Genomic DNA, 57,497 nt, shown 5'->3' on the forward strand with positions numbered 1-57,497 from the left:
ACCCGTTCGCCGCTCGAGTACCCCCGAAAGGGCCTTTCCGCTCGACTTGCATGTGTTAAGCACGCCGCCAGCGTTCGTCCTGAGCCAGGATCAAACTCTCCAACAAAAACTTGGAAAACTGTCCCGGCAACAAACAAATGTTGCCAAAGGAATCCAAGCCGGAACAAACCGGCCAGGGTATAAAACAATTGGCACTGGCTTTACAAGCACCCTGTTGAGTTCTCAAAGAACAACCACACCCGAAGCAAAACCGCCCTCGGGGCACTCGTTTAACTTTACTCTCGCTTTACCGCTTCGTCAAATCCGGTAAATCTCCCGGAAATGCGCAGCCAAAAAGCTCGAGTCCCCGCGAAACAACGCCGCGAACCATACATGATGATCCGCCGAACGATTTCGTGGGGGTTGCCCCAGAACGGCCGGCCCGGCGGCCCGAAAGCCTCCGCGTCGCTCGCCCGTCTCCCTGGCGGCTCGTAAACAGTACAGTGGCCCGCACCCGGCTGCCAAATCGGCCCGCTGCGAGCCGGGTCACAGCGGGCCGAATGCGGAACGACCTTGAGAAAGCCCAGGTCAGGCCGAGTATTCGACGCCGGCGAAGGACTTCTTGCCGCGGCGCAGCACGAGGAATCGGCCGTGCAGCAGAGCGGACGCCGGCGGCACCGCCTCCCCGTCGGTGATGCGCTCGTTGTTCAGGTACGCGCCGCCCTCGGCGATCGTCCGCCGGGCCTCGTTGGCACTCGCCACGAGACCGGTCTCCTTGAGCAGCGTCGCCACGGACGGGAGCTCACCTCGTACGGGCAAGAGACCTGTCTCACCCAACGCGGAGCGCAACGTGGCCGCGGAGAGTGAGTCCAGCGAACCTCGTCCGAAAAGAGCCTGGCTCGCCGTGACCGCCTGGGCGGACTCCTCGGCGCCGTGCACCAGCGTCGTGATCTCCTCGGCCAGCGCGCGCTGCGCCAACCGGGCCTGTGGGCGGTCGGCCGTCGCCTTTTCCAGCTCCTCGAGCTCCTCGCGGGTCTTGAAGCTGAAGTAGCGGAGGTACTGGTTGACGTCGCGGTCGTCCGCGTTGATCCAGAACTGGTAGAACGCGTACGGGGAGGTCATGGCGGGGTCGAGCCAGACCGCGCCGCCCTCGCTCTTGCCGAATTTCGTGCCGTCGGCCTTGAGCACGAGCGGAGTGGTGAACGCGTGCACCGGCCCGGCGCCGCGACGGCGCACGAAGTCGACGCCGGCCGTGATGTTCCCCCACTGGTCGGAGCCGCCGTACTGCAGCTCGCAGCCGTGCCGCACGTGCAGCTGGTAGAAGTCGTTCGCCTGCAGCAGCTGGTAGCTGAACTCGGTGAAGCTGATGCCGGTCTCGAGGCGGTTGCGCACCACGTCGCGGGCCAGCATCTTGTTGACCGGGAAGTGCTTGCCGACGTCCCGCAGGAACTCGATCACCGAGGTCGGGCCGGTCCAGTCGAGGTTGTTGACCAGCTCGGCGCCGTTCGCGCCCTCGTAGGTGACGAACGGGGCCAGCTGCTCGCGGATGCGCGCGACCCAGCCGGCGATCACCTCCGGCGGGTTCAACGAGCGCTCGCTGGACTCGCGCGGGTCGCCGATCTGGCCGGTGGCGCCGCCGACGAGCAACAGCGGCTTGTGCCCGCCCTGCTGGAGCCGGCGGGCGGTCATCACCTGCATGAGGTGGCCGACGTGCAGGGAGGCGGCGGTGGGGTCGAAGCCCACATAGAAGGTGATGCCCGGCCCGTCCAGCCGCTGCCGCAGCTCCTCAAGATGAGTCGAGTCCTGGATCAGCCCACGCCACTGCAGGTCGTCTACGAGAGTCACACCGGCGATTCTCCCGCACCCGCCGGTGCGCATCACACCGGGTTTAGCCATGCTGTACGGATGAGTCGCCTGGGTAGCGCCACCGCGCCGATCGACATCTCGAAGAAGAAGGCCGAGGCCCGCCTCGACGAGGCGCAGAAGCGCCTGCTCCGGCTGCGCCTCATTCTCGGCGGCCAGATCGGCGAGAAGCGCATCGGGCCGCCGCTCACCTGTGTCTTCGAGGGCTGGGACGCGTCCGGCAAGGGCGGGGCGATCAAGCGCCTGGTCGCGCCGATCGACCCCCGGCACGTGCGGGTCTCGCAGTTCGCGGCGCCCACGTACGACGAGAAGCGGCACCACTTCCTGTGGCGCTTCTGGCCGAAGCTGCCGGGCTGGGGCGGCATGTCGGTGTTCGACCGCTCCTGGTACGGCCGGGTGCTGGTCGAGCGGGTCGAGGGCTTCGCGACCGAGGAGCAGTGGAAGCGGGCGTACAACGAGATCGTCGAGTTCGAACGGACCCTGGTCGCCGAGGGCATGATCATGGTCAAGTTCTGGATGCACGTCTCCCCGGAGGAGCAGCTGCGCCGCTTCGAGGACCGCGCGCAGGACCCGCTGCGTACCTGGAAGCTCACCGACGAGGACTGGCGCAACCGGGAGAAGCGCCCGCTGTACGAGGCCGCGGTCGAGGAGATGCTGGAGCGCTGCGACCCGACCTGGGCGCGCTGGCGGGTGATCCCGGGCGACGACAAGCACTACGCGCGGTTGGCGGTGGTCGAGGCGGTGTGCGACGCGATCGAGGAGGAGCTGACCAAGCGCGGGCACCAGATCTAACCGGCCTGCTCCCCCGCCGATACCGTTCCTTCCCCTCGCGGAGATCACCGTTGGCAGGGTGACCGCCCTGATCCGCCGCGACCCCCTTCGCTCGCTGCGCCTGCTGTTCCTGGTGTCCATGCTGTGCGTGAGCGCGCTCGCGCTCGTGCAGGCCGCCACGTCCCACGCGGGCTGGGACGTGATGGTGGTCGTCGTCGGCGTGCTGGCCGCGCTCCTGCTGCTGCGGGCCGACGAGTTCGTCCGCGGGCGGCTCGTCCCGTTCCCGGTCGACCTGCTGGAGCTGATCGCGGTCGGCGCGATGCTGGTCAAGCTCGGGCAGAGCGACCCGGTGCTCGGCCCGGTCTACTTCCTGCTGCTGTTCCGGGCCGCGACCGGCAGCCTGCGCCGGCTGATCCCGATGATCGCCGGGTACATCGTGGTGTGCCTGGCCGGCTCGCTGATCGCCGGCATTCCGCTGGTCATCGGCGTCTTCTTCGGCATGCCTCTGGTGTCGCTGGTCGTCTACGGCATGCGGACGTTGCTGCTGCGCCTTCGCGAGGAGCAGCGCCGGCACACGCAGATGATCGACGACGTGCTGACCCGGCTGCCGTTCCCGGTGCTGGCGGCCGACGCGTCCGGCGGCGTGGTGCTCGCGAACCCGGCCGCGTCGGCGTTGACCGGCCCCCTCGACGAGCTGCGCGCGACCCGGGCCGACGGCACCCCCGTGGACCTGCCGAGGCTGGCGGCCGGGGAGTCCGGCCTGGAGCTGCGGCTCGTTCGGGGCGACGGCAAGGTGGCGCAGGTCGTCGCCGAGACCGTGCCGGCCGCGCACGGGACGATCGTGGCGCTGCTCGACGTGACCGCGCAGCGCGGCTACGAGGAGAAGCTCGAGCACGCGGCGTTCCACGACCCACTGACCGGGCTGCCCAACCGGGCGCTGCTGTGGCGGCGGTTCGCGGTGGCGGCGGACGGGCCGTACGCGGTGCTGCTCGTGGACCTGGACGGATTCAAGGCCATCAACGACACGTACGGGCACCTGGCCGGCGACGACCTGCTGTGCCGGATCGCCGAGCGGCTGCGGCACGTGTGCGGCGCGGACGCCACGGTCGCGCGGCTCGGTGGCGACGAGTTCGCGGCCCTGCTGCCGGCGTCCGGCCGGGAGCGGGCGGAGGCGGTGGCCGCCGCCGTCCATCAGGCCCTGGCCTGGGAGATTCCGCTGGCCACCGGGCCCGTGCGGGTCGGCGCCAGCGTCGGGTTCGCTCTCGGCGGGCCGGGCCTCTCTCCCGACGACGTGCTGGCCGAGGCGGACGCCGCGATGTATCTCCAGAAGCACGCCCGCCTGTCGGGCCGTTAGGCCCGGGGCGACCCACCGGGACAGCCCGGCGGCGGACGACGGCCCGGATTGGGACGGCCCGGAAAGCGCCAGGCAAGGACCGTCTTTTCTGCGGTTGGGGCGTGGTGAGCCTCGTACGATATCGGGATTAAAGCTTGCGGCCGACGGCGCCGAAGAGGGACGCCTCGAGGGGCGAAGCGTGTTCCTCGGCCTCGGGGTCGGGGCGCCATTCGCCGATCGCGACCGCGCCGGGGGAAACCATTTCGAGGCCGGTGAAGAATTCTGCGAACTCGGCTCGGGTGCGGGGGTGGACGTCGGAGCGGCCGGTTCGCAGGGACTCGTCCCAATTGGCCTTGAGCTCGGGCGTGAGGAAATCGGTGGTCGCGCACGACATCACGAGATGGCTGCCGGAGGGAAGCGCCTCGAGCAGCGTTTGCACGATGGAAACCGCTTCCTCCTGGGCGGGCAGGAAATGGACGACCGCGACCAGGATCAGGCCGACCGGTTTCGAGAAGTCGAGAATTTCCGCCTCGGCCAGGATTTTCGCCGGGTTGCGGAGGTCTTCCTCGAGGTAGCGGGTCTCGCCGTCGGGGGTGCTGGTCAGAAGCGCCCGCGCGTGCGCCATCACCATCGGGTCGTTGTCGACGTAGACGATGCGGGCGGTGGGGGCCACCCGCTGGGCCACCTCATGGGTGTTGTCGGCCGTCGGCAGGCCGGTGCCGATGTCGAGGAACTGGCGGATTCCGGCCTCGCCGGCCACGTAGCGCACGGCCCGCTGGAGGAAGGCGCGATTGGCCCGGGCGGCGATGCGGGCCGCGGGGTACGACTTCGCGAGCAGGTCCCCGGACTCCCGGTCGGCCGCGAAGTTGTCCTTGCCGCCGAGCCAGTAGTTGTAGCGCCGGGCGGGGTGGGCCACGCCGGTGTCGAACCTGTCGCTCATGGCCGCCGATTCTAGGGGAGACGCGGCCCTTGAGGATCATGACGTTTTTGGCATTCACGAAGAGCGATCAAGCGCCTACTCTGTGTCCCACTGGGAATCTCGCACAGGAATTCTCAAAAGGAGCGCGCATGTCGGACTCCGGGTCGACCGTTCCCCGCCGCCAGGTGGGCCGGCTCATGCGGCAGCTCCGCGAGCAGGCCGGCATCACGCTGATGGCCGCGGCCGAGGAGCTCGAGTTCTCCCGCGCCCGGATGTACCGGATCGAGAACGGCGAGGTCCCGGTGCGCAAGCACGACGTGATCGCCATGTGCGGCGTCTACCGGGCCACGCCGCAGATGACCGAGGTGCTGATCGGGCTCGCGCAGGCGTCGAAGGCGAGGGGGTGGTGGCACGCCTACGGCGACGTCGTCCCGGGCTGGTTCGAGCTGTACGTCGGGATGGAGCAGGCCGCCAGCCGGTTGCGCTCGTTCTCGCCCAGCGTGATTCCGGGCCTGCTGCAGAGCCGCGAGTACGCCGACTGGGTCTTCCGCGCCTGGACCGGGAACGACGAGGCGGCCGTGCGCAACGCGGTGGCCGTACGGATGGAACGTCAGTCCCTTCTGACCCGGCCGTCGGCGCCGATGCTCGACGTGATGGTCGACGAGGGTGTGCTCCGCCGCTCCATCCCCGACCGGCTCGGTATGCGCAAACAACTCGCCCATCTGGTCAATGTTTCGACCCGTCCGAACGTCTGCGTCCGGGTGATCCCGTTCTCGGCCGGCCCGCACCGCGCCGCGAGTTCCGGACAATTCACCATCCTCGATTTCCCAGCGGTCGGCGCCGCGTCGCCCGAACCGACAACCATCTACTGCGAGAACCTCACCGGAGCGCTCTACCTCGATAAACTCGCGGAGGTGGAGACGTACGAATCGATCTGGATCGAACTCGAAGCGACCGCCCTCGGCCAGAGCGAGTCGGACGATCTCATTCACGCGATCATCAAGGAGAGCGATGAGTGACCTGTCCGGTGCCGTCTGGCACAAGAGCACCCGCAGCGGCGGCAACGGCGGCGACTGCGTCGAGGTCGCCGTGAACCTTCCGGAGGTCGTGGCCGTACGAGATACCAAGGACCGCGACGGCGGCGCGCTGACCTTCAGCCACGTCGAATGGCAGGCCTTTCTCGACGGCGTGCGCGACGGAGAGTTCGACCGTCTTCATTAGAAGTCCGTGATCGTTGTCTTAAGGGCTCTTTAGCTCGCGGGCACGGCATCGAAGGTGCACCCATAGTGAACGGGCGCTGTCCCCTGCCCGCTACCGAAGGTGCCCCCGTGTCGCTGCCCACCGCCGCCCGTCTCCGTTACACGCTGGTGGCCGGGGCGACCGCCGTGGTGATCGGCACCGGATTCACGGTCATCGGCCTGAGCCGGCACGCGGAGGCGGAACCGACTCCGGCGGCGGCGGTCGCCTCGGAGCTGCCGTCGGAGGAAGCCACCACGCCCTCCCCGTCGATCACGGAAGCGCCCACCCCCAGCGCCACTCCCACCCCCAAGAAGACGACAACCTCTCCCAAGCCTCGCAAGACGACGACCGCTCCGAAGAAGACGAAGACGACCGCCCCCGTCCCCTCGACCGGCGACAACGTGCTGGACGCGGTCCTCCAGCACATCAACGCCGCCCGCGCCGACGAGGGCCTGGCCGCGCTGACCCTGGACACAAAGCTCTCGAAGGCCTCCGCCCTGCACACCCAGCTGATGATCAACGGCTGCGGGTTGGAGCACGAGTGCCCCGGCGAGAAGGGTCTCGGCGACCGCTTCAGCGCTCAGGGCGTCAACTGGAGCTCGGCGGGCGAGAACATCGGCTTCGGCTCGAGCGGTTCCAGCGAGGCGGCAATCATCAGAGCCGCCAATGGTCTGACCGACAGCATGCTCGCCGAGAAGCCCCCGAACGACGGCCACCGCAAGAACCTGCTGAACACCGGCTTCAAGCGCATCGGCCTGAGCATCGTCCGCGATTCCAAGGGCATCACGTGGATGACCCAGGACTTCGTCAATTAGGCCTGCCCTAGAGTGCTGCGGTGGCCAAGATTCTGAGTTCCCTCTTCGGCAAGTTGAGACGCCCCGCCCCGGCGCGCCCTCGCCCTCCTCAGCATTTGCCCAGGCCCCGCAGCGGCCGCCACCTCGAGTACGCCCCCAACCTCGACGGCGACGCCGACCCCGGCGAGATCGTCTGGACCTGGGTTCCCTACGAGGACGACCCCAGCCAGGGCAAGGACCGTCCCGTTCTGGTGGTCGGCCGCCACGGCGCCGACGTCTACGGCCTCATGCTCTCCAGCAAGAGCGAGCGCGACGGGCAGCGCAACTGGTTGGCCCTGGGCCCCGGACCGTGGGATCGCGACGGCCGCCCGAGCTGGATCCGTCTCGACCGGGTGCTCGACATCGACGGCCACGGCATCCGGCGCGAGGGCGCGATCCTCGACCGCCCGCGGTTCGACGAGGTCGCCGCCAAGCTGCGCCGGGACTACGGCTGGGAATGATCGGCCGGATAGTTTTGTGCCATGAGTGACGGCGTCATGGTGGGCTTCGGCGGCAAGCAGGCGTGGCTGGCGGTGGCCGGGGACGACCCGGTCGCGGTGATCGAGGCGCTCGGTCTGCGCGATCTCGGGCCGGTGCCGTGGCGGGAGGGCATCGACCTGGCGCACCTGACCGACGACCGGGTGGCGGTGACCCCGCCGCTGCCCGGCGCGCGCGACATCGGGTGGATCCTGGCGACCGGGCGCCGGTTCCTGGCCACGGGCGTCGATGTCGTCGAGCTCTCCGCGACGCTCGGCACCGAGGTGCAGTTCTTCGCGACGCACCGGGTGACCGAGCTGCACCGCTGGCAGCGCGCCGTGAAGGGCGAGCCGGTCCGCACGTTCGGCTACGTCGGGCAGAGCGGCGAGGTGACCTCCTGGCACGGCGAGCCCGGCCCGGCCGAGCGGGAGATCGGGCTGCCCGCCGAGCTCGACGAGGACGCCACCGTTCTGGTGGGTGAAAAGGACGTGCTCAGGGTCGCCGATGCCTGGAGCATTGACCCGACGACGTTGACCGGGCGGCCGGCGCCCGGTCCATTGCGGCTCGGCGCGACCGACTGAAAGAGGCCAACCGATGCGCAAGTACGTGATCATGGGCGTCCAGGGCAGCGGCAAGGGCACCCAGAGCGAGCTGCTCTGCGACGACCTCGACCTGGTCCACATCGCCGTGGGCGACATCTTCCGCTGGCACGTGCAGAGCCACACCAAACTGGGCGCCCAGGTCCGCCGCATCATGAACGCCGGCGACCTGGTCGGTGACGACATGGTGGAGAAGGTGGTCCGCGAGCGGCTCGACCAGCACGACTGGAACTTCGGCTTCGTGATCGACGGCTTTCCCCGCAACGGCCGGCAGGCCGAGTTCTTCATGGAGAGCTACGACATCGACGGCGTCATCCATCTGGAGCTTCCCGAGGACGAGGTGCGCCGGCGGGTGCTCAGCCGCCGCCTCTGCCCCAACTGCGGCATGGACTACAACCTGATCGCCGACCGTCCCGAGGTCGAGGGCCGCTGCGACATCTGCGGCCACGAGCTGATCACCCGCGCCGATGACACCCCCGAGGCCCTCGATGCCCGGCTGCGCGACTACAACGAGAAGACCCGGCCGGTCCTGGAGCTCTTCCGCCGCAAGGAGTTCGTGCACGACATCGACGCCCGCCCACCGGCCGACGAGGTCCAGGCGAAGATCCGTGCCGCGCTCAACCTCCCGCCCTACCAGCCCAAGCGGGACTGAGCCGCTCCGGCGCCGCGTTCGTGAGGCTGCGCCGCACCCGCGGGGCCGGGCCCGGCCGCCCCGGCGACAGGTGGTAGCGGGCCAGCCGGTACCGCACCTGGCGCGCGGTGGTGCCGGTGAGCTCCGCGATCTGCGCCACCGAGAACCCCTCCCGGACGTACCAGTCGCGCAGCAGGTGCTCCGGCAGCGGATCGTCCGGCGACCCGACCACGAAGTAGCTGCGGCTGGGCCGCAGCACCGACGCGGTGACCAGGCGCTCCCGGATGGCGTCCGGCGGCAGGCCGAGCTCGGTGGCCAGCCGGGCCGCGACCATCCCCGCCCGCCACAGGGCGACCAGCTGCCGCTGCTCGACCAGGGGCCCCGGCGCCGTGATGCCGTACCGCCGGAGCCAGGAGTAGCCGGCCGCCCGGCTGAGCCCGAGCAGCGGTCCCACCTTTGCCGGCGGCACTGCCTCGTCGAGGACCCACCGCTGCAGAAGATCAGGATCGGGTCGCATCAAGCACCCCCTTATGGGGAAAAATCGTCCCATGCTGGATGTTTGCCCGATAATGATTGTCGCGAAACAAGCTCTTCCGGGTGTGTGCTTGGCTGGACGCCGTGAACCCGGACTACCCCTGGCTGCACCTGCCCGCGACGGCCGTCGACGAGGCCGCCCGTGAGCTGCTCGGATGGCATCTCACCGCCAACGGCGTGACCGTGCGCCTGACCGAGGTCGAGGCCTACAGCGGCCTCGGTGAGGACCCCGCCAGCCACGCCCATCGCGGCCCGACCGCCCGCAACGAGGTCATGTTCGGCCCGGCCGGACGCCTGTACGTCTACCAGATCTACGGCATGCACTTCTGCGCGAACGTGGTCTGCGGCGAGCCCGGGCGCGCCGCCGCGGTCCTGCTGCGGGCCGGGGAGGTCGTCGCCGGCCTCGAGACGGCGCGGCAGCGACGGCCGGCCGCCCGCAAGGACAGCGGCCTGGCCGCCGGTCCGGCCAAGCTGATGCAGGTCCTGGCCCTGAACCGCGCGGCCAACGACACCTCGGTGATCGACGGCACCGGCCCCGCCACACTGACCCCCGGTTCGTCGCCGGCCGGCTCGATCGCGGCCGGTCCGCGGGTGGGCGTCACCTCGGCCCTCGACGTCCCGTGGCGCTTCTGGATCGCCGGCGACCCCACTGTGAGCACGTACCGCCGGCACACGCCACGCGTCCGGGCCTGATCACCGGCACCGTTTGGCTGCGCTCTCCGGCGGTATCCGAATAGCGTCCACAACCGTGATCCCGCATCGTTGGCTGGTCGTCTGCAGCGCCTTGTCCTCGGCCGGCATGGTCTGGTCCGCGGTGCTCATCGGCGGCCTGCTGGCGGGCGTACGGCTGCTGCCGTCACCGGTGGCGGTGGGCGTGGCCGCCGTGCTTGCCGTGCCCGCCGTGACAGCCGGAATCATCGGCAACCGCTGGTACTACCGCACGACCCGGCCGCGTACCCGCTGGAGCCTCACCTCGTGGGTACCGCCGCACGTCCCGCACTGGGCGTCGATGCTGGCCGGCGTCATCTTCTTCGCCTTCTGGCTGGCGGTCGTGGTGGCCTTCGCCGGCCTGGACGGCAACGCCGAGATGCGCGACGGCCAGTACGTCCTGTCCGACAACGGCCGCGTCACGGTCATCACCCAGGCCGACTACGAGCGCCAACTTGACCACGAACAGCAGATCTCGCTCGGCGTGCTGGGCGCCCTGGCCATCGGCGGCACCTTCATGACCGGCGCGGTGCTGACCCACCACGCCGCGCCGGAGCCCACCCACACTCAGTCCGCCGGAATGCCTCTGGCCTGACGTTCGCCGGCGGCCGGGCCGTCCAGCAGGGTGCGGATCGATTCGAGGCGGCGAGCCACCTCGGGCCGCTCGGCACGCAGCCGCGTGAGGTCGGTCCGCAGGTCGAGCAGTTGCGACCACAGCAGGCCGCGGCCCGCTTCGAGCAGTTCCAGCGAGCGGTCTCTGGCCCCGGTCGCCAGCGCGATCGCGGCGGCGTCCGGCGGAATCGCCGCCCAGCCCGCCAGCACGAGCTCCCGGCTGTCGCGGCCGATGCCACGCCAGACGGCCAGCGGTAGCAGATCGACCGCCGCGGCGTACCCGGCGAGCGCGCCATGCAGGTCGCCGGCGCGAGCCGTGCTCTCGCCCCAGTCGCGCGCGGCGTGGATGCGCACCCCGGCCGGCGCCGCGGCCGAGGCCGCCGCCTCCCGCCACGCGGCGACGGCCTCCGCCAGGTCCATCGGATCACCGGTCTCCCGGTGCCGCAGTTCCAACCTCCGCCCGAGATTGACCCGGTACGACGCGGCGGACGGATCCCGCACGTCGGTGGCGTCGATCGCGGCGCGGGTCAGTTCCACGGCCTCGTCCAGGTCGCCCGGCCGGCGGTCTCGCTCGAACCGTTCGCGCAGGCCGTTTCCGAGGTTCGACATCATCCCGGCGCGCCGGGTGTGGTCGGCCGGAAGGGCGGCCAGCGCCTCCCGCCAACCGGCGACGGCGGCGTCCAGATCCCGCCGGTCGCCGTGCCGCAGGTACCGGTCGAGGCGGCTGAGAGACAGGTTGGAGATCCGGCCCGGCCGGTCCGGGTCGTCCGGGAGTGTCGCCTCGATCGCCTGACGGCCGATGTCGACGGCCTCCTCCAGATCGGACGGCCGGCCGGTCCGGCCCGCCAGCTCCCGGAGGGCGAAGCCGAGGTTGGACAGGTACAGCCCGCGACTTGGCTGATCCGGCGCGGCGACTGTGATGGTCGCCCGCATCACGTCGATCGCCTGGAGCAGGTCGGCCACCTCGTCGGTGACCGAGAACCGGGTCCACAGGCCCAGACCGAGATTCGCCAGGCGGGCGGTTCGCTGCGAGTGCCCCTCCGGGGTGCCGTCGACGGCCGCCCGGCCCAGCGTGACCGCCTCGTCGACGTCCTCGCCGCGGCCGAACCGCTCGAACCGGGTCTGGAGGCCGAGCGCCAGATTCGCCTGGTAGAGCGCCCGGTCGTCGGGTCGGGGCGCGGCGGCCACCGCCTCCCGCCACCGCGTGATGGCCTCGTCGACGTCCTCGCCCCGGCCGAACCGCTCGAACCGGCCGAGCAGGGCGAGGGCGAGATTCGACCGCTGCTGGGGGCCCGCCGCATACCCGGGTTCCGTCGCGCGGACGGCCTCGAGGCACGTCGCCACCGCCTCGGCCAGGGTCGCCTCGTCGCCCGTGCGCTCGTAGGCTGTCAGCAGCGCCATGCCGAGTGCCGATCGGCGTTCCCGCCACGCCGAGTCGGCCGGGCCGGTGGCCGCGCAGACCTCCCGCCCGATGTCGATGGCCTCGGTCAACGCATTCGGCGTCCCGAACCGTTCGAACAGCAGGAACAGGATGGCGCTGAGGTTGCTCAGGCCGGCCCGGTGCAGGCTGTCGTCCGTCGTGGCGGCGGCGACGGCGGTCCGGCCGGTCGTCTCCGCTTCTGCGAGCGCTTCGGTGTCGCCGCCGTGCTCGTACGAGGTCCGCAGCGCGGTGCTGAGGTTCAGCCAGTACAGCGCGGGGTCGCCGGTGTCGGCCGCCCGGTGCAGGCCGATCGCCTCGGCCAGGTCGGCCGGGTCGAGGAAATGCTGGAACCGGTGGCGCAGGGCCATGGCCAGCAACGACCGGCGCCCGGCGGCGCGGGGATCCGACGGTTCGGTGGCGGCGATCGCGCGCCGGCCCGCGTCGACCGCGGCGTCCAGGTCGGAACGCTCGCCGGTGTGCCGGAACCGCAGCGTGAGCCCGCTGCCGAGGTTCGAGAGGACGCCGGATCGCCGTCGGTCGTCCGTGCTCAGTGACGCGAGGGCGCTCTCCCACAGGGCGATCGCCTCGGCCAGGTCGGCCGGGTCACCGGCCTCGGCGAACCGGTCACGGAGGGCGAGGCCGAGGTTGGACTGACGCCCCACACGGTTCGGGTCGTCGTCAGGCGTCAGGTCCAGCGCCTTGCGAGCCGCCGCGACGGCCTCGGTGAGGTCGTGTGGGTTTCCCTCGCGCCGGAAGCGGTCGCGCAGGGCGATCGAAAGGTTGGTGAGGTCCGCGGCCTTCATGGCGAGAGCGTGGTCACGGCCCCGTGTGCGCGAACGGGGTCCACATGCTCGGCCACTCTCGGCGTCTGGCGCGCAGCTTGCGTACGGCGTGGTGCAGCGCCTCGGCCGCGTCGTCGGCGTGCAGCACCCCGTCGCGGGTGATGGCCTGGTAGACCTCGCGGGCAACCTCGGCGGCCTGCTTGTCGTGGACCGACCACAGGGTGGCGATGACGTGCCGGTAGCCGGTGTAGTGCAGGGCGGCCGCGAGGGTGATCGCCTCGTCGGGGAGGTCGGTCCCGCCGACCGCCGTCTTGCAGCCGGACAAGTACGCGAAGTCGCCGTGGTACTGCTGCGCGCTGAGGTCGGTGACGGTCAGCACGCCGTCCGCCACGAGGACTCCGCCGTGCGAGGGATCGTCCAGGTTCTGCTCGGCGTGGGAGGCGAAATGCACCCAGCCGTGGGTGAGCAGTCCGGCCAGGACGGTTTCGCGCTTGGCCTGCTTTCCGATCAGCGGGGTGCAGCGGTCGCCGAAGAGCCCGGTGACGAGCTTCTCCTCGGTCAGCACGCTGGGCAGCGTCGCCTGGCCCGGTGTCTCCGGAACGCCGACGAAGAGCATCCGGTCCGAGCCGGCCGGACGTGATCCGGTGGCGGCACGGGCCTCGACCAGCGCGCGGAGCGTCGGCGTGTAGGACGAGATCACCCGGTCGAGCACCGCCTCCCCTGGCGTCCGATGGTCGCCGGCGGCGTGGATCGGCAGCAGCGTCAGTGCGCCGGTCGGGCACCACCAGACCCGGGGCCAGGCGTCGCCGGCCGGCGTCGCGGTGTAGCCGAGACGGTCGAGGATCCTGGCCGCGAACGCGTCCCACATCCACCGCAGGCAGCGCTCGAGCGCACCCTCGACGGCATCGGAGTCGACGCCGCGCTCCGTCTCGTCCTGCCGCGCCTCGACCGCGTCCAGATAGGCCCGGGTCTGGGCGGCCACGTCGTTCTGGTCGAGGTCGGGCAGCTCGACGACCTGCACGCCGGAGCTGGTCACGACGAGGGCGTCGCATCGCCATTGGCTGACGTTGAGGATCACCACCGGGCCGCCGGTCGCGGCCGGCAACAGCGACGACAGCCGCGGCGGGCGGAGAAAGTCCTCGAATCCCGGCAGGTCGCGCACCTGGGCGACGAGTTCATCCCACTCCCGGGCGAGCGCCATCCGGCTGTCGACGTCCTGGGCTACCCGGTCCGGCATCATCGCCCCATCAAAGCGGAGACGGCCACCGGCAGACACCGCCCAAAAAACTGAACCCGTCCGGCTAGGTCGCGGGCATCCTGCGGTAACGGGAGGCGACGATGAGCGCGATCGGCCAGTTCTACTCGCTGCTCGGCACGGTCCGGGTGGCGCGGTTCCGGCTGCTTCACCACCGGCCGAGCCTCGACCGGGCGATCGGCCACCTCGAGCGTTCCGCCGCCGGCCTGCCGGTCGGCCATCCGGATCGGCCGCTGAATCTGGCGACGCTCAGCAACTGCCTGCTTTGGCGGTACGAGCTCACGTCCGACCCGGCGGATCTCGACGGCGCGGTCGACCGGTTGCGGGAGGCCGTCGCCGCGCCCGGACTTCCCCCACGGGAGCGGGCCGCCCACCATGGTGATCTCGCGGCGGTGCTGCGGGCCCGCTTCGTTCTGTACGGCGAGCGGCCCGATCTTGACGAGGCGATCGCGGCGGCCACGGACGCGGTCGAGCACGCCGACGACCCGGCCTCGGCGATCACCAACCGGGCCCTCGCGCGGCTGGCCCGTTACGAGCTCACCGCCGGCCTGGACGACCTGCTCGGCGCCCTGCACGATGCCCGGACACCGGTGCGCGGCCCGATCGCGGCCGCGCTGCATCGCGGTATGCGGCTGGGCGTGCTCGTCGACGCCCTCGGCTCCCGCTATCAGTACACCGACGACCCCGAGGACCTGGACGCGGCGATCTCCGCGGGCCGGGAGGCGCTGGCGACGCTGTCCCGAGTGGATCCGAACCGCGCGGCCTACGCCACCGAGCTCAGTCTCGTGCTGCGGCTGAGCGACGATCCCGCCCGGCACACCGAGGCGGTCGAGGCGGCCGAGGAGGCGCTGCGGGACAGCCCGCCCGAGCACGTGGACCGCGCGTACCGGCAGAGCACGCTGTCGATGGCCCTCCTGGCCCGGCATCTGTCCACCGGCGACCGGGACGATCTGCGGCGCGCGCGGGAGATGGCGGGCGAGGCGCTCGCGGCGGGCACCGAGCTGAACCGCCCGATGCTGCTGCAGAGGGCCGGGCTGATGGCCGCCCGCTGGTTCGACGTCACCGCCGACCCCGCGGCGCCGGCGGAGGGCGAGCGGGCGATCCGCGCGGCGCTCGCGGCCACCCCCGCCCACCACCCGATGCGGGAGGCGCTGGCCGTCCAGCTGGCCGACCTGCTCATGCGCAATCCGACCGCGACAACGCGCCCGGCGGCGAATGCGAGCCCGGCCGACGAAGCCCGGCCCGACGACGGCGCGCGCCAGGCCGAGGCCCGAGAGATCCTGCTGGCCGCGGTCCGCCGCCCCGGCCCCGCATTGTCGATGCACAGCGCCCTGCGCGCCGCCCGCCGCCTGAGCGAACTCTGCGCGGAGACCGGCGACGCCGAGAACGCCCTTCTCGGCTACCGCCACGCGATCGAGCTCCTGCCCACCGCCGCCTGGCCGGGCCTGCGCCGAGCGGTCCGCGAGTCCCGCTTGGCCGAGGCACCGCGGGCCACCGACGCGGTGGCCCTGGCCCTCAACGCCGGCCACCCCGAGGAAGCGGTCGAACTGCTCGAGGCCGGCCGCTCGGTCCTCTGGTCCCAGCAGCTCGATCTGCGCACCGACCTGACCCGCCTGCGCGCCGCCGCGCCCGACGTGGAGGGACGGATGAACGCGATCCGCGGCTGGTTCGAGCGTCCGAGCGTCGCCGGACGTGAGGCTACGTCCGGCTCCCCGTCGTCTCCGGCCCGGCGAGGCGCTGGGCGAACCACACCGGAATCACCGACAGCACGATGAGGATCGCCGCCACCACGTTGACCACCGGCGCCTGGTTGGGCCGGAAGAGGTTGTTGAAGATCCAGATCGGCAGGGTCGTGATGCCGGGCCCGGCGGTGAACGTCGTGACGATGATCTCGTCGAAGGAGAGCGCGAAGGCCAGCAGTCCACCGGCCAGCAGCGCCGACCGGATCAGCGGGAACGTCACGTACCGGAAGGTCTGCCCGGGCGACGCCCCCAGATCGGCCGACGCGTCCTCGAGACTGGTGCCGGTCCGCCGCAGGCGGGCCAGGACGTTGTTGTAGACCACCACCACGCAGAACGTCGCGTGGCCGACGATCACCGAGAACAGGCCCTTGCCGAGGCCCAGCGGCTCGATCACCGAACGCCAGGCCGAGTCCAGCGCGATGCCGGTGACGATGCCCGGCAGGGCGATCGGCAGGATGATCAGCAGGGAGAGCGTGTCGCGCCCGAAGAACTTGAAGCGCTGCACGGCGAAGGACACCATCGTGCCGAGGATCAGGGCGATGGCGGTCGCGCCCAGCCCCGCCTTGATCGACGTCCACAGGGCGTCCCGGGCCCCGGAGTTGTTCCAGGCCGCCGACCACCACCGGGTGGTGAAGTCGTGCGGCGGCCAGGCGAACGTGCGGTCCCCGTTGAACGAGTTGACCAGCACCAGCAGCAGCGGCACGTAGATGAAGACCAGGCCCAGGAACATGAAGGCGCGCAGGCCCCAGCGGGCCCAGGGCGACAGCGTCACAGCTCCTCCAGCGCACCCGAGCGGCGGACGGCGATCAGGTAGACGACCATGATGGCGACCGGGACGGTGGCCAGCGCGGCCGCGAACGGCAGGTTGTTGGCGGCGCCGATGTTCGCGTAGACGACGTTGCCGATCAGCTGGGTCTTGCCGCCGACGATCTGGACCGTGATGAAGTCGCCCAGCGACAGCGAGAACGTGAAGATCGACCCGGCGAAGATCGACGGCACCAGGATCGGCAGAACAATGGCCCGGAACGTACGCCCGGCGCGGGCGCCCAGGTCGGCCGACGCCTCCAGCATCGAGTCGGGCAGGCGCTCCAGCCCGGCGTAGATCGGCAGGATCATGTACGGCAGCCACAGGTACGACAGCACCAGGATCACGGCGAACAGCCCGTAGCCCGGCCCGTTCCCCGGCCCGCCCAGCAGCCAGTCGACCGGGCCTCCGTTGGCCAGGAGCACCCGCCAGGCGTACGCCTTGACCAGGTAACTCGCCCACAAGGGCGTGAGAATCGCGATGACCAGCCAATGCCGATATTTCGGCGAGGCGACCTTGGCCATGAAGAACGCCATCGGCACCGCCAGCACCACGCAGATGGCGGTCACCGCGGCCGCCACCCCGACGCTGCGCAGCGCGACGTTCCGGTAGACCTGCTCGGTGAACAGCGTGCGGAAGTTCTCGACGGTGAACACCTTGACGAGGTCGCCGGTGAAGGTGTTGACCGACCAGAACGCCGAGATCAGCAGGACGGCCAGCGCGCCGAGGTAGGCGACGACGAGCCACAGCACCGGGGCCGAGAGCAAGCCCGCGAGGCGCAGCTTGGGGTGGCGGTGGAGGAAGGAGGCGGCCTGGCGGCCGCCCCCCTTCGTGGTTACGGTCAAAGCCCTTAGCCCTTGATCGTCGTCCAGGCCTGGGTCCAGGCCGAGTAGTCCTTGCAGGTCACGTCCTTGCGTCCGTCGAGGCACTGCGCGATCGGCGTGGTCCAGTACCAGACGTTGGAGAAGTACGCCTCGTCGTCGGCGTGGAACGTCTTGCAGAAGTTCTTGTCGGAGGTCTGCTCGCAGGCCAGCTTGTTGGACGGCGCCTCACCGAACCACTCCGCGACGGCGGCGTTCGCCTTCGGCGAGATGATGTGGTTCATCCACAGGTACCCGCAGTTCGGGTGCTTGGCCTTCGACGAGATCATCCAGGTGTCCGACCAGCCGGTCGCGCCCTCGCTGGGCAGGATCGCCTCGACCGGCGCCTTGTCGGCCTGGGCCAGGTTGGTGATGATCTGCCAGGTGGTGCCGAGCACGGAGTTGCCGGCCTTGAACGCCTGCACCTCCTTGGTGTAGTCCGACCAGTACTCGCCGATCATCTTGTTCTGCTCGGTCAGCAGGTCGGTGGCCGCCTTGAACTGGGTGTCGTCGAGCGCGTACGGGTTCTTGATGCCCAGCTCCGGCTTGGTCTTCATGAGGTAGAGCGCCGCGTCGGCAATGTAGATCGGCGAGTCGTACGCGGTGATCTTGCCCTTGTACGGCGAGCTGGGATCGAAGACCGCGCCCCACGAGGTCGGCGCGGGCTTGACCACGTCGGTGCGGTACATCAGCAGGTTGGCGCCGCGGCCGTGCGGGATGCCGTAGGCCACGCCGTCGACCGAGTTCCACTGCTTGTTCTTGAGGCCGTCGAAGACGTCCTTGTAGTTCGGCACGAGGTCGGTGTTGACCGGCGCCACGTCCCCGCCGTAGATCAGGCGCAGCGACGCGTCGCCCGAGGCCGAGACCACGTCGTACTCGCCGGTCTTCATCAGCGTGACCATCTCGTCCGAGGTGGCCGCGACCTTGTTGTTGACCTTGCAGCCGGTCTCCTTCTCGAAATCGGACACCCAGTCGACGCTCTTGTCGGTGGAGCCGTCCTCGACGTACCCGGCCCAGGAGATGATGTTGACCTCGCCCTCGCCGCTGCCGAGCGACGCCAGCTTGTCGATCTTCGGGACGGAGATGCCGCCCGGGCCGCTGCCGGTGCTGCCGCCGCTGTCACCGCCACCGCAGCCGGCGAGCACGAGAATGCCCGCCGCCAGCGCCGCTGTAAGGACTCTTCCGCTATAGCGCATCTGCGTTCTCCTTTGAACTGGGGATCTCGATGACGTGCTCTTCCAGCCAGGTCAAATGGACCGGTTTCCCCCGCAGTTCGGCCAGCGCCGCGGTCCCGGTGCGCTGGTTCTGCTCGACGACCGTCAGGCGGGCGCCCGCGTCGAGGTCGACGACGTAGCGCGTGACCGGTCCGGCGTAGATCACTTCGGCGACCGTGCCCGGAATGCCCGCCTCGGCAAACGAGATCTTCTCGGGGCGTACGGAAAATGTCCCCTTTTTTCCGAGGAGCGCTTCCGCCACCGAGCCGATCAAAAGATTGGATGTCCCGACAAATCCGGCAACGAACGATGTCGCCGGCTGCTCATACACCGCCTCGGGCGTGCCCACCTGCGCGATCCGCCCGGCGTCGAAGACCGCCACCCGGTCGCTCATGGTCAGGGCCTCGTCCTGATCATGGGTCACGAAGACGAACGTGATGCCGACGTCCCGCTGGATCTGCTTGAGCTCCACCTGCATCTGCTCGCGCAGCTTGAGGTCGAGCGCACCGAGCGGCTCATCCAGCAGCAGCACCTTGGGCCGGTTCACCAGGGCGCGCGCGAGAGCCACGCGTTGCCGCTGCCCGCCGGACATCTCGCTCGGCTTACGAGATTCAAAACCTTCCAGCCGTACGGAGGAAAGCGCGCTCCGGGCACGTTCGCGCCGTTCCCGCCGCGGCACCCGGCGCACTTTGAGGCCGTATTCGACGTTCTCGACGACCGACATGTGCGGGAACAGCGCGTAGTCCTGGAAGACCGTGTTCACGTCGCGCTCGAACGGCGCGAGCCTCGTGACGTCGCGCCCGGACAGCTCGACCGTGCCGCCGGTGGGCAGCTCGAAGCCGGCGATCATCCGCAGCACCGTGGTCTTGCCGGAGCCGGACGGGCCGAGCATCGAGAAGAACTCGCCGTCCGCGATCTCCAGGTCGATCCCGGCGACCGCCTCGACGGCCCCGAACGACTTACGCAGTTCCGTCAGCTTGATTGCCGGCGTGCTCATCAGGCGCTCACCGTCACGAATCGGAGTTCGGTCATCTCGTTCACCGCGTACGCGGGTCCTTCCCTGGTGTTGCCCGCGTCCCGCAGCCCGCCGTACGGCTGCTGGTCGGCGCGGAACGTCGGCACCTGGTTGATCAGCACGCCGCCGAACGCGAGCTCGCGCGCGGCCCGCAGCGCGGCGCCGATGTCGGCGGTGAAGATCCCGGCCTGCAGTCCGAAGTCGCTGTCGTTGGCGAGCGCGATCGCCTCGTCCAGATCGGCGTACGGCGTCACGGTGATCACCGGCCCGAACACCTCCTGGCGGTAGACGTCGAGGTGGCGGGGTGGATCGGCGACGACGGCCGGGGTCAGCAGCGTCCCCCGGCGCACTCCACCGGTGACGTCGGCGCCCGCGGCTCGGGCGGCGGCCAGCCAGCTCTCGACGCGCTCGGCCGCCGCGCCGGAGATGAGCGGCCCGACCTCGGTGCCCTCGGCCAGCGGGTCCCCGACGACCAGGGTCGCGACCGCCGCCCGCAGACCGTCCAGCAACTTCTCGTAGATTTCGTGACTCACCAGGACGCGCTGGGTCGAGATGCAGCTCTGACCCGAGTAGGAGAAGCCACCGAGCCGCACGGCGGAGATCACCCGGTCCAGGTCGGCATCCGGCTCGACGATCACCGGCGCGTTGGAGCCGAGCTCGAGCAGCACCCGCTTGCGCGGCGCCGTGTCCTGGATGCGGCGGCCGACCGCGACGCTGCCGGTGAAGGTGACCAGCGCCGGGCCGGGGTGGGCGACCAGCGGCATGCCGGCGTCCGCGCCGGTGCCGGTCACCACCGAGATCCAGTCGGCCGGCAGCCCCGCCTCGACGAGCAGGTCGACCAGGCGCATCGCCGACACCGGGGTCAGCTCGGCCGGCTTGAGCACGACCGGGCAGCCGGCCGCGATCGCCGGCCCGAGCTTGTGCGCGACCAGATTGAGCGGGAAGTTGAACGGGCTGATCGCGGCGACCACGCCGATCGGGTGCCGCAGCGCGAACCCGAGCCGGCCCGCGCCGCTCGCCGAGGCGTCCATCGGGATCACCTCGCCGCCGAGCTTGCGCGCCTCGACCGCCGAGAAGCGCAGCGTGTCGACGCAGCGCGCGGCCTCCCCGCGCGCGTCCCGGATCGGCTTGCCGGCCTCCCGGGCGATCGTCACCGCGAACTCCTCGGTGCGCTCGGCCAGCAGTTCGGCCGCCCGCTCGAGGACCTCGGCCCGCCGGTGCTGCGGGAAGTCCCCGCGTTCCAGCGCCGCCGCGGCGGCCGCCACCGCCTCGGCGACGTGGTCGGCGCCCAGGGCCGGTACGCGCGCCACGGGCGCCCCGTCATAGGGGCTGAGCACCTCGATCCACTCGTCGGCGCTCACCGCCCGCCCACCTATCCGGGCCGGTATCTGCATCACGGAGACCTCCCGGGTGGGCGCAGCGTGTTGCAGGACACCGTAGGGGCACTGGCCGATGGACGTAAATGGATGCCCGTACAGTTCTTACGCGCGTGAGTTGTGCAGCCGTACAGTCCGCGCGTGACCCTGCGCCTCTCCGACGTGCTCGCCGACCCCGATCTGAGCCTCCGGCTGGCCGACGGCGACCCCGCGTCGCTCAATCAGCCGGTGCGCTGGTGCGCCGTCACCGAGCTGGCCGACCCGCGCCCGTTCCTCTCCGGCGGCGAGCTGATCCTCACCACCGGGCTGAGCCAGCTCGACGAGGCGCAGCAGCGGCAGTTCGTGGCCCGGGTCGCCGCCGGGCGCGCCGTCGGGCTCGGTTTCGGCATCGGCCTCACCCACGACCGCATCCCGGCCGCCACGCTGGCCGAGGCCCGCGAGCGGCGGCTGCCGGTGCTGGAGATCCCGTACGCGACGCCGTTCATCGCGGTCGACCGGTTCGTCGCCGACCGGGTACTCGAGGAACAGTACGGCCGCTTCGCCGACCTGCTCGACGAGCACGACACCCTGGCCCGGGCGTTGCTGTCGGGCCGCGGCCTGGGCGCGCTGATCGGGTCGCTGCACCAGATCCTGGGCGCGCCGGCCATGGTCGTCGACGTGTACGGCCGGGTGCTGGCGACCGCCCCGGCCAGCGCGGCCTGGCCCGTCGAACAGATCCTGTACGCGGCCCGGGCCGGCGTCCCGGGCGACTCGCCCATGGCGGTTCCGGTGAGTGTGGAAGACAGCGTCATCGCGTACCTCTGCTGCCGCAGGCCCCGGCGCTCGGCGGATGTGATGCCCTATGCCGTGAGTCTCGTGGGTCTGGAACTTGCCCGCCGTCAGGCGGAGCTCGCCGGCAAGCGACGGCTGGCCGGGCAGGTGCTGGAGGACCTTGTCCGCGGGACGATCGGCGGCGCCGAGGCCGAGCGGCGGCTCTCCCCGTTCGGGATCCGCGCCGACGACGAGCACGCGCTGATCGTCGCGTCGGCCGAGAACGACCTGCGCAAACGCCTGGTCGCGAGCCCGCCGATGTCCGGCGCGACCACCGCCGTGCTGGAGGACTGCCTGATCGCCGTCCTCGAGCCCGGCCAGTCCACCCGCGAGGCCGCCCTGCTGCTGCAGGACTACCTCAGCCGGCACGGCTCGGACGTGCGCGTCGGCATCGGCGGCTGGTATTCGGGCATGACCGGCCTGCGGTGGAGCTACTACGAGGCGCACGAGGCGATGAACCGCGGCTCCGGCATCAACGAGCGCGAGCAGATGAGCCTCTCCGGCCTGCTCGTGGCCAGCGAGGACGTGCCGCTGCGCGACCTGGCCCAGGAGGTGCTGCGCCCGCTGCGCGACTTCGACGCCGCCCACGCCGGCTCGCTGGTCGCCACGTTGCGCGCCTACCTCGACGCGGACGGCTCGGTGGCCGCGGTCGCGACCCGCCTGATCGTGCACCGCAACACCGTGCGGTACCGCCTCGAACAGATCGAGCGGCTGACCGGCCGGTCGCTGGCCCGCACGGCCGACCGGGTGCAGCTCTGGCTCGCCCTGGCCGCCTCAGACCTTCTGCGGTAGCCGCACGGTGACGGTCGTCCCGGTCGACTCGTGCGAGGTCAGGGCGATGGTGCCGCGGTGCAGCTCGACCACCACCCGGCACAGCGCGAGGCCGAGACCCGACCCGGGGATGCCGGTGTGCCGGGCGTTGACCCCGCGGTAAAGGCGGCGGAACAGTTTCGTCTGCTCGACCGCCGGGATGCCGGCCCCGCAGTCGGTGACGGCGAAGACCGCCGTCTCGGCGTTCTCGGCCAGCGAGACGGTCACCACCGCGTCCGGCGGGCTGAACTTGATGGCGTTGCCGATCAGCGCGTCCGCCACCTGCCGCAGCCGGGCGTGGTCGCCCGGCACGGTGATCTGATCCAGCCTGCTCGCCGTCACGGTGACGCCCCGCGCCGTGGCGGCCTCCTTGACGGAGTCGCCGACCAGCGCGGTCAGATCGACCGCCTCGCAGGCCAGCGGGATGTGCCCGGATTCGAGCGAGGCCAGGTCGAGCAGTTTGTCCACCAGGATCCGCAACCGGTCGCTGTTGCGGTGCACCACCTCGAACAGGTCGCGCACCTCGCCGAACGGGGTGTCGTCCGGGGTCTCGGCGATCAGGTCGATGTACGAGCCGATCGAGGTGAGCGGGGTGCGCAGCTCGTGGCCCGCGAGGGACATGTACTCGTCGGTCGCGGCGGCCAGGTGACGCGACAGCCCCTCGGCCCGCTGATGCTCGTGGACGACGCCGATCACCGCGGCGATGGCGGTCAGCAGCAGCCCCAGCGCCGGGTCGGGGTCCTGCCGGCTGCGGGAGACGAAGGTGACCGCGCCGATCACGCGGCCGCCGCTGCGTACCGGCACGGCCCCGCCCGACCTATATTTCGTGGCCGCCAGGACCTGGGGCGGGATGCGCACGTCCGAGGAGTCGACGTCGGGCACCCAGATCAGCTCGCCGCGTTCCCAGCACTGACCGGCCAGCCCCTGGCCTCGCACGAAGCTGCTCGGCAGCGGCAGCGGTGGCTCGCCGGCGTCGGTGTGCGCGGCGACCAGGCGCAGCCGGTCGGTCACCTCGTCGACCAGCCAGAGCCGCAGATAGGCCCAGCCCATCGTGGTGCCGATCGCGGTCAGGAGGCGGTCGGCGGTGCCGGGCGCGTCCGGGTCGGTGGCCAGCACCCGCAGCACCGCGTCCTTGCATTCCTCGTACTGCCGGGTGCGATGGCCGGCGGTGATGTCGTGCGCGGCGCTGACCGCGGCGACGATCGTGCCGTCCTCGTCCCGCACCGGCCGGGCGTTGACGGTGAAGCAGAGGACGCGGCCGTGGGGGTCGTCCGCCAGCAGCGTGGCCTGGTCGACGTTCTCCCCCCGCAGGGCCACCGTCACCGGCCAGCGCTCCTCGGGCAAGGGGGTCCCGTCGCCCTTACGGACCCGCACCTGGGCGCCGACCGCGCTCAGCCGCGCACCGGGCTCGGACAGGCCGAGAGCTTCCCGCATCGCCCGGTTGACCAGCAGCATCCGGCCGTCGGTGCCGAACGCGATGACGCCGGTGTCGACGCAGTCCAGCACGGCGTCGAGCATCGCGCGGCTGTGTGGCACCGGCGCGATGGCGGCGAGGTAGCCGCGCAGGGACTCGGTGAGCGCGGGCACGCTGAACGGCTTGGCGACCACACCGACCGCGCCGGCCGCCGCCAGGCTCGGGTCGCCCGGAAGGAGGAACCCCGTGATGAGCACCACCGGGGTGGCGGCGAGCTCGGGCGCCTCGCGGATCGCCGCGCAGAGTTCGATCCCGCTCATCCACGGCATGTCGACGTCGGCCACCACGAGGGCCGGCCGGCGCTCGCGTACGAGGTCAAGGGCCCGCGCCCCGTCGGAGGCAACGACGACGTCATGGCCGAGTCGGCGGACGACCTCGGCGACGACTCGTTGGTGATCTTCGTTGTCCTCCGCCAGCACTACTAGCGCCACAACAATCATCCTAATCGGGATAAATCCCAATGTTTGGGCATTGGGCGATCGAGGTGGATCATGGGTAGGTTCGCTGGAGTGCCAGCGAACTCCATCGGGCTGAGGTCCGAACGCGGTCCCGTCCTCGCCGCCGTCATGCTCTCGACGGCGCTGGTCGCCGTCGATGCGACGATCATCGCGACCGCGGTCCCCTCGATCGTCGACGACATCGGCGGCTTCACGGAGTTTCCCTGGCTCTTCTCGATCTACCTGCTCGCCCAGGCCGTGTCGGTCCCGATCTACGGCAAGCTCAACGACCTGTTCGGCCGCAAGCCGGTGATCCTCTGGGGCATCGGCCTCTTCCTGGCCGGCTCGATCCTGTGCGGGCTGGCCTGGGCGATCTGGCCGCTCATCGCCTTCCGGGTCGTGCAGGGCCTCGGCGCGGGCGCGATCATGCCGACCACCATCACGATCGTCGGAGACCTTTATTCCGTACGGGAGAGAGCGAAGGTCCAGGGGTACGTGGCGAGCGTGTGGGGCATCGCCTCCGTGGTCGGCCCGGCGCTGGGCGGCATCTTCAGCGAGTACGTCTCCTGGCGCTGGATCTTCTTCGTCAACATTCCGCTCTGCCTGCTGGCCGCCACGATGATCGTCCGCTCCTTCCACGAACGGGTCGAACGCGGCCACCCGGTGATCGACTACCGCGGCGCCGGCCTGCTCGCCCTGGGCCTGGCCCTGGTGATCCTCGGCGCGCTCGAGGGCGGGCAGGCCTGGGCCTGGGACTCCCCCGCCAGCATCGCGATCCTCGGGATCGGTTTCGCCTCGCTGCTCGGGTTCGTCCTGGTCGAGCGGCGGGCCCCGGCCCCGGTGCTGCCGCTGTGGATCTTCCGCCGCCGGCTGCTGGTCTCCAGCGGCCTGATCTCGGTGGGCGTCGGCGCGATCCTCTACGGCCTCAGCTCGTACATCCCGACGTACGTGCAGGACGTTCTCGGCACCGGCCCGCTCGTGGCCGGCTTCGCGCTGGCCACGCTCACCATCGGCTGGCCGATCGCCGGCAGCCAGGCCGGACGCCTCTACCTGCGGCTGGGCTTCCGCTGGTGCGCACTGATCGGCACCATGCTGGTCCTCGCCGGCTGCGCCCTGCTCCTGCTGCTCGGCCGCACCTCGCCGGTCCCGATGGTCGCCGCCGACTGCCTGATCATCGGGCTCGGCATGGGCCTCACCGCATCGCCGACGCTGATCGCCGCCCAGTCCAGCGTCGGCTGGGCCGAGCGCGGCGTCGTCACGGGGAGCAACATCTTCCTGCGGTCGCTCGGCAGCGCGGTCGGCGTGGCCGTCTTCGGCGCGATCGCCAACGCCACGGTCGGCGCCGGCCCGGTCGACCCGGCCTCGCTGACCACGGCCGTGCACCGCATCTTCATCGGCATCGTCCTGATCGCGGGCGTGCTGATTGTGCTGTCGCTGGCGATCCCGCGCTCCGCCGACAACGCCATCACCCCGAGCACGCCGGCCCTCGTCGAATAGTCACTACGATGGTAGTGATCTCAACTACCATCGTAGTAGGCTCGCGGCATGGGAAACCGGCGGGAGGAACTGCTCGACGCGGCGATCGCCGTGCTCGGCGAGGGCGGGATGCACGGGCTCACCCATCGGCGGGTCGATGCGGCCGCTTCGGCGCCGGCCGGGTCCGCTTCCAACCATTTCCGCACGCGGGAGGCGCTGCTCGACGCCGTGGTGATGCGGTTCGCGGAGCGCGAGCGGCGCAACTGGGAGGCGATGGCCGGGCAGCTGCGGCCGGTCGCGCCGGAGGAGCTCGCCGGCGCGCTGGTGCGGTTCGCGCACGCCGCGACCGGGGAGCATCGGGCCCTCACGCTCGCCCGCTACGCGATCCTCATCGAGGCCGGCATCCAGCCGGGGCTGCGGGCGCGACTGCTGAGCACCGGCGCCGGGGTCAACGCGTGGTTCATCGCCTGGCTGCGGCTGGCCGGCTCGTCCGACCCCCAGCGGCACGCGCCGATCATCATGAACCACTGGACCGGCCTCGTCCTGCACGAGCTGGCCATCCCCGATCCGGCCTTCGACCCCACGGAACAGATCACGACGCTGGTCACGCACTTGCTGCGATCGGAGGTCACGACATGACTGAGGACGAGATCTGGCGGGTCGTCCACGAGCGGCGGCTGAGCGTGGCCGACCTGCTCGACGACCTCGGCCCCGAGGAGTGGGACCGGCCCACGCTGTGCGCCGAGTGGCGCGTACGGGATGTGGCCGCGCACCTCACCCAGCAGCAGCTGACCGTGCGTGACGAGCTCAAGATGCTGGCGCTCTGGCGGGGCAGCGTGGAGAACATGACGCGTGACGCCGCCCGTCGCAAGGCGAGGTCGGCCTCCCCCGCGCAGCTCGTCGCCGAGCTGCGCGCGACCGCCGCCTCCCGGCGGCACACCGTGGGCGTCACCCAGCTGGAGTGCCTCATAGACCTGCTGGTTCACGAGCAGGACATCGCGCTCCCGCTCGGCCGCCGCCGCGAGATGCCGACGACCGCGGCCGCCGTCGCGGCGACCCGGGTGCTCACCATGCGTTTCCCGCCCCCGCTGCCGTCCGTGCGGGGCATGGCCGGCGTACGCCTCGTCGCCACCGATGTCGCGTGGACGCACGGTGCCGGCCCGGTCGTCGAGGGCCCGATGGCCGCGCTGCTGCTGGTCTGCGCGGGCCGCACCGTCGCGCTGCCCGAGCTGTCCGGCCCCGGCGCCGACCGGCTCAGGGGCAATCGCTCTTGATGTCGAGCGTGTGGTCGGCCTCGAGCAGCGCGTTCGGGTCCTCGCTGCTCGCCGTGTGCACCGCCGCCTCCGGGCGGGTCGGCGCGATCAGCCCGCGGTCGAGGGCGGCACAGTCGATCCACGCCGAGTAGACCTTCGTGTCGCCGACCCACATGCCACGGTCGCCCACCCGCGTGTCCTTCACCGCCGGGAACTCCCAGTTCACCTCGTCGTGCACGGCCGCCAGCGGATTCTGGGTGCCCGCGAAGGCGTACACCCAGATGAAGTTGGTTGTCACGCGAAGCGTGCGATGCCCGTTGACCATCACCGAGGCATAGGTGACGCGCCCGCTGACCCGCGGCTGCTCCCGCGGGTCGAGCTTCACCGCCGGATCGATCCAGGTGGCGATCGACGTGAACGTCGCGTGCTTGAACCAGCCGGTGATCTGCGCCCGCCCGTTGGGCGCCAGCATCGGAATCAGCCGCGCCGGATCATGCCCGGTCAACATCACGTCATCGAGCCGCCCCGCGATCATGGCTCGGCGCACCTGCTGGAGCGAGGCAAAGACCTGCGCGGCGGTGAACCCGGTGACGGCCGCCGCCTTGGGCAGCGTGATTCCGGCCGCGCCCTTCGCATAGCCGGCCGCAGGCGTGCCCGCGAAGGGATCGGTCGGCGCCGCGCTCTGCGTGCTGGTCGCGCTGATGCCGCTGGGCACGCTCGCCGTCGGGTACGACCCGATGGCCGCCCCCGGCCTGGCCTCGAACATCTTGGGCACCGCGAGCGCCAGCAACCCCACCACGAGGACACCCGTGAGGACCCACGGCAACTTCCGGGCCACGCCGTCCCAGCGGCGCTTGGCGCGAACCCGTCGCTCGGTCCGCTCGGCCCAGCTTTCGAGCTGTGTAAACGGATCCGGTGTTTCCTGCTCAGCCATGACCCCCGCGTCCCGGCCGTAGTTCTCCGTCGAGGCGCATCATTATGCGCCAACCCCCACTCCGATGTGGACCCGTTTCGAGCGCCGGCCGATCACGCCGCCCGACGGTCACGGAATCGGCCACCACCCCACCCCGACGGTCACGGAATCGGCCACCCACCCCACCCCGGCGCCGCGGCACCGTGACGGCGCCCAGGTTCTGTCGCTGCCGCGGCGTAGCCGCCAATGGCGTGATCACGGGCAGGCGATCAAGGGCGGGACGTTGCCGCGCGCAACCGGCCGCACGGCGCGCGACCAAGTAGCGGCTCGGGCCATGGAACGCCCGGCCCCAGCCGTCCACCGGGCCGGGCGGGTCACACCGCGCGGGCCGGGCGGGTCGCACCGCGCGGGCCGGGCGGGTCGCACCGCGCGGGCCGGGCGGGTCGCACCGCGCGGGCCGGCCGGGTCGCACCGCGCGGGCCGGCCGGGTCGCACCGCGCGGGCCGGCCGGGTCGCACCGCGCGGGCCGGCCGGGTCGCACCGCGCGCCGACCAGGCATCGGCCCGAGGCTGGCCACCGACGTCGACCGCCGGCTCGCCGACCGCGCAATCCGGCTGCTCGTCTAGGGCGTGGAGACGGGGGTGGCCTGCCGCGTGGCCGAGGGCGCGGTCGGCTGAGCCGGCTCGGCGGGCGCAAGCTCGGCGGACGCGGGGTGGCCGGTCGCCGGGCGGAGCTTGGCGGCCACGCCGAGGCCGACGGCGACCAGGACCGCCAGGCCGGAGATGATGCCGACGGCGGCGGTCGGGACGTTGAAGAGTTTCAGGGCGCTGGCCAGCAGGACGATCACCAGGGCGGAGCGGACCAGACCGGCGGGAGCGCGGGAAGAGATGCGGGAGCCGATCAGCACGCCGGGGACCGAGCCGATGAGGACGGCGGCGGCCAGGTCGAGCTTGAGGTCGCCGAACAGGGCGTGGCCCAGCGCGGCCGCGGTGACCAGCGGGATGGCCTGGACGAGGTCGGTGCCGACCAGGTCGTTGGCGCGCAGCTTGGGGTACATGGCCAGGAGCACCACGATGATCAGGGAGCCGGAGCCGACCGAGGTGAGGCCGACGATCAGGCCGCCGGCCGCGCCCAGCAGGACGGTGGGCAGGGGTTTGACCTGGACCTTCGGGGCGGGTCCGGACTCGGAAGAGGAGCGGCGGGCCGTCCAGGCCTTGATCAGGAGGCCGCCGGCGGCCAGAACCAGGGCGACGCCGAGGGCGATGCGGATCGTCTGCTGGACGCTCTCGTCGTCGCCGAGCAGGCGCAGGAGCAGAACCCCTAGAAAGGCGCTCGGCACGCTGCCGGCGCACAGCCAGGCGACCAGTTGCCAGTTCACCGTGCCGCGCCTGGCATGGACGAAGCCGCCGAACGGCTTCATCACGGCGCTGGCCGCCAGGTCGCTGGAGACGGCGGCGATCGGGGGCACGCCGAAGACCAGCACCAGGATGGGGGTCATCAGCGCGCCGCCGCCCATGCCGGTGAGGCCGACGATGATGCCGACGCCCAGGCCGGCGAGCGCCAGGGTGAGATCCATCCGGCGATTCTGGCCGAGGATTACCCACCTTGTCCACTAAATCAGTGGAGATTGTCGACTTTCCTACTGGCTGGGACGACGTCCAGCAGCAGGGCGATATCGGCGCCCGGCATCGGCCGCGCGAAGTGGAATCCCTGCGCGAAGCGGTACCCCATTTTGTGCAGGCGGTACGCCTGGTCGGCCGTCTCGACGCCCTCGGCCACCGCCTCGATCTTGAGGCCCTCGGTGATGCCGATGAGCCCGTCCACGATCACGGCCTGGGCCGACGCGCCGGTCACGCCGTCGACGAACGACTTGTCCACCTTCAGGACCTTGACCGGGCAGTCCACGAGCAGGCTGAGCGACGACTGCCCGGTTCCGAAGTCGTCGAGGGCGATCCTGAGTCCGAGGGCGTGCAACGCGCGTACGGCGTCGAGGGATTCTCCGGTGCCCAGCACGGCGGTCTCCGTGACCTCCGCGACCAGCCGGTGCGGCGTCAGGCCGGAGGTGCGAAGCAGCTCCGCCACCTCGGCGGGGAAGCCCGGCTCGCGCAGCTGCCGGGCCGAGATGTTGACGCTCACCTTCTCGGGCGCGGCGTCGCCGTAGGCCAGCTCCCACTCGCGGGCCTGCCGCACCGCCTCGCGCAGCACCCAGCGGCCGAGTTCGACGATGTAGCCGTTGCGCTCGGCGAGGGGGATGAACACACCCGGCGAGACCAGGCCGTGCGTGGGGTGGCGCCAGCGGATCAGCGCCTCGACCCCGGCGAGCCGGCCGTGCGGCAGCTCGACGATCGGCTGGTAGAGCAGGAACAGCTCGTCGCGGGCGATGGCCTGGCGCAGGTCGGCGGCGAGCCGGGCGTCGGCGTCGGCGATCTGGTCCATGATCGGGTCGAACCAGGTGCAGCGGCCGCCGCCGGTGTTCTTGGCCGCGTACATCGCGACGTCGGCCCGGCGGATCAGCTCCTCCGGCGTGTCGCCCCTGCGGGCCGCCGTCACGCCGATGCTGACCCGGGGCGCGAGGTCCTGGCCGTTCAGGGAGAGCGGCTCCTGCACCCGGTCGAGCACGTCCCGGAGGAGGTCGGACGCGCCGTCGCCGGTCAGCAGCAGGGTGAACTCGTCGCCACCCTGCCGCGCGACGAAGTCGGACGGGCGCAGCTTCTCGTGCAGCCGCTCGGTGACCGCCCGGAGCAGCGCGTCACCCATGCCGTGGCCCATCCGGTCGTTGATCACCTTGAAGTCGTCGAGGTCGAGCAGCGCCACGTGGAACGACTCACCGTTCGCCAGCCGCGAGGTGACCTCGTCGGCGAACAGCGACCGGTTCGCGATGCCGGTGAGCGCGTCGTGGCTGATCTCGTGGTCGAGCTCGGCCTGGTACTCCTGGAGCCGGGCCAGGTTGGCGTCGACGGTCGCGAGCAGCCGCCGGTTGTCGCGCAGCGCGCTGATCTGCCGGATCACCACGAGGGCGGTGAGCGCGCTGACGCAGATCGCGATGCCCAACTGCGCGCCGCCGTCCGCGGCCTCGCCGATCAGCAGCACCGCGCTCATCGCGGCCACGGCGAGGTAGGGCAGCACGCTGATCCGCGGCGCCGGCGTGGGCCCGGTGACCGGAGTGGCCACGGCGTGGCGCTGGCGCTCGGCCGCGATGACCGTGAACAGCGAGGCGATCGGGCCGGACAGGAGCGAAGTGGACAGCCAGGGACGGTCGGCGAAGGCCGGTCCGAGCGAGCCGCTCAGGGCGGAGATCGCCACGCCGGCCGACAGCAGGCGCAGCGCTCCCCGGTCGAGCTCGCCGGCGCCCGCGAAGGTGATCTTGACGATGGCGATCATCGTGATCAGGGCGAGGGCACAGACCGCGAGCATCGCGGTGTTCTGCGCGGTCCACTGGCCGTTGGAGGCCAGCCAGTACCGCCAGAGCAGCCCGCCGCAGGTGATCACGAGCACGCCGGCGTCCAGCGCGAACCGGGCCCAGTCGCCGCGGCTGCGGTGCCAGGCCGGCAGGCGCAGCAGCGCCCAGATCGTCAGCAGCACGACCACGAGCAGCAGGGACGTCGTGACCGGCCCGACGTACTGCCGGGGCGCCGGGCCACCGAGCGCGTCGTGCGCGCTGGTGACCTCGGCGACCGTGAGCACGCAGTCCGCCAGGGCGAGCGTGTGCCAGAACCGGCGGGTGCCGTCGGTGAGATCCGGGCGGAGGGCGGTCCTCCGGCAGGCGTACGCGCCGAGCGCCGCCATCGCGATCGTCGGGAGCCACCCGATCACCGGGTGCGACCACTCGTGACCCAGCCCGGCCAGCACCCAGATCGCCTCGACGAGGACGAGGGCGACCGCGATCGCGATCACGCCGCGGGGCCGGCGCGGGACAAGGAGGGCGGACATGGTTGTCACTTCGGTGTCGCCGCGGCCCGGATGAGGAGTGTGTGCGGTGCGGTTCGGGTGCCGAACCGGAAAAGTCAGACCGCTCGCGCAACCCCTTCGACGCGAATGTCCCCGAACCAGCGGGCCACCGCCTTGTCGAGGTCGCCGTCGCCGTCCACCCAGGCCACGATGCCGTCCGGCCGCACCAGCATCTCCGGCGTCTCCGGCGTCTCCGGCGTCTCGGGCGCCTCAGAGGTACGCCCGCCGACCAGGACGCCGTTGCCGGAATGCAGGTGGTCGGCGAGGCGGCTGCCGTCGGCCAGCACCAGCTCGGGAGCGCTCCGGCCCACCCGCGGGTCGTCGCCGCCGAGGTCGTACCGCTGCCGCAGCCCGGCGATGCTCGACGCCAGATAGGTGGCGCCGTCGGTCGTGCGGGACAGGTCGGCGAGCACGCCGCGCAGGGCCCGGGCGTACGGTTCCGGCTTCATGATCGCGATCTGGGCACGGGTCCACTCGAGCACCCACGCGCCGATCGGGTGCCTTTCCTCCGTGTACGAGTCGAGCAGCCCCGCCGGCGCCCAGCCCCGGATCTCGGCCGCGAGTTTCCACCCGAGGTTCATGGCGTCGCCGATGCCCAGGTTGAGCCCCTGACCGCCGAACGGCGAGTGCACGTGGGCCGCGTCGCCGGCCAGCAGCACCCGGCCGCGGCGGTAGCTGGTGGCCTGCCGGGCGTTGTCGGTGAACCGGGTCGCCGACAGCACCCGCTCGACGGTGACCTCGACCCCGCTGGTGTGCCGGATGCTCGCCTCCAGCTCGGCCGCCGTGATCGGGGCGTCCCGGTCGATCGGCGGGCCGTCGAACTCGACCGTGAGCACCCGGCCGGGGACCGGGCCGTGCACGTAGACGCCGGTGCCGGTCACGTTCCACCCGCGGCTGAGGCCCTCGGCGCCGGACATCTCCACGATCGCCTGGTGGCCGGTGATGACCGGGTCGGTGCCGGGGAAGTCGAAGCCCGCGAGCTTGCGGACCACGCTCCGCCCGCCGTCGCAACCGACGAGCCAACCGGCCTCGACGACATCGTCGTCGAGCTCCACGCGTACGCCATCGGGGGTTGAATTGAAATCACTGAGGGTGACACCGCGCCGGATCTCGGCACCCAGCGCGACGGCGTGCTCGGCCAGGATGCGCTCGAGGTCGGCCTGACCGACCAGCTGCACCGAGCCGGCGGGACCGTGCTCGAAGAAAGACGGATCGACGTCGTCGGCGCTCAGCCAGATGCCGCCGAAGTGACCGGCCACCCGGGGCATGCCACCACCACCTCCGCCGCCGCCGCGGAACTGCTTCATCCGGGCGAATGCCGCCTCCTGCACCTCGCGCAGGCGGGGAAGCAGCCCCCGCCGGTCGAGAGCCTCGGCGGTCGGCACGTTGATCGCGCCCGCCTTGATCGTCAGGTCGGGCTCGATGAGCCGCTCGACCACCAGTACGCGAATCCCCCGAAGGGCCAGCTCGCCCGCCACCATCAAGCCGACCGGGCCGGCGCCGGCCACCACCACGTCATAGGTCATGGGTCAATTTTTATACCCGGTCAAACTTTTTATCAAGTATATGATTCCTCACATGACCAGGCCGGGGCTGCGCGAGCGCAAGAAACAGGAGGTCCGCGAGCGGATCTCGGGGATCGCGACGTTGCTTTTTCTCGAGCGCGGCTTCGACGCAGTGAGCGTCGCGGAGATCGCCGAGGCGGCCGGCGTGTCCAAGATGACGGTGTTCAACTACTTCCCGCGCAAGGAGGAGTTGTTCTTCGACCGCGTGCCCCAGCTTTTCGACATGATCACCACAGCCGTACGCGATCGCGAGCCGGGCGTGGCGGCGACGGACGCGCTGCTCGCCCTGTGGCTCGGGCTGTTCGATCAGCGGCACGCGCTCGCCGGAATGCACGACGAGGTGAGCACCTTCTGGCGGGTCGTGCTGGGGTCGCCGGCGCTGCGGGCCCGGGTGCGCGAGGCGCTCGAAGAGATAGAGACGCTGGTCGCGGAGCTGTTCGCCGAGGCGGGGCAGCCGGAACCGGAGATGACCGCGGCGCTGGCGCTGGCGGCGGTCCGGGTCCGCTATGTCGCGGCGGCCCGGCGGATCATGAGCGGCGAGCACGCCGAGTCGTTCGCGGCCGAGCAGCGCGCGTCGATCGTGGCGGCCTGGGGAGCGGCCGTCGCCGCGGGGATGACCAACTAGAGAACAAGTCGACGCCGGCGTCGGGGGTGGGCCCGGTCGTCGAGGTGACCTGGCAGGTCTCGACCGATTCGTCCTTCTCGTCGCTGTCAGCGCAGGGATCGATCTCCACCGGGCCCGCGCAGGATCACACGGTGAAGGTGGATATCTCCGGCCTTCTGCCCGCCACGACCTACTGGTACCGGTTCGGCTACGGCGGGAGCTGGTCGCCGGTCGGGCGGACGATGACCGCGCCGGCCGCCGCCGACGCGATCACCCGGATGCGGGCCGGCGTCGTGAGCTGCGCGGCCTGGGAGGCCGGTTACTTCGCGGCCTATCGGCACCTGGCCGAGCGGGGAGATCTCAACCTCGTCGTCCACTTGGGCGACTACATCTACGAGTACGGGACCGGGGAGTTCGGCGCGGGCGGCAAGGTCGTCCGCAAGGTCGCGCCGGCGAACGAGACGATCACGCTTGCCGACTACCGGACCCGGCACGCGCTCTACAAGACCGATCCCGACCTGCAGGCGCTGCACGCCTCGGTGCCGTGGATCATCAAGTGGGACGATCACGAGGTCGCCAACGACATGTGGAGCGGCGGCGCCGAGAACCACACACCGGCGACCGAGGACTCCTTCACCGCGCGGGTGGCGGCCGCCCGGCAGGCGTACGCGGAATGGATGCCGGTCCGCCTGGCCCCTGACGGCCATATCTACCGGAGAATCCGGTACGGCTCGCTCTTCGAGCTTTCGATGCTGGATCTGCGGACCTATCGCTCGCAGCAGGCATCGGGTACGGCGGTCGACGATCCCGGCCGGACGATCGCCGGCACCGATCAGCTCGCCTGGCTCACCGACGGCCTGGTCACCTCCACGGCCACCTGGAAGATCGTCGGCAACCCGGTGATGATCTCCCGGCTCGACGTCGGCACCCTCCCGGCCTGGCTGCTCGGCCCGCTCGGCGCCCGGATCGGCGTCCCGGCCAACGGCGTCGCGCTCAACGGCGACCAGTGGGACGGCTACAACGCCGACCGCGAGCGCCTGGTCGATGCGCTGCGCGCTCACGGCACCAAGGACGTCGTCTTCGTCACCGGCGACATCCACACCTCCTGGGCCAACGAGCTGACCACGAAGGACACAGGCTCGAGCAACCCGGCCGCCGCCGAGTTCGTGGTGCCTTCGGTGACCAGCGACAACATCAACGACTTCCTCGGCACCAGCCCGGGCGGGCCGCTCAGCCTGCTCGCCGCGTCGCTGATCAAGCTCACCAACCCGCACGTCAAGTGGGTCGAGACCGACGGGCACGGCTTCGGCGTCCTCGACATCACCACCACGCGCTGCCGGATGGACTGGTACCACCTCGCCGACCGCACCAAGCCGGGCTCGGGCGCGTCCTGGGTGCAGGGCTGGTCGGTCGGCCGGGGTTCATCCAAGATTCGCAAGGAGTCCGCGCCGTCCTGATAGGCAGGGCCACGGCGAAGCAGCCGCAGACCAACCCGCTGCTGGACAACTACGAGTGATTTGTCCGTCTTGTGCGGCGCCCGTCGTTTTCGAGGGGCCGTTCGCCGTTGGCTGGGTCACAATCGGCTCGGGAGATCGCCATCGGAAGTCGGGAGCGCTAGTGTACGAAACAGTTTCGTTTCGCTTGACTGTCAGGACGGGGGAATGTCATGGCTGAGCAGACGACCGTCAACGCCGCGCCGGCGCGTTCCCGCAAGCTCGACGAGGAACGGGAGCAGGCGATCCTGCGTGCCGCCTACGAGCTGCTCGGCGAGACGGGCTATCAGGGACTTCGCGTCGACGCCGTCGCCGCGCGGGCCCAGGCCAGCAAGGCGACCCTGTACCGGCACTGGCCCACCAAGGCCGGCCTGGTCGTCGACGCCGTCCAGTGTTGCAAGGTCGACGATCCGCCGCCGCGCGACACCGGCAGCCTTCGCGGCGACCTGACGGCGTGGTTCACCCAGATCGGCGAGACGATCACCGGTCACGAGGGTCCGATCCTGGCCGGCCTGTTCATGGCCATGCACACCGATCCCGACCTGGCCGGCGAGCTGCGCGCCATGCGGGAGTCCAAGGTGCCGTTCGCGGAAGCCATCTGCGCGCGTGCCGCGGAGCGGGGCGAGCTCAAGCCCGGTTACAACCCCGGGCTCATCGACGAGATCGTTCCCGCCCTGCTGTTCATGCACTGCTTCGCCCTCGGTGCGGACCTCGACGAGGCCTTCATCGCGCATCTCGTGGACGACATCATCCTGCCGTTGCTCACCCGCTAGCCCGCTCCCGGCTTTCTCGGCCCGCGCTCCGTTCGATCGTGGGCGATCTCCTCGTGCCCTTTTAGGGGGATTCCTGTGTCTATCTCCACATCTTCGTCTCGCGACGCCCTGACCACGCCCGATATACCGGAAAAATCCGGATCCAAGTGGCTGGCACTCGCGGTCATCTGCGTCTCGCAGCTACTCATCGTGCTGGACGCCACGATCGTCACCGTCGCCCTGCCCACAGCCCAGAACGCGCTGCACATCAGCGACGCCAACCGGCAGTGGGTGATGACCGCGTACACCCTGGCCTTCGGCGGCATGCTGCTGCTCGGGGGCCGGATCGCCGACTACACCGGTCGCAAGCGGGCCTTCATCATCGGCCTGCTCGGCTTCGCCGCGGCCTCGGCGCTCGGCGGTCTCGCCCCGAACGCGGGCACCCTGTTCGCCGCGCGGGCGCTGCAGGGCTCGTTCGGTGCGCTCATGGCGCCGGCCGCGCTGTCCCTCCTCACTGTCGCCTTCACCGAGGCCAAGGACCGGGCGCGGGCGTTCGGCGTGTACGGCGCCATCTCGGGCGGCGGCGGAGCCGTCGGCCTGCTGCTCGGCGGTCTCCTCACCGAGTACGCCTCCTGGCGCTGGACGCTGCTGGTCAGCGCCCCGATCGCGATCGTGGCGGCACTGGCCGCGGCCCGGTTTGTCCGTGAGAGCCGCGCCGAGGGCAACACCCGCTACGACCTGCCCGGCGCCCTGACCTCGTCGGCCGGCCTGGTCGCGCTGGTCTACGGCTTCACCAAGGCGGCCAGCGACGGCTGGGGCTCGGCCACCACGATCGGCTTCCTGGTCGCCGCCGGTGTCCTGCTGGTCGCATTCGTGGTGATCGAGCTGCGCTCGTCGCACCCGCTGCTGCCGATGCGCGTCGTCCTCGACCGGAACCGAGGGGGCTCGTACCTGTCGGCCCTGCTGGTCGGTTCCGGCCTGTTCGGCGTGTTCCTGTTCCTCACCTACTACCTGCAGCTGACGCTGGGCTACTCGGCGCTGGAGACCGGCGTCGCGTTCCTCCCGTTCACCGTCGGCATCATCCTCGGCGCCGGCTTCTCGGCCCAGATGCTGACCCGCGTCGGCCCGCGCATCCTGATGTTCGCCGGCCTACTCCTGGCCGCCGGCGGCATGGTGCTCCTGACCCGCATCGGCCAGGACACCGGCTTCTGGTCACACGTCTTCCCGGCCGAGCTGATCATCAGCTTCGGCATGGGCGTCGTCTTCGGCCCGATGTCCAACACGGCTCTGGTCGGCGTCGCCAACCACGACGCCGGGGTGGCCAGCGCCCTGATCAACACCACCCAGCAGATCGGCGGCTCGCTCGGCACGGCGCTGCTCAACACCATCTTCACCTCGGCCGTCGCCGCCTACCTCGTCGACCACGCCACCAGCCCGTCCCAGCTCAACGCACTCCAGGGCGAGGCGGTGGTGCACGGCTACACGGTCGCCTTCTGGGTGAGCGCCGGCATCATCGGCGCCGCCGCCTTCATCGCCCTGGCGCTGGTCAAGGCCAGCCGCAAGGACGTGGCCTCCGCCGAGGCGGTGCCCGTGGCGGCCTGATCCCTTCGCTCGACCCCTTTGCCCCACTCCGGCGGCGCGGCCCTCCCCGGCCGCGCCGCCTTCGTCTCGCTCGCGCGGTCCTCCCCGGCCGCGCCGCCTTTGCCTCGCCGCCGTTGTCTCGCCGGGCTACGACGCGGTGGTTTCGAAGCGGTCGCGGGCTTGGTAGAGATTCCAGAGCTCGCCGGCCAGGTCGGAGGGATCCAGCGGCTCGGGCAGCGCGTCGGCGCCCCACTTCTCGGTGGCGAACCGGGCCGCGTCACTGCCGCCGACCATGCCGGCCACCTGGAGCAGTCCGGCGTAGACGCCGGTGCCGGCCAGCGAGGCGTTCAGGGACTGCAGGTAGGAGCGGGCGGCGGCCGCTGCAGCACCCACGTTGGCCAGCTGCGGATACGGCGCCGTCGCCGTCGCCGGCAGGCCGAACAGCACGCCGCCCCGGCCTCGCGCGACCATGCTGGGCAGCAGCTGCCGGATCAGCGCGGCCGGCGTTCGCAGCAGCAGGTCCACCGGGAAGTCGAAGGCGTGGGCGTCGCAGTCGCGCGCCTCGACCTGGCGGCTCATCCAGTCGGGACCGGCCGGCGCGTAGTGCAGGACGTCGATCTCGCCCAAGCGGGCGGTGATCGCCGCGAGCAGCGAGGGCAGGGCCGAGCGATCGGCCAGGTCGGCGGGGAAGCCCGCGGCCTCGATGCCCTCGTCGGCCAGGGTGGCCGCGAACGAGTCCAGGCGGTCCTGGGAGCGAGCCACCAGCGCTACCCGGAAATTCTCTTGGCCGAAGCGGCGGGCCACGGCGAGGCCGAGGCCCGGACCGGCGCCGATCACCGCGATCGTCTCTGTCATGACGTCCCTCCCGGTCTTCCTCAACATGACGACATCGTCAACTTAGGCCCAACATGATGATGTCGTCAACTTGTAGGATTCCGCCATGACTGCGCCGCTACGGGCCGATGCGCTGCGCAACCGCGCGCGGCTGCTGGCGGCGGCACGAGAGCTGTTCGCCTCGCGGGGGCTGGACGTGCCGATGGTGGACATCGCGCGGCATGCGGGGGTCAGCAACGGCACGCTCTACAACCGGTTCCCGGCGCGGGAGGACCTCATCGAGGCCGTGTTCGCCGACCGGATGGAGAAGCTGGTCGCGCTGGCCGACCGGGCATTGCGCGCCGATGACCCGTGGGAGGGCTTCGCGTCCTACCTTGCCGGGGCCTGCGAGCTGCAGGCCACCGACCGCGGCTTCAATCAGATCGCGGCCCGCGGGATGCCGCAGACGCCGGCGGTCCGGGAACTGCGGCGGCGCGGGCTGGCCGCGGTGACCGAGGTGATGGCTCGTGCGCAGCGGGCCGGTTCGCTGCGGCCGGATGTAGCCGTCGACGATCTCGGCTTCGTGATCTGGGGCGTCTCACGCACGGTCGAGGCCGCGCCGGGTGCGTGGCGCCGCCATCTCGCCCTGATGCTCGACGGGTTCCGCACCGAGGGCGCCCATCCGCTGCCCGACGCCGAGCCGCCCGCCCACTCGGCCTAGGACGCCTGCCGGGGACCTGACCTGCCGGTCGAGCGCCGCCGCCGGTGCGGGCGATGGAGTGGCCGTGAGCCGCGCGCTATAGCCCTCGCGCCGATCGGTGACGACCATGGTGACGTGGATGTGGATGAACTGGTGGGGTGCTTCGTCGTCGAGATCGGCGTACGACTGGCGTGGCCGTATGTCGGCTTCTGCGACAACCAGCCGTCCCGCGCCCGCGAAACGCGCTTGTACATCGACGCGCCGTGGTCATTCAACGAGCTGATCGCCGAGGACGACGACCAGTGGCTGCACACGGCCCGCAAACTGAATCTCGCCACCATCGAGCGCGCCTGGGTCGGCGGCGCCGGCGAACTGCACCTGGTGACGGCCGAGGGCGACCGGCTGGCCATCTCCGGCGAGGCAACCGCCAACACCGTAGGCGAGCCATGGCGCTTCACCCGTTGGCAGCAAACTTAGCCGCGGCGTCCCGAACCGCCGGGCCCGCCAACCGCTCGACCACCAGCGCGCCGCCGCGCGTGCTCAGCCACAGGTCGATGTCGCTGGCCTTCGCCAAGCCCCCGGCCGCAATGTGCTCCCGGCGTGCGTAGCCGGTCCCCTCGTCGGCGAGGACGTCGTGGATCACCACCTCACCGGGCGCCACCGCAGCCGGAAACGGCACCGGCTCGCACAGACCGCGGCGCGCGCGACCGACGCGCCAACCGATATCCGGCAATTGGTCGGTGGCGGCTTCGGCTCGGGAGCGGGTCCTGCCGCCAGTCCGTCGCTACCGCGGCCCGATTCGCTCACGGCACGGGCACGTGGCATTTCCGGGTGGGGTTCGGGGTATGTCGATGGCATGACCGCCGCGGACGCACGCCTGGTGGCCGGCCGATACCGGGTGGAACGGCCGCTCGGGCAGGGCGGCATGGGTCGAGTCTGGCTGGCCGAGGACCTGGTGCTCGGCCGGGAGGTGGCGGTCAAGGAGATCGTCCTGCCACCGGACCTGACGGAGCGCGAACGCGACGCGCTGCGGGAACGGACGCTGCGCGAGGCGCGGGCGGCCGCGCGTCTGACCCATCGGAACGTCGCGGGGGTCTACGACGTATTCGAAGTGGACGGGCAGCCCTGGATAGTGATGGAGCATGTTCCGTCACGCTCGCTGCAGCAGGTGATGGACGCCGAAGGGCCGCTCGAGCCAGGGCGGGTGGCCGAGATCGGACTACTGGTGCTGGCCGCGCTGCGGGCGGCGCATCGGGCCGGAGTGCGGCACCGGGACGTCAAGCCGTCCAACGTGCTGCTCGGCCTCGACGGCCGGGTCGTGCTCACCGATTTCGGGATCGCCACCATCGAGGGCGACGGCAGCACCACGACCTCCGGCCTGGTACTGGGATCCCCGCAGTTCATGGCGCCGGAGCGGGCGCTGAGCGGCGAGTCGCTCCCCGCCTCGGATCTGTGGTCGCTCGGCGCGACGCTCTATGCGGCGGTCGAAGGGCGGCCGCCGTACCAGCGGCCGTCGGCGGTCGGGACGCTGATGGCGCTGGTGGCCGAGGACCCGGAGCCGCCGCACCGGGCGGGTGTGCTCAGGCCGGTGCTGGACGGGCTGCTGCGCAAGGACCCGGGCGAGCGTATCGACGGGGCCGAGACCCGGCGCCGGCTCCGGGTTGCGGCAGCGACAACCGCGCGGCCGGAACCGCTTGCCGTGCCGTCAGACCCCGTTCCCTCAGATCCCGTTCCACCGATCTCCGCGCCGCCGATCTCCGCGCCGCCGATCTCCGCGCCGCCGATCTCCGCGCCGCGCCGGCGGTCGAGACGTTGGATCATGGTGCTGGCGGCAACGCTCCTGGCCGTCGTCATCGCCACCGTCGTCGTGATCGCCTTGGCAACCAGCGACGCCGGAAATCGGTCCACCGCGACGCGCCCGTCCGCCGGCCCACTTTCGCAACCGCCGCCCGGGGCCTCGGCCGGTGCGACACCGAGCGCGGCAGCGAGCACGGCAGCGAGCACGGGGCCGAGCACGGACTCAGCCGGCGCGACTCCGGCCGGCACCGACCCGGTGACGCGGGGATCGCGTCCGGCCCTGCCGAGCGGCTGGACGGACTACCACGACCGGACCGGGTTCTCGGTGTACGTGCCCGCGGGCTGGGCGAAGTCCCGGAAGGGGTCGATGGTCTACTTCCGAGGGGCGGGCCGGGTACTCGGCATCGACCAGACGACCCAACCGAACATGAACCCGGTGGCGGACTGGCGAGGAAAGGCCGACTATCGCGTCGCGCGCGGCGACTTCCCGGGCTATCACGAGATCCACATCAAGCCGGTGACCTATTTCGTCAAGGCCGCGGACTGGGAGTTCACGTTCGACGGGTCCTCGGGCCGGCAACACGTCAACAATCGCGGTGTCGTCGTGAACGGCCACCAGGCGTACGGCTTCTACTGGCAGACCCCGGACGCGCAGTGGGCCGACGCATACCCGGACCTCCAACTGGTCTTCAAGAGCTTCCGCCCAAGGAGCTGAGCCTCAGTCGGCAGCGGCTTCGGCTCGGGAGCGGGGGCGCCGCGGATCAGGTAGCCCTGGTCACGCAGGGAGGCGCGGATGGCCGGGATGCATTGATCTGCAACGATTGCGGGCATGCCGCGCCGGTTTCGGCTTTCCTATCTGTACGCGCTGATCGGCGCGTTGCTGCTGCTGGCCGGGTTTTGGCTGCTCTATCCGGTTCGGGGTACGCCGGGGTTCGGGACGCAACTGCGGATCAACGTGGGGTCGAACCTGCTTGATCTGGTGCTGGCGGTGCTGGTGTTGCAGCCGCTCGTGTTGTCGCTCAACCGGAACTCGGTGCGGTGGCGCAGCCGCCTCGACTACCGGGCCGTGATCCGGCGGATCGAGCGGGCCACCGACCACGTGGACGTCTGGAAGTACTGGACCGGTCTGCTCGAGGCCCGCCATGAGCCGGCCTTCGCGGCGGCCGTTCACAAGGCGCTCGAGCGCGGGGTGAAGTTCCGGATCCTGCTCACCGATCCCGCCTCGGCCGACGCGGCGGAACGGGCCCGGCAGGTCGCGCCCACCGACGCCCTGGCGCTGATCCGGCAGAACATCGAACGGCTGGACGAGATGGTGCGGGCGCTACCGGCCCGGTACGCCGATCTCTTCCAGGTGCGGATCAGCCCGGTCGGGCCCGCGCACGCCTGCTACCGCGTGGACGACTGGCTCTCGTACGGACTGTTCCGCAACCGGCGGGTGAGCGAGAGTGACCAGCGTGAGGTACGGGTCCGGGGTGATCTGGGCGCGCTGGCGCTGGAGGCCTTCGAGAACCGGTGGAACGGCGCCGGCCTGCTGGAGATCGGCGACCACTACCGGATCCGGCTGCGGTTCACGGTCGGCGACACGGTGGCCGACCACGAGCTGCGGTACGTGATCCACGACGGCGAGCACTGGGTGAACGTGCACCCGGCCGCCCTCCCCCACGCCTTCCACCCGGACCACGCGGTGGCGATCGCGAACGACGGCCGGCGGCGATTCGTGCTCACGGACAATCCGCCGGGAAGCGCGGCCAGTACGTCATCGGGAAGCGCGGCCGGCCTCTACGCCGCGAAGTACGGGCCGGATCCCGGTGCCGTGCTGCTGAGGCTCACGGAGGCTTAGCCCTCGCCTAGCCCTCATGAACCGCCACCCGCCGCCGATTTCAGAGGGGGCGGGAGACGGGACGGGCGATGGACGTACGGCACAAGCTGCTGGGGGCATTCCTGGCCGCCGCGGCGCTGGTTGCCGCCACCGGCGCCATCGTGCTGCACGCCGACTCCGCCTCGGCTGCGCGCGCCGCCGTCACCGCCGCCGAGCAGATGGCGGGCGGAGCGGCCAAGGACATCGCGCTCGGACTGCCGCCGGCCCGCGCCGGGCAGACCAGCGTGCCCCTGTTCTACAACCCGGAGGCTCTCGCCTCGTACCTCGACCGGCTGCACCAGAACCAGAACCGGGACATCGTCGTGGTGGACCGGTTCAAGCGGATCCTCGCCGACGCCGCGCCCGAAGACGTGGGCGAGACCTTCACCGAGGACAGCGGCGACGAGGTCACGCACACGATCGAGGATGGCAAGCCCCGGATCTTCGTCGAGCACGGCGACGACAGCCCGAAGCCGATGCTGCAGGTGGTCGTGCCGGTCACCGGGCCGGCCAACATCGTCAAGGGCGCGGTGATCCTCGAGTACACCCAGCTCTACAACCAGATGATGGACGCGAGCCGGCCCGCGCGGCAGGCGATCGTCACGGCGGGGGCGATCTGCATCCTGCTGGTCGTGCTGCTCGGCTTCGTGATCGCCACGTCGATCACCCGGCGGATCGACTCGCTGACCCGGGCCGTGCAGGTGATCCGGGACGGCGACTACTCGCGGCGGGTCGCGCTCAAGGGCCGCGACGACCTCGCCCGGCTCGGCAACGCCTTCGACGACATGACCGGGCGGCTGGAACGCTCGGCGCGGGAGATCCTGGCCAAGGAGTACACCGACAGCATCCTCGCCAACGCGGGCGAGGGCATCTGCGGCGTCGACGCGGACGGGCGGATCACGTTCGCGAACGCGGCGGCCGGCCGGATCACCGGGCTCGGCGTGGACGGCCTGCTCGGCGAGGACGCGCGTGGGGCACTGCAGGTCCTGCCGGACGACGACCTGGTGGCGGGTGACGAGGACCGCGAGGGCACCCTGCAGCGTCCCGACGGGTCGGCCGTGCGGGTCGCGTACACGATCAGCCACATCGGGAAGCGGGGCGCGGTGGTCGTGCTGCGCGACGTCAGTCGCCAGCGCGCGCTGGAGCGGGACCTGCGCCACCAGGCCCTGCACGACGGCCTCACCGGCCTGCCGAACCGCAAGTTGTTCCTGGACCGGCTCGAGCACGCGATGACCCGGGCCCGCGCCGCCAGGACGGAATTGACCGCCGTGCTGTATCTGGACCTGGACGGCTTCAAGAAGGTCAACGACTCCCTCGGCCACAACGCCGGCGACCAGCTCCTGCGCACCACGGCCGAGCGGCTCGCCGCGGCGCTGCGCCCGCAGGACACCGTGGCCCGCCTCGGCGGCGACGAGTTCGCGGTGCTGCTCGAGGACGCCGACCGGGAAACGGTCGAGGCCCGCGCCCAGGCCTGCCTCGACGCTCTGAACCAGCCGTTCCTCGTGCAGGGCCGCAAGGCGGTGGTGTCGGTGAGCATCGGCGTGGTGCCGGGTGTCTCCGGCTACGGCGACGCCGACGAGGTGCTGCGCAACGCGGACGTGGCGATGTACGCGGCGAAGGCCCGCGGCAAGGGCTGCTACCTGCTCTTCGAGAGCCACATGCACGAGCAGCTGCTCGACCGGCTGGACAGCGAGTCCCGTCTGCGCGACGCCGTGCACCGCGGCGAGCTGCGCCTGCACCTGCAGCCGGTGGTCGACCTGATCCAGCGGAAGACGGCCGGGGTGGAGGCGCTCGTGCGCTGGGAGGATCCGGAGCGCGGGCTGCAGCAGCCGGGCGCGTTCATCCCGCTCGCCGAGGAGACCGGCCTGATCACCGAGATCGACCGCTGGGTGCTGTTCGAGGCGTGCCTGGCGGTGAAGCAGTGGCAGGACCGCACTCCCGACGCGTCGCCGGCCTGGGTGAGCGTGAACCTGTCGGCGGCCAACCTCGACATCCCCGACCTGACCGACCGGGTGGCGTACGCGCTGGCCACGACCGGTCTGTCACCGCACTGCCTGGTGCTGGAGCTGACCGAGACGGTGCTCATGCGCGACATCGCGGTCACCTCGGCGCGGCTCGAGGAGCTCCGCGAGCTGGGCGTGAAGATCGCGATCGACGACTTCGGCACCGGCTACTCGTCGCTGGGCTACCTGCGCGACATCCCGGTCGACGTGCTGAAGGTGGACCGCTCGTTCATCACCGGCCTCGAGGACAACCCCCGCCAGCAGGACCTGGTCAGCGCCGTGATCCAGCTCGGGCACACCCTCGGCCTGAAGGTCGTGGCCGAGGGTGTGGAGACCGAGGATCAGCTTCGCCTGCTGAGCCGGATGGGGGCCCGCTACGCCCAGGGTTACTACCTGGGACGGCCGGCCCCCGCCGATCAGCTTTCGACAAACACGGCGACCGTACGCGCCGGAACCGTGAACGTTCCGGAGGACTTGTCGTAGGACGCCGTCCTGACGACCGGGTCGGCCGAGGCCCGCTGGACGGGATGCAGAGTGATCCGCTTCCCGGCCAGCGAGGCCACGGTCGACGAAGAGGCCGCCGGGGTGCCGTTGAAGACCACGGTCACCGACTTCCAGTTCCGGTCGATTCCCCGTCCGTCCAGAGTCATCGTGATGACCCCCGGGGTCTCGGCCGCACCGGAGAGCGGGAACGTGAGCCGCTTCTGCACCTCGGCGGCGGTCGGGAGGCCGAAGACCGGTGAGGAGCGGCGGATCCGCAGCAGCTCCTGGTAGGTCTGGTCGGCCTGGTTGACGGCGGCGCAGCCCGGCACCAGCGCGGGGTCGGCCAGCAACGGCCGGGCGTACGGCCACTTGTCGGCGTTGTCGGCGGCGGGCGGCAGTCCGCGGCCGAAGCCGTTGCCGTCGGCGCAGTTCCAGATGATTTGGTTGAACCAATCACCCGAGTTGAAGGAATTACGGTCCAGCGATTTGGACCGCAGCCGTTCACTCCCCGAGGCGACGAACCCGACCCCCTGTCCGAGGGCCGTCGTGGCCAGCGCGACCGTCTGCGCCCGCGCACGATCGGAAGCCGACGTCGCCTGCGGCAACTTGTAGGCCAGCGCGTCGTACAGGATCTCGTTGTCATGCGCGTCCACATAGGTGATCGCGTCCGACGGTTGGGCCGTATACCCCGCCGGCGACCCGTTGTAGTCCACCTGCGATCCCGTCACGGTCGCCCCGGACGAGTCGGTGAACGTGTACGACGCCAGGTTCCCGGACAGCCCGACCTTGATCAGATCCTGGTCGTGCAGCAGTCGCGCCTTCTGCTCGGCCGCGGTTCCGTTCGCCGGGTCCCCGTTCGGGTCGGTGTACAGCCCCGACGCGAACCCCTGCAGCCGCGGGTCGGCATCGAACGGCCCGCCGCCACGGACGGCGTCCCGGAGCCGGTCGTTGAACGTCCCGATCCCGGTGCCGGCCATGTTGGCCTGGGTCGCCTGGACGAAGCGGGCGTTCCCCGCCACCTCCCCGAAGTCCCAGCCCTCGCCGTACACGTAGATGTTCTTGCCGTCGACGCCGTCCTTCGCGAGCGTGAGTTTGTCGAGGGCGGCCCGCACGGCCAGGATGTTCGCCTTCGGGTGGTGGCCCATCAGGTCAAACCTGAAACCATCCACCTTGTACGCCTTGGCCCAGGTCACGATCGAGTCGACGACGAGCTTGCCCATCATCGCGTTCTCCGGCGCCGTGTTCGCGCAGCAGGTCGAGTTCGCGACCGTGCCGTCGGCCAGCAGCCGCTGGTAGTAACCCGGCACGATCTGGTCGAGCACCGAGTTCGGATCGGTCCCGGCCGCCGAGGTGTGGTTGTAGACGACGTCCATCACCACGCGCAGCCCGGATTGGTTGATCCCTTCGACCATTTGCCGGAACTCCCTCGTCCGGTCGTTGGGGTCGACGGCGTACCCGCCCTCGGGCGTCGTGTAGTGCAGCGGGTCGTACCCCCAGTTGTATCCGTCCTTGGCCGCGACCGCGGCCACGCACGCCTGCTGCTGGTCGGAGTCGGCCGGCAGCGAGGCCAGGTCGCAGGCGGGCTGCTGCTGGTCGGCCCGGTTCTCCGGGATCGTGGCGAAATCGAAGACCGGCAGCAGGTGCAGGTGGGTGACGCCGGACTTCGCCAGGGCGGTGAGGTGCTTCATCCCGGCCGTGGACGGGTCGGTGAACGCCTCGTACGTCCCCCGAGAGCCGACCGGCACCGACGAGTCGGCCATCGAGAAGTCGCGTACCGAAAGCTCCGAGATCTGGATCTTCGCGGGGTCGGTGGCGGCCGGTTTGCGCAGGGCGGACCAGCCTCCCGGCGCGAGCGCCGGATCGGCCAGGTCGACGATCCGGCTCAGCTTCGAGTCCGTCGAGAGGCCGAGGGAGTACGGGTCGGTGACCGCTGCCGTGACGATCTTCTGCGTGGCGGGTTGCCACGCGGTGACCCGGTACGCGTAGTACTTGCCCTTCCAGCTCGCCGGACCGCGGACGGACCAGATGCCGGTGCGGTCGTCCCTCTTCATCGTCACGATCTGCGGCGCCGCGGCGGGTGTGTCGTAGAGCTGCAGGTCGACGGTGTGCGCGGTCGGCGCCCAGACCGAGAGGGTGGTGCCGACCGGCCCCAGGGTCGCCTGGGTCGCGGCCGAATAGACGTCGTCGAGCACGCCGGCGGTCTGCACCCCGGTCGCCGAGAGCAGCTTGCCGGCCGCGTCCCGCTCGGTGACGACGATCTGTCCCTTGAGGATGGCCTGCACGTCCGCCTTGGGCACATTGAAGGCGTCGTACTGCCACAGGTGCGGGAACTTCGCCCGCTGCGCCTCGGTCAGACCGTCCCGCCGGACGGTCAGCGGGATCTCGTGGTAGCTGCCGGTCAATTCACCGTCGGCCACGCCAATGCCGCCGTCGTTCGCGTACGCCAGCGCGTACTTCTTGCCGTCGGTCGCGTCGCTCGGCTTCCAGGCGATCGTGCCCCGGTCGATCCAGACCGCCGACTCCTTGGTCAAGTCGATGACCCCGGCGTTGCCCGCCTTCTTGACCACCGGCAGCAGGCGGTCGGTGATCCCGGCGAGCAGCCAGACCTCCCGGCCCGCCGTGGCGAAATCGAGCCGCTGGTCGTCGGGCAGATCCTTGGTGTCTCCCTTGTGGATGATGTAGCTGAGCCCGGTCGCGCCGGCCGCCAGCGGCACCCGGAACGTGACACCGTACGAGTCGGTCGCGGCGGGCGGCAGCGGCGAGCCCCAGTCGGTGCCGGTGGCCGCGCCGTCCCAGACGTGCAGACCCCAGCCGCTGTAGTCGCCGTCGGCCCGGTGGTAGTGGATGACCGCCGTGTTCTGGTCCTGCGGCGGGTAGTCGGCGCTGGTGTAGACGGCCGGGTCGCCCTGTTTCAGCCACACCTCGGGGTTCTTCGTCGGGTCGAGCGAGCGGTCGGCCTCGACGTCCTTGACCCCGTCCTTGCTGACCACGATGAAGCCCATGGTCTTGGCGCCGGGCTTGAGCTTCACGTACGCGAACTTCCCGTACGCGTCCTCGCCCACGAACGGCTGCCCGTTGGGCCATGAGGTGGACATCGAGTCGTCGACGTCGCCCCAGACGTACAGGCCGTAGTTGTCATAGTCGCCGGCCGCGCGCTGGTAGTGCACGACCGCGTAGTCGGGGCTGGTCGAGACGACCGGCGTGCCGACGGTGATCGCGCTGGTGGCGGAGGCGAGCCGGCCCCGGCTGTCGCGCACTACCGCCTTGTACCGCACGGTGGTGCCGCCGGCCAGCCCGTCGAGGTCGTGGTAGATCGTGTACGGCGCCTTGGCCGCGGTGCCGACCAGCTTCCACGGGCCGTCGCCGACCTGGGCCGCGAGGGTCACGGTGGCCAGCGGGTCGCCGGTGACCTGCGCGGTCACGGCGGCGCGGGTGGGCACGAGCGCGCCGGCCGCCGGCGAGCTGATCGTGACGGTGGGCGCGGCGGCCGCCATGGGGAGCGGCTTGTCGGCGCGCAGAACCAGGGTGGAGAGGGCCGGCACGGTGACGGTGATCTTGCCGTTGTCGGCGTTGAGGGCCGCGCTGCCACCGTAGATCGTGCGGAACGTGCCCGCCGAGGAGACGTCGAAGGTGACGGTCTGCGTCGTCGTGGCGTTGTTCGCGGCGACCACATATTCGGTCCGCTTGGCCGGGTCCAGGCGGGAGACCGCGAAGACACCGGGGCCGGACGCCGCGTACCGGGTGATCTGCTCGCCGTCGACGAGGCCCGGGTTGGCCTTGCGCAGGGCCGCGAGCGACGCGATCGTGCGGTAGAGCGGGTGCTGGGTGTTGTAGTTGTCGACGGCGTGGGTGCGATCGGTCCCGATCAGGTCGTCGTCGAGGTAATCGGCGGTCTTCGAGGCGAACATGTCCTGCCGGGCGTCCTTGTCGCCGCCCGGCCCGGTGAAGCCCTGCTCGTCGCCGGAGTAGACGACCGGCTGGCCGCGGGTGAGGAACATCAGCTCGTGGGCGAGCTCGTCCCGCCGCAGATAGGTGTCGGCCGGGGCGCCGCTGGACTCGATGAACGAGCCGATCCGGCCCATGTCGTGGTTGCCGAGGAAGGTCGGCAGGCGGTCGGCGTCGGTGTCGCGCGCGGTGTAGAGCGGGTCCTTCGCGTACACATCGGCGAGTGCCTGCCCGGAGCCGGCGCCGGTCACGAAGCCCTTCGCCGCGTCCTGGAAGGAAAAGTCGAGCGTGGCCGGCAGTCCGCCCTCGCGCACGTAGGTCGACTCGATCTCCTGGTCGGCGCTGTAGACCTCGCCGAACATGAAGAAGTCGTCCTTGCCGGCCTTCTTCGCGGCGGCGTCGATGCCTGCGTTGAACTGCGGCCAGAAGTCGAGGTCGGCGTGCTTGACCGTGTCGAGGCGGTAACCGTCGATGCCGGTGGCGGCGATCCAGTCGGCGTAGATCTTCGTCATGCCCTGGACGACCTCGGGACGCTCGGTCCACAGGTCGTCGAGGCCGTAGAAGTCGCCGTACTCGGCGTTCTCCCCGGCGAACGTGGAGTTGCCGCGGTTGTGGTACATCGTCGGGTCGTTGAGCCAGGCCGGCACTTTGACCGATTTATCCGCCGTGGAGGGGAACACCGGCGTATAGGGGAACGACGAGGCCGAGACCGACGGGAAGCCGTTCTTGCCATCCGAATAATTGCGGTCGTCAAACGCCCGCCCCGCAGAATCCCGGTACGGCTGGGTGGCCTTGTCCACATAGTCGTACTTGTTCTGGGCGTACTGGATCACGTCCGCCGTGTGGTTGACGATGATGTCCAGGTAGATCTTCAGGCCGCGCTGGTGTGCCAGCTTGACCAGCCGCTTGAGGTCGGCGTTCGTGCCGAAGTGCGGGTCGACCTGGGTGAAGTCGGTGATCCAGTAACCGTGGTAGCCGGCCGAGATGTCGCTGCCGCTGCCCTGCACAGGCCGGTTCTTGAAGACCGGGGCGAGCCAGATCGCGGTCGTGCCGAGCCCCTGGATGTAGTCCAGCTTGTCGATCACGCCCTGCAGGTCGCCGCCGTGGTAGAAGCCTTTGTCGGCCGGGTCGTAGCCGGTGGACAGCCGGTCGCCCTTCGGACCGCCCTTGTCGTTGGCCGTATTGCCGTTGGCGAACCGGTCCGGCAGGACGAAGTAGTACTGCTCGGCGGTGTCGAGCCGATCGCTCCCCCAGCTGGCGATTGTCGCGTCGCTGGGCGGACCGGCCGCGGCCCTGGCCGGCGTGGCTATGAGGAAGGGAAGGAACAGGCAAAGCACGGCGGCCAGGAGCGGCCTTCGTTTCGCGACCACGGTGTCCCCTTAATTATCTGCTACCCAGGCCTGGAAGGCCGGGCCGTAGCCATCGATGGTGGTGGAACCATCTCGTTCGGTGTACAGCGGCTTGGCGCCGCCGTAAAGGTTCGTCCAGTTCGTGTCGGCGGGCAGCCCGGACAGCCGCAGCGGCTCCCCGGCCCGGCGGCGGGCCAGCACCAGCAGGGTCTGGCCGGCCGATTCCCGCAGGAAGACCAGGCTGTCGCCGGTCGCGTACACCCATCGGAGCCCGCCCTTCCGCAGCGCCTCGCTGCCTTGGCGCAGCGCGATCAGTGCCCGGTATCGCTCGAACGTCGCGTCGTCCCGGGGCCGCCCCCACGGCATCGGCTGGCGGGCCGACTCGTTGGTCGCTCCGGTCAGCCCGACCTCGTCGCCCGCGAAGATCATCGGGGTGCCGGGCAGGGTCATCAGCAGGCCGGCCGCGACCTCGTGCCGGGCCGCGTCGCCGACCACCGTGCGGATCCGGGCCGTGTCGTGCGAGCCGAGCATCTGCCACGAGGTCGTCCAGGACCGCCAGGACGTCTGCGCCGCGAACGCCGACATCGCGGCCACGGTCGCGCCCGCGTCCCGGTGCGGCACCTCGACCGGCACCCCGAGGAAGTCGTCGAACGGCAGGTCGTCGGCGCGCAGCCAGCTCCACACCGGACGGGTGAAGCCGGCGTAGTTCATCGTCCCGTGCCAGCCGTCCCGGTCGAGGTCGGGCGCGGCGTCGTGGGCGTGCTCGGCGATCAGCAGGCCGTCCGGGCGAGCCTCGTGCACGGCCCTGCGCAGCAGCGTGGCCACCTCGTGCGTCCAGTCGTCGGCGCCGCGGCGGCCGGTCATGTTCGCGACGTCGATCCGCCAGCCGTCCAGGCGGTACGGCTCGGCGAGCCAGCGCTGGGTCACCGCGCGAAACCGCCGGCGCAGCTCGACCGAGCCCCAGTTGAGCTTGGGCAGCGACGGGTGGCCCATCCAGCACTCGTAGCCGCCGCCGGCCTTGAAGTAGTAGAAGCCCCGCTCCTCGGTGAACCACGGGTGCGCGGCGCCGGTGTGGTTGGTGGTCAGGTCGCCGAGCAGCCGCCAGCCGCGGTCATGCACGGCCCGGCTCAGCCGGATCAGCGCCTCGTCGCCGCCGAGCAGCGGGTCGACGTGGTCGAACGAAGCCGCGTCGTAACGGTGGTTCGAGCGGCCCGGGAAGAACGGGGTGAGGTAGAGCGTGTTCGCACCCAGGGCCGCGATGTGGTCGAGCCGCTCGATGATCCCGTCCAGGTCACCCCCGTACAGAACCTTGGTGGCGTTTGGTCCGCGCGCGCTCGGCATGGCCCACGCGGATCCGGTCGCCCAGTCCGGCAGGTCTTTCTCGGAGGCCATCGCTCTCGTTGAGGATTGCGCGAATCGATCGGGGAAGATCTGGTACACGACGGCGTCGCTCGCCCAGGCCGGCGGCGGCGGGTGCGCGATCAGCCGGAAGTCGGTGGCGTCCGGCACGTCGTAGTGGGTCAGCCCGGCGCCGGTCAGCCAGCGCACACCAAGGGCCGTGCGCACCAGGAATCGGTACGGCGTGACCGGGTTGCGCACCGGCATCTCGGCCCGCCACCACACGTCCCCGTGCCGGTCGGTGCGGTCCACGACGGCCGAGGTGAAGACCGGTTCGCCGTCGGAGAGCCGGCGCAGGTGGATCCGGCTCGCCCGGACCCCGGCCGGCACCCGGACGAACAGGCTGACCGTCTCGCCGAGAGCCGGGCTCTGCGACGAGACGTACAGCTCGGAGCCGTCGTGATGCACTCTCATCCCTCGACACTCATCCCTTGACCGCGCCCGACGTCAGCCCCTCGACGATGTAGCGCTGGAGCAGCTGGAACACGAGCACGGTCGGGATCGCCGTGAGCAGCGTGCCCGCGCAGAACATGCCGAAGTTGGTGTTGCGCTGCTCGGCCGCGACCAGTCCCCACAGCCCGACCGAGAGGGTCTTGGCGCTCGAGTCGGTGAGGAAGATGTTCGCGAAGATGAACTCGTTGATCGTGCTGATGAACGCGAGCAGCCCGGTCACCGCGAGCACCGGCGCGACCAGCGGCAGCAGGATCCGGAAGAACACCTGCGCGTGCCCGGCGCCGTCCACGGTGGCCGACTCGTCGAGCTCGCGCGGCACGGTGTCGAAGAAGCCCTTCATCAGCCAGGTGCCCACGCCCAGCGCGCCGCCCAGGTAGAGCAGCACCAGGCCCCACCAGGTGTTGAAGCCGATCACCGGCCAGTAGTCGGTGATCGTCGCGAACATCAGGAAGATCGCGACCACGGCCAGGAACTGCGGAAACATCTGGATCAACAACAGGGACAACAATCCCGTACGCCGGCCGCGGAAGCGCCGGCGGCTGAAGACGTACGCGGCGAGCGCGGACACGAAGACGGCGACCGCCGAGGCCGTCCCGGCGATGATCACCGAGTTGAGGAACCACTGCCCGAAGTCGGTGTCCCGCAGGAGCTTGGTGAAGTTGTCCAGGGAGATGCCGCTCGGCACGATCTGGCTCGACGACAGCGTCCCCAGTGGATTCACCGCCGCCGAGATGACGAACAGGATCGGCCCGAGCGAGAAGACGACGGCCACGACGCCGACAGCATGCCGCCACCCGACCTTCTTGAACCACTTCACGCGTACACCTCCTCTTGTTGTCTTGTCCTCCGGAAGGCGATCGCCGAGATCGTGCCGACGATCAGGAAGATGAAGATCGAGATGGCCGCGGCGTAGCCGTACTGCGCGCCCGAGCCGCCGAACGCCAGCCGGTACGTGTACGTGATCAGCAGGTCGGTGGCGCCGTTGGCCGGGTTGTCCGGCGCGAACGGCCCGCCCTCGGTGGTCAGGTAGATCGCGTTGAAGTTGTTGAAGTTGAACGCGAACGACGAGATCAGCAGCGGGGTCAGCGCGACCATGAGCAGCGGCAGCACGATCCGGCGGAAGCTCTGCCAGGCGCCTGCGCCGTCGATCCGCGAGGCCTCCGAGAGCTCGGCCGGGATCGCCTGCAGCGCGCCGGTGGTCACCAGGAACATGTACGGATAGCCCAGCCACAGTTGGACGAGCAGCACCGCGATCCGGGCCGTGGCCGGCTGCCCGAGCCAATCGACATCGGTACCGAAGAACGTGTTGATCAGGCCGAAGTCCTTGTTGAACATGTCCCGCCAGACCAGCAACATCGCAAAGGCCGGCATCGCGTACGGGAGGACAAGCAGCACGCGGTAGAGGTTGCGCCCGCGCACCCGCTTCGAGTGCAGCGAGACGGCCACCAGCATGCCGAGCACGAACGTGCCGCCGGTCGAGCCGATCGCGAAGACGAAGTTCCACACCAGCGTGCGCAGGAACGGCCCGGAGATGTCCGGGTCGGTGACCACCCGGGTGAAGTTCGAGAACCCGACGCTGACCTTCCAGCCCTGGGCGAGCCGGTCGCCGCCCTCGCCGACGAACGCGCCCACCTTCCCGTCGGCGGTCCACGTCTTGCCGGTCGTCGTGTCGCGGACGCAGTCGCAGCCCGCGTCGTACACCCGGCCGGCCTTCCCCTCGTACGCCCGGGACAGCCCGGACGAGCGGATGGCACCGCCGTCGACCGGGACCGCGAGCGCCGTGATCTCCTTGCTGCGCAGCGACGCCTGGCCGAACGTGAGCACGGTATAGCCGTCGGCCGCGGTGACCTTGCCGGCGCTGGTGACGGTCACGTCGGCCGGGTCGAGCTTCCTGAGGCCACCGGCGTCACCGGCCGACACCGCCCTGGTGGCCGGGTCGGTGATCAGGAAGACGAGCGGCCCGGTCGCGGGGTCCCCGGTGGTCGCCACGCTCAACGCGTACTCGATGGAACCCGGCACCTGCGTGACGGAAGCAGTCTGAATGGCCACGACGGCCTCCTGCTTGGTCCCGCGATGGCCGTCGCCGTAGTTCGTGAACGCGGTGCTCGCTGTGTAGAGGACCGGGAAGACCTGGAACACGATGAGCAGCAGGGTTCCCGGCGCGAGGTACTTCGCCGGGATGTGCCGCGGGGTCAGGTAGAGGTAGAGCAGGGCCGCGGTCGTCGCGGCGAGCAGGGCGAGGCCGATCCACGCCTTGTTCTCGATCAGGGGGAAGGACGCCCAGATCGCGATCGCCACGACCAGTCCCAGCAGCGTGATCTTGATGATCTGGCTCGCCAGGCTGCGATCGCGCGGCTCGGGCGCGACCTTCTTCTCGGGGGCGGGGAGGGCCCGCGTCGCGGGCCCTCCGAGCTGCGTCGTCATCTACTCGGTGATCACTTGTTGATCGAGCCGGAGATCGTCTTGCCGGCGGCCTCGATCGTCTTGGCCGGGTCGGCGCCGCCGACCACCGCGGCCTCGGCCTTGCCGAACGGGTCCCAGATCGCGGCCATCTCGGGGATCGCCGGCAGCGGTATCGCGTTCTTGCCGGCTTCCTGCCACTTGGCCAGGTCGGGGTCGGTGCCCTTGACCTGGTCGAACGCGGCGGTCAGCGCCGGCGGCCGGGGCTCGGCCTGGTAGAGGGCGACCGCGAGGTCGGGGGTCGTCACGTAGTTGGTGACGAACTCCTGGGCGAGCGCCTTGTTCTTGCCCTTCGCGGCGACGTAGAACGTCTGCACGCCGAGGAACGGCTGGGCCGGCTTGCCGCCCGCGAACGGCGGAACGGGCGTGATGTCGTACTTGATCCCGGCCTTCTTGACGTCGGTGATCGCCCACGGTCCGGAGACCAGGAACGCGCACTTCTTGCCGGTGAACGTCGAGATCGAGTTGTCCGAGGTGATCGAGCGCTTGAGGGTCTTGTTGCCCTTCTCGCCGAGCGCAGCGATCTTCTTGAACGCGTTTACCGAGGCGGGCGTGCCGACGCCGAGGTCCTTCGGGTCGTAGTCGCCGTTCGCCGTGGTGCCGAACAGGTAGCCGCCGGCCGACGAGTACAGCGGGTACAGGTGGTAGGCGTCACCGGTCTGTCCGACCTGGAGACAGAGGATCTCCGACGCCTTCTTCTGGGAGATCAGCTTCTGGCCGGTGGCAACCAGGTCCTCGATGGTGGCGGGAGAGTCGGGCGCCAGGTCGGTGTTGCGGATCAAGGCCAAATTCTCCGTCGCGTACGGGACGCCGTAGGTCTGCCCGTTGAAGGTGACGGCCTTGAGCGCGTTCCCGGCGATGCCGGACTTCTGCTGGTCGGAGAGCTGGACCGGGTCGATCGCGCCGTTCTGCACGAGGTTGCCGATCCAGTCGTGCGCGCCGACCATGACGTCCGGGCCGCTGCCCTGCTGGGACGCGGTCACGAAGGTGGTCTGCTGGTCCTTCGAGATCGCCTGGATCTTCACGGTCACGCCGTTCTCGGTGCCGAACTTGTCGGCGAACGGCTTGAGGGCGGCGGCGCGCTTGTCGTCGGCCCAGATCACGAGCTCGCCGGTGGCGGCCTTGGCGCTCGGGTCGGTGGCGGCGGTGCCCTTGTCGTCGCTCTTGCCACCGCAACCGGCGGCGAGCAGGGCAAGGGTCAGGGCGCCGGCCACACCCGCGGCACGGATGCGCATATACGTCTCCCCTTGGTCTTGGGTTCGTTTCGCTTCGGATCGTTGAAAGAAGTTGCGACAACCGACCGCCGCTTGATCGACTTATGTCGGCCGTGTTGCGGGGACGTTAGCAAGCACTTGCAGAGAATGGAAGGGCTTGCAGGGTGTTCGCCGGCAACACGTCATCGGTACAGTGCCCGGCATGCGAGCACGGATGTCCGACATCGCCCGACAGGCCCAGGTCAGTGAGGCGACGGTGTCGCGCGTCATCAACGACCGGCCGGGTGTCTCCCCCGAAACGCGGCAAGCGGTGCTGACCGCACTCGACGTTCTCGGCTATGAACGCCCGGAACGCTTGCGCAAGCGTTCCGCCGGCCTGGTCGGGCTGATCGTGCCCGAGCTCGACAATCCGATCTTCCCGGCGTTCGCCCAGGTCATCGAGTCGACGCTGGCCCAGGAGGGATTCACGCCGGTGCTGTGCACGCAGTCACCGGGCGGCGTCACCGAGGACGAGTACGTCGAGATGATGCTCGACCGGCAGGTGAGCGGGATCGTCTTCGTGTCGAGCCTGTCCGCGGACACGGCGGCCGACCCCTCGCGGTATCGGCGACTGATCGAGCGACCGCTCCCGATCGTGCTGGTCAACGGGTACGCGGAGACCATCGAGGCGCCCTTCGTCTCCTGCGACGACCGGCTCGCCGGCGACCTGGCGGTCAGCCACCTGGTCGCCCTCGGCCACCAGCGGATCGGGATGATCTCGGGACCGAACCGGTTCATCAATACCCAGCGGAAGCTGGCCGGCTACCGCGCCGCCCTGGATCGGGAGGGCTTGGACGACTTCGTAGCCCTGACGCTGTTCGGAGTGGAGGGTGGCGAGGTGGCCGCGGATCGCCTGATCGAGCAGGGGGTGACCGGCATCGTCTGCGGCTCCGACCTGATGG

46 protein-coding genes, 1 rRNA gene and 1 pseudogene (1 of these 48 running past the window's edge) are annotated in these 57,497 nt (G+C 70.6%); 25 read left to right on the plus strand and 23 right to left on the minus strand.

What is annotated here, in order from left to right; genetic code table 11:
* Together A3CQ_RS0144445 and tyrS are read right to left on the minus strand one after the other, a co-directional pair.
* Positions 1 to 106: ribosomal RNA gene (locus A3CQ_RS0144445) — 16S ribosomal RNA — on the minus strand; the annotation flags it as partial.
* A 461-nt stretch (positions 107 to 567) separates the two neighbouring features.
* Positions 568 to 1,824 (minus strand): tyrosine--tRNA ligase, encoded by a 1,257-nt coding sequence (gene tyrS / locus A3CQ_RS0144450; RefSeq protein ID WP_020517435.1) that lies wholly within the window; start codon positions 1,822 to 1,824, stop codon positions 568 to 570.
* Positions 1,825 to 1,884: 60 nt separating this feature from the next.
* Between tyrS and A3CQ_RS0144455 the strand changes: the two genes are divergently transcribed.
* Positions 1,885 to 2,634 carry a polyphosphate kinase 2 family protein gene (locus A3CQ_RS0144455; protein ID WP_020517436.1) on the plus strand — a complete coding sequence of 250 codons (750 nt, stop codon included), beginning with the start codon at positions 1,885 to 1,887 and terminating at the stop codon, positions 2,632 to 2,634.
* Between the two features lie 58 nt (positions 2,635 to 2,692).
* Complete coding sequence (locus A3CQ_RS63870; protein ID WP_020517437.1) at positions 2,693 to 3,967, plus strand: diguanylate cyclase domain-containing protein; 1,275 nt, start codon at positions 2,693 to 2,695, stop codon at positions 3,965 to 3,967.
* Positions 3,968 to 4,094: 127 nt separating this feature from the next.
* Here the strand turns inward: A3CQ_RS63870 and A3CQ_RS0144465 are convergent, their stop codons facing one another.
* The gene (locus A3CQ_RS0144465; protein WP_020517438.1) at positions 4,095 to 4,886 is read right to left on the minus strand and encodes an SAM-dependent methyltransferase; all 792 of its coding nucleotides are present in this window, start codon (positions 4,884 to 4,886) and stop codon (positions 4,095 to 4,097) included.
* A 128-nt stretch (positions 4,887 to 5,014) separates the two neighbouring features.
* Between A3CQ_RS0144465 and A3CQ_RS0144470 the strand changes: the two genes are divergently transcribed.
* The 6 genes from A3CQ_RS0144470 (at position 5,015) to A3CQ_RS0144495 (ending at position 8,665) form a co-directional block, all read left to right on the plus strand.
* Positions 5,015 to 5,884, plus strand: coding sequence for a helix-turn-helix domain-containing protein (locus A3CQ_RS0144470; protein WP_020517439.1), 870 nt, complete (start codon positions 5,015 to 5,017; stop codon positions 5,882 to 5,884).
* The gene (locus A3CQ_RS0144475) at positions 5,877 to 6,086 is read left to right on the plus strand and encodes a DUF397 domain-containing protein (RefSeq protein ID WP_020517440.1); all 210 of its coding nucleotides are present in this window, start codon (positions 5,877 to 5,879) and stop codon (positions 6,084 to 6,086) included. The genes A3CQ_RS0144470 and A3CQ_RS0144475 overlap by 8 nt, the downstream gene beginning before the upstream one ends.
* Positions 6,087 to 6,193: 107 nt before the next feature.
* Complete coding sequence (locus A3CQ_RS0144480; protein WP_020517441.1) at positions 6,194 to 6,919, plus strand: CAP domain-containing protein; 726 nt, start codon at positions 6,194 to 6,196, stop codon at positions 6,917 to 6,919.
* Between the two features lie 20 nt (positions 6,920 to 6,939).
* A complete protein-coding gene (locus tag A3CQ_RS0144485; protein ID WP_026206886.1) occupies positions 6,940 to 7,398 on the plus strand; it encodes a type II toxin-antitoxin system PemK/MazF family toxin in 459 nt (152 codons plus the stop codon).
* Positions 7,399 to 7,419: 21 nt separating this feature from the next.
* Positions 7,420 to 7,995, plus strand: coding sequence for a hypothetical protein (locus A3CQ_RS0144490; RefSeq protein WP_020517443.1), 576 nt, complete (start codon positions 7,420 to 7,422; stop codon positions 7,993 to 7,995).
* A gap of 13 nt (positions 7,996 to 8,008) precedes the next feature.
* Positions 8,009 to 8,665 carry an adenylate kinase family protein gene (locus A3CQ_RS0144495; protein ID WP_020517444.1) on the plus strand — a complete coding sequence of 219 codons (657 nt, stop codon included), beginning with the start codon at positions 8,009 to 8,011 and terminating at the stop codon, positions 8,663 to 8,665.
* On the opposite strand, the gene A3CQ_RS0144500 is transcribed toward A3CQ_RS0144495, so the two are convergent.
* On the minus strand, positions 8,631 to 9,161 hold the full coding sequence (locus A3CQ_RS0144500; RefSeq protein ID WP_020517445.1) for a beta/alpha barrel domain-containing protein: 531 nt from the start codon (positions 9,159 to 9,161) through the stop codon (positions 8,631 to 8,633). The two genes, A3CQ_RS0144495 and A3CQ_RS0144500, sit on opposite strands and share 35 nt — an antisense overlap.
* A 101-nt stretch (positions 9,162 to 9,262) precedes the next feature.
* Here A3CQ_RS0144500 and A3CQ_RS0144505 point away from each other — a divergent pair, with 101 nt between their 5' ends.
* Together A3CQ_RS0144505 and A3CQ_RS56235 are read left to right on the plus strand one after the other, a co-directional pair.
* Entirely contained in the window at positions 9,263 to 9,871 is a 609-nt protein-coding gene (locus A3CQ_RS0144505; RefSeq protein WP_020517446.1) for a DNA-3-methyladenine glycosylase, read from the plus strand.
* A 55-nt stretch (positions 9,872 to 9,926) separates the two neighbouring features.
* Positions 9,927 to 10,481, plus strand: a complete 555-nt coding sequence (locus A3CQ_RS56235) for a hypothetical protein (RefSeq protein WP_211216805.1) — start codon at positions 9,927 to 9,929, stop codon at positions 10,479 to 10,481.
* On the opposite strand, the gene A3CQ_RS56240 is transcribed toward A3CQ_RS56235, so the two are convergent.
* Positions 10,454 to 12,721 carry a hypothetical protein gene (locus A3CQ_RS56240; protein ID WP_020517448.1) on the minus strand — a complete coding sequence of 756 codons (2,268 nt, stop codon included), beginning with the start codon at positions 12,719 to 12,721 and terminating at the stop codon, positions 10,454 to 10,456. The two genes, A3CQ_RS56235 and A3CQ_RS56240, sit on opposite strands and share 28 nt — an antisense overlap.
* A gap of 13 nt (positions 12,722 to 12,734) precedes the next feature.
* The gene (locus tag A3CQ_RS56245; RefSeq protein ID WP_157297106.1) at positions 12,735 to 13,937 is read right to left on the minus strand and encodes a CHAT domain-containing protein; all 1,203 of its coding nucleotides are present in this window, start codon (positions 13,935 to 13,937) and stop codon (positions 12,735 to 12,737) included.
* Positions 13,938 to 14,038: 101 nt separating this feature from the next.
* Between A3CQ_RS56245 and A3CQ_RS0144525 the strand changes: the two genes are divergently transcribed.
* On the plus strand, positions 14,039 to 15,730 hold the full coding sequence (locus A3CQ_RS0144525; RefSeq protein WP_020517450.1) for a hypothetical protein: 1,692 nt from the start codon (positions 14,039 to 14,041) through the stop codon (positions 15,728 to 15,730).
* On the opposite strand, the gene A3CQ_RS0144530 is transcribed toward A3CQ_RS0144525, so the two are convergent.
* Genes A3CQ_RS0144530 through A3CQ_RS0144550 form a run of 5 tightly spaced genes read right to left on the minus strand, consistent with a single transcriptional unit; the run spans position 15,654 to position 20,985 of the window.
* Entirely contained in the window at positions 15,654 to 16,469 is an 816-nt protein-coding gene (locus A3CQ_RS0144530; protein ID WP_020517451.1) for an ABC transporter permease, read from the minus strand. The two genes, A3CQ_RS0144525 and A3CQ_RS0144530, sit on opposite strands and share 77 nt — an antisense overlap.
* A complete protein-coding gene (locus A3CQ_RS0144535) occupies positions 16,466 to 17,347 on the minus strand; it encodes an ABC transporter permease (protein ID WP_020517452.1) in 882 nt (293 codons plus the stop codon). The genes A3CQ_RS0144530 and A3CQ_RS0144535 overlap by 4 nt, the downstream gene beginning before the upstream one ends.
* A gap of 5 nt (positions 17,348 to 17,352) precedes the next feature.
* Positions 17,353 to 18,558: an ABC transporter substrate-binding protein gene (locus A3CQ_RS0144540; RefSeq protein WP_026206887.1), complete on the minus strand. Its 1,206-nt coding sequence runs from the start codon at positions 18,556 to 18,558 to the stop codon at positions 17,353 to 17,355.
* Entirely contained in the window at positions 18,548 to 19,573 is a 1,026-nt protein-coding gene (locus A3CQ_RS0144545) for an ABC transporter ATP-binding protein (RefSeq protein WP_020517454.1), read from the minus strand. The genes A3CQ_RS0144540 and A3CQ_RS0144545 overlap by 11 nt, the downstream gene beginning before the upstream one ends.
* Positions 19,573 to 20,985: an aldehyde dehydrogenase family protein gene (locus A3CQ_RS0144550; RefSeq protein ID WP_040434118.1), complete on the minus strand. Its 1,413-nt coding sequence runs from the start codon at positions 20,983 to 20,985 to the stop codon at positions 19,573 to 19,575. Before A3CQ_RS0144550 ends, A3CQ_RS0144545 begins: the two co-directional genes overlap by 1 nt.
* A gap of 123 nt (positions 20,986 to 21,108) precedes the next feature.
* On the opposite strand from A3CQ_RS0144550, the gene A3CQ_RS0144555 reads away from it, so the two are divergent.
* Positions 21,109 to 22,569: a PucR family transcriptional regulator gene (locus A3CQ_RS0144555; protein WP_026206888.1), complete on the plus strand. Its 1,461-nt coding sequence runs from the start codon at positions 21,109 to 21,111 to the stop codon at positions 22,567 to 22,569.
* Here A3CQ_RS0144555 and A3CQ_RS0144560 read toward each other — a convergent pair.
* A complete protein-coding gene (locus tag A3CQ_RS0144560; RefSeq protein WP_169516371.1) occupies positions 22,552 to 24,492 on the minus strand; it encodes an ATP-binding protein in 1,941 nt (646 codons plus the stop codon). The genes A3CQ_RS0144555 and A3CQ_RS0144560 overlap by 18 nt on opposite strands.
* A 78-nt stretch (positions 24,493 to 24,570) precedes the next feature.
* Between A3CQ_RS0144560 and A3CQ_RS0144565 the strand changes: the two genes are divergently transcribed.
* The 3 genes from A3CQ_RS0144565 to A3CQ_RS0144575 are packed head-to-tail and all read left to right on the plus strand — an operon-like array spanning position 24,571 to position 27,248.
* Positions 24,571 to 25,995, plus strand: a complete 1,425-nt coding sequence (locus A3CQ_RS0144565; protein ID WP_020517458.1) for an MFS transporter — start codon at positions 24,571 to 24,573, stop codon at positions 25,993 to 25,995.
* A gap of 48 nt (positions 25,996 to 26,043) precedes the next feature.
* Positions 26,044 to 26,613, plus strand: coding sequence for a TetR/AcrR family transcriptional regulator (locus tag A3CQ_RS0144570; RefSeq protein WP_020517459.1), 570 nt, complete (start codon positions 26,044 to 26,046; stop codon positions 26,611 to 26,613).
* A complete protein-coding gene (locus tag A3CQ_RS0144575) occupies positions 26,610 to 27,248 on the plus strand; it encodes a maleylpyruvate isomerase family mycothiol-dependent enzyme (protein WP_020517460.1) in 639 nt (212 codons plus the stop codon). Before A3CQ_RS0144570 ends, A3CQ_RS0144575 begins: the two co-directional genes overlap by 4 nt.
* Here A3CQ_RS0144575 and A3CQ_RS58285 read toward each other — a convergent pair.
* From A3CQ_RS58285 to A3CQ_RS0144595, 4 genes are all read right to left on the minus strand, one after another.
* A complete protein-coding gene (locus A3CQ_RS58285; RefSeq protein WP_051115541.1) occupies positions 27,229 to 28,161 on the minus strand; it encodes a hypothetical protein in 933 nt (310 codons plus the stop codon). The two genes, A3CQ_RS0144575 and A3CQ_RS58285, sit on opposite strands and share 20 nt — an antisense overlap.
* Positions 28,162 to 28,762: 601 nt before the next feature.
* Entirely contained in the window at positions 28,763 to 29,716 is a 954-nt protein-coding gene (locus A3CQ_RS0144585; RefSeq protein ID WP_020517461.1) for a sulfite exporter TauE/SafE family protein, read from the minus strand.
* 41 nt (positions 29,717 to 29,757) lie between these two features.
* Positions 29,758 to 32,070, minus strand: coding sequence for a putative bifunctional diguanylate cyclase/phosphodiesterase (locus A3CQ_RS0144590; RefSeq protein ID WP_020517462.1), 2,313 nt, complete (start codon positions 32,068 to 32,070; stop codon positions 29,758 to 29,760).
* 74 nt (positions 32,071 to 32,144) lie between these two features.
* Positions 32,145 to 33,614 (minus strand): FAD-dependent monooxygenase, encoded by a 1,470-nt coding sequence (locus tag A3CQ_RS0144595; RefSeq protein ID WP_020517463.1) that lies wholly within the window; start codon positions 33,612 to 33,614, stop codon positions 32,145 to 32,147.
* Between the two features lie 52 nt (positions 33,615 to 33,666).
* Between A3CQ_RS0144595 and A3CQ_RS0144600 the strand changes: the two genes are divergently transcribed.
* The 4 genes and pseudogenes from A3CQ_RS0144600 to A3CQ_RS0144615 all read left to right on the plus strand — a co-directional run bounded on the left by A3CQ_RS0144600 (position 33,667) and on the right by A3CQ_RS0144615 (position 38,104).
* A complete protein-coding gene (locus A3CQ_RS0144600) occupies positions 33,667 to 34,278 on the plus strand; it encodes a TetR/AcrR family transcriptional regulator (RefSeq protein ID WP_020517464.1) in 612 nt (203 codons plus the stop codon).
* Between the two features lie 8 nt (positions 34,279 to 34,286).
* Positions 34,287 to 35,714 (plus strand): annotated as a pseudogene (locus A3CQ_RS56255) (alkaline phosphatase D family protein); the annotation flags it as partial.
* A 209-nt stretch (positions 35,715 to 35,923) separates the two neighbouring features.
* Entirely contained in the window at positions 35,924 to 36,523 is a 600-nt protein-coding gene (locus A3CQ_RS0144610) for a TetR/AcrR family transcriptional regulator (RefSeq protein ID WP_020517466.1), read from the plus strand.
* 75 nt (positions 36,524 to 36,598) lie between these two features.
* Positions 36,599 to 38,104: an MFS transporter gene (locus A3CQ_RS0144615; RefSeq protein WP_245577647.1), complete on the plus strand. Its 1,506-nt coding sequence runs from the start codon at positions 36,599 to 36,601 to the stop codon at positions 38,102 to 38,104.
* A gap of 126 nt (positions 38,105 to 38,230) precedes the next feature.
* Here the strand turns inward: A3CQ_RS0144615 and A3CQ_RS0144620 are convergent, their stop codons facing one another.
* Positions 38,231 to 38,938 (minus strand): SDR family NAD(P)-dependent oxidoreductase, encoded by a 708-nt coding sequence (locus tag A3CQ_RS0144620; RefSeq protein WP_020517468.1) that lies wholly within the window; start codon positions 38,936 to 38,938, stop codon positions 38,231 to 38,233.
* Positions 38,939 to 39,023: 85 nt separating this feature from the next.
* On the opposite strand from A3CQ_RS0144620, the gene A3CQ_RS0144625 reads away from it, so the two are divergent.
* Both A3CQ_RS0144625 and A3CQ_RS0144630 read left to right on the plus strand, forming a co-directional pair.
* Positions 39,024 to 39,617, plus strand: a complete 594-nt coding sequence (locus A3CQ_RS0144625) for a TetR/AcrR family transcriptional regulator (RefSeq protein WP_020517469.1) — start codon at positions 39,024 to 39,026, stop codon at positions 39,615 to 39,617.
* Positions 39,618 to 39,731: 114 nt separating this feature from the next.
* Entirely contained in the window at positions 39,732 to 40,073 is a 342-nt protein-coding gene (locus A3CQ_RS0144630) for a hypothetical protein (RefSeq protein ID WP_157297108.1), read from the plus strand.
* Here A3CQ_RS0144630 and A3CQ_RS56260 read toward each other — a convergent pair.
* Positions 40,051 to 40,239, minus strand: a complete 189-nt coding sequence (locus tag A3CQ_RS56260; protein WP_157297110.1) for a hypothetical protein — start codon at positions 40,237 to 40,239, stop codon at positions 40,051 to 40,053. The two genes, A3CQ_RS0144630 and A3CQ_RS56260, sit on opposite strands and share 23 nt — an antisense overlap.
* 213 nt (positions 40,240 to 40,452) lie before the next feature.
* Between A3CQ_RS56260 and A3CQ_RS56265 the strand changes: the two genes are divergently transcribed.
* From A3CQ_RS56265 to A3CQ_RS63875, 3 genes are all read left to right on the plus strand, one after another.
* Positions 40,453 to 42,108 carry a serine/threonine-protein kinase gene (locus A3CQ_RS56265; protein WP_020517472.1) on the plus strand — a complete coding sequence of 552 codons (1,656 nt, stop codon included), beginning with the start codon at positions 40,453 to 40,455 and terminating at the stop codon, positions 42,106 to 42,108.
* A 114-nt stretch (positions 42,109 to 42,222) separates the two neighbouring features.
* Positions 42,223 to 43,233 carry a hypothetical protein gene (locus tag A3CQ_RS0144645; RefSeq protein WP_020517473.1) on the plus strand — a complete coding sequence of 337 codons (1,011 nt, stop codon included), beginning with the start codon at positions 42,223 to 42,225 and terminating at the stop codon, positions 43,231 to 43,233.
* Positions 43,234 to 43,301: 68 nt separating this feature from the next.
* Positions 43,302 to 45,737, plus strand: coding sequence for a putative bifunctional diguanylate cyclase/phosphodiesterase (locus tag A3CQ_RS63875; protein WP_020517474.1), 2,436 nt, complete (start codon positions 43,302 to 43,304; stop codon positions 45,735 to 45,737).
* Here A3CQ_RS63875 and pulA read toward each other — a convergent pair.
* Genes pulA through A3CQ_RS0144675 form a run of 5 tightly spaced genes read right to left on the minus strand, consistent with a single transcriptional unit; the run spans position 45,671 to position 56,577 of the window.
* The gene (gene pulA, locus A3CQ_RS0144655; RefSeq protein WP_020517475.1) at positions 45,671 to 51,052 is read right to left on the minus strand and encodes a pullulanase-type alpha-1,6-glucosidase; all 5,382 of its coding nucleotides are present in this window, start codon (positions 51,050 to 51,052) and stop codon (positions 45,671 to 45,673) included. The two genes, A3CQ_RS63875 and pulA, sit on opposite strands and share 67 nt — an antisense overlap.
* A 9-nt stretch (positions 51,053 to 51,061) precedes the next feature.
* A complete protein-coding gene (locus A3CQ_RS0144660) occupies positions 51,062 to 52,843 on the minus strand; it encodes a glycoside hydrolase family 13 protein (RefSeq protein ID WP_026206892.1) in 1,782 nt (593 codons plus the stop codon).
* Positions 52,844 to 52,853: 10 nt separating this feature from the next.
* On the minus strand, positions 52,854 to 53,699 hold the full coding sequence (locus tag A3CQ_RS0144665; RefSeq protein ID WP_020517477.1) for a sugar ABC transporter permease: 846 nt from the start codon (positions 53,697 to 53,699) through the stop codon (positions 52,854 to 52,856).
* Positions 53,696 to 55,306, minus strand: coding sequence for an ABC transporter permease subunit (locus A3CQ_RS0144670; protein WP_020517478.1), 1,611 nt, complete (start codon positions 55,304 to 55,306; stop codon positions 53,696 to 53,698). The genes A3CQ_RS0144665 and A3CQ_RS0144670 overlap by 4 nt, the downstream gene beginning before the upstream one ends.
* 11 nt (positions 55,307 to 55,317) lie before the next feature.
* Complete coding sequence (locus tag A3CQ_RS0144675) at positions 55,318 to 56,577, minus strand: sugar ABC transporter substrate-binding protein (protein WP_020517479.1); 1,260 nt, start codon at positions 56,575 to 56,577, stop codon at positions 55,318 to 55,320.
* Positions 56,578 to 56,758: 181 nt separating this feature from the next.
* On the opposite strand from A3CQ_RS0144675, the gene A3CQ_RS0144680 reads away from it, so the two are divergent.
* A protein-coding gene (locus tag A3CQ_RS0144680) for a LacI family DNA-binding transcriptional regulator (RefSeq protein WP_026206893.1) crosses the window boundary here: on the plus strand, positions 56,759 to 57,497 show its 5' portion. It continues 281 nt past the right edge of the window; only the first 739 of its 1,020 coding nucleotides appear in the window; the start codon lies at positions 56,759 to 56,761; its stop codon lies off the right edge, out of view.

The sequence above is a fragment of the Paractinoplanes globisporus DSM 43857 genome (genome assembly GCF_000379645.1).
Lineage (GTDB): Bacteria > Actinomycetota > Actinomycetes > Mycobacteriales > Micromonosporaceae > Actinoplanes > Actinoplanes globisporus.

Coding starts and splice junctions, on each gene's coding strand:
- A3CQ_RS56240 (WP_020517448.1), bottom strand. CDS start 12,721: ATGAAGGCCGCGGACCTCACCAACCTTTCGATCGCCCTGCGCGACCGC.
- A3CQ_RS0144540 (WP_026206887.1), bottom strand. CDS start 18,558: ATGCGCTATAGCGGAAGAGTCCTTACAGCGGCGCTGGCGGCGGGCATT.
- A3CQ_RS0144455 (WP_020517436.1), top strand. CDS start 1,885: ATGAGTCGCCTGGGTAGCGCCACCGCGCCGATCGACATCTCGAAGAAG.
- A3CQ_RS0144550 (WP_040434118.1), bottom strand. CDS start 20,985: ATGCAGATACCGGCCCGGATAGGTGGGCGGGCGGTGAGCGCCGACGAG.
- A3CQ_RS0144545 (WP_020517454.1), bottom strand. CDS start 19,573: ATGAGCACGCCGGCAATCAAGCTGACGGAACTGCGTAAGTCGTTCGGG.
- A3CQ_RS0144575 (WP_020517460.1), top strand. CDS start 26,610: ATGACTGAGGACGAGATCTGGCGGGTCGTCCACGAGCGGCGGCTGAGC.
- A3CQ_RS0144675 (WP_020517479.1), bottom strand. CDS start 56,577: ATGCGCATCCGTGCCGCGGGTGTGGCCGGCGCCCTGACCCTTGCCCTG.
- A3CQ_RS0144595 (WP_020517463.1), bottom strand. CDS start 33,614: ATGACCTATGACGTGGTGGTGGCCGGCGCCGGCCCGGTCGGCTTGATG.
- A3CQ_RS0144620 (WP_020517468.1), bottom strand. CDS start 38,938: ATGACAGAGACGATCGCGGTGATCGGCGCCGGTCCGGGCCTCGGCCTC.
- A3CQ_RS0144645 (WP_020517473.1), top strand. CDS start 42,223: ATGCCGCGCCGGTTTCGGCTTTCCTATCTGTACGCGCTGATCGGCGCG.
- A3CQ_RS0144625 (WP_020517469.1), top strand. CDS start 39,024: ATGACTGCGCCGCTACGGGCCGATGCGCTGCGCAACCGCGCGCGGCTG.
- A3CQ_RS56265 (WP_020517472.1), top strand. CDS start 40,453: ATGACCGCCGCGGACGCACGCCTGGTGGCCGGCCGATACCGGGTGGAA.
- A3CQ_RS0144670 (WP_020517478.1), bottom strand. CDS start 55,306: ATGACGACGCAGCTCGGAGGGCCCGCGACGCGGGCCCTCCCCGCCCCC.
- A3CQ_RS0144590 (WP_020517462.1), bottom strand. CDS start 32,070: ATGTCCGCCCTCCTTGTCCCGCGCCGGCCCCGCGGCGTGATCGCGATC.
- A3CQ_RS56245 (WP_157297106.1), bottom strand. CDS start 13,937: ATGCCGGACCGGGTAGCCCAGGACGTCGACAGCCGGATGGCGCTCGCC.
- A3CQ_RS0144525 (WP_020517450.1), top strand. CDS start 14,039: ATGAGCGCGATCGGCCAGTTCTACTCGCTGCTCGGCACGGTCCGGGTG.
- A3CQ_RS0144500 (WP_020517445.1), bottom strand. CDS start 9,161: ATGCGACCCGATCCTGATCTTCTGCAGCGGTGGGTCCTCGACGAGGCA.
- A3CQ_RS0144660 (WP_026206892.1), bottom strand. CDS start 52,843: ATGAGAGTGCATCACGACGGCTCCGAGCTGTACGTCTCGTCGCAGAGC.
- A3CQ_RS0144495 (WP_020517444.1), top strand. CDS start 8,009: ATGCGCAAGTACGTGATCATGGGCGTCCAGGGCAGCGGCAAGGGCACC.
- A3CQ_RS0144585 (WP_020517461.1), bottom strand. CDS start 29,716: ATGGATCTCACCCTGGCGCTCGCCGGCCTGGGCGTCGGCATCATCGTC.
- A3CQ_RS63875 (WP_020517474.1), top strand. CDS start 43,302: ATGGACGTACGGCACAAGCTGCTGGGGGCATTCCTGGCCGCCGCGGCG.
- A3CQ_RS0144610 (WP_020517466.1), top strand. CDS start 35,924: ATGGCTGAGCAGACGACCGTCAACGCCGCGCCGGCGCGTTCCCGCAAG.
- A3CQ_RS0144570 (WP_020517459.1), top strand. CDS start 26,044: ATGGGAAACCGGCGGGAGGAACTGCTCGACGCGGCGATCGCCGTGCTC.
- A3CQ_RS0144600 (WP_020517464.1), top strand. CDS start 33,667: ATGACCAGGCCGGGGCTGCGCGAGCGCAAGAAACAGGAGGTCCGCGAG.
- A3CQ_RS58285 (WP_051115541.1), bottom strand. CDS start 28,161: ATGGCTGAGCAGGAAACACCGGATCCGTTTACACAGCTCGAAAGCTGG.
- A3CQ_RS0144475 (WP_020517440.1), top strand. CDS start 5,877: ATGAGTGACCTGTCCGGTGCCGTCTGGCACAAGAGCACCCGCAGCGGC.
- A3CQ_RS0144490 (WP_020517443.1), top strand. CDS start 7,420: ATGAGTGACGGCGTCATGGTGGGCTTCGGCGGCAAGCAGGCGTGGCTG.
- A3CQ_RS0144465 (WP_020517438.1), bottom strand. CDS start 4,886: ATGAGCGACAGGTTCGACACCGGCGTGGCCCACCCCGCCCGGCGCTAC.
- A3CQ_RS0144470 (WP_020517439.1), top strand. CDS start 5,015: ATGTCGGACTCCGGGTCGACCGTTCCCCGCCGCCAGGTGGGCCGGCTC.